51 protein-coding genes and 1 riboswitch are annotated in these 56,947 nt (G+C 36.9%); of the genes, 19 read left to right on the top strand and 32 right to left on the bottom strand.

Annotated features, from left to right (window positions below):
- Positions 1–49 precede the first annotated feature (49 nt).
- From LMF89_RS19025 to LMF89_RS19000, 6 genes are all read right to left on the bottom strand, one after another.
- A complete protein-coding gene (locus LMF89_RS19025; protein ID WP_229536458.1) occupies positions 50–1,222 on the bottom strand; it encodes an ABC transporter substrate-binding protein in 1,173 nt (390 codons plus the stop codon).
- A gap of 443 nt (positions 1,223–1,665) precedes the next feature.
- A complete protein-coding gene (locus LMF89_RS19020; protein WP_229536457.1) occupies positions 1,666–2,505 on the bottom strand; it encodes a carbon-nitrogen hydrolase family protein in 840 nt (279 codons plus the stop codon).
- A 61-nt stretch (positions 2,506–2,566) separates the two neighbouring features.
- Positions 2,567–3,646 carry a GGDEF domain-containing protein gene (locus LMF89_RS19015; protein ID WP_229536456.1) on the bottom strand — a complete coding sequence of 360 codons (1,080 nt, stop codon included), beginning with the start codon at positions 3,644–3,646 and terminating at the stop codon, positions 2,567–2,569.
- 239 nt (positions 3,647–3,885) lie between these two features.
- A complete protein-coding gene (locus LMF89_RS19010; RefSeq protein WP_007954721.1) occupies positions 3,886–6,192 on the bottom strand; it encodes an FAD-dependent oxidoreductase in 2,307 nt (768 codons plus the stop codon).
- Between the two features lie 12 nt (positions 6,193–6,204).
- The gene (locus tag LMF89_RS19005; RefSeq protein ID WP_229536455.1) at positions 6,205–7,839 is read right to left on the bottom strand and encodes a glutamate synthase-related protein; all 1,635 of its coding nucleotides are present in this window, start codon (positions 7,837–7,839) and stop codon (positions 6,205–6,207) included.
- Entirely contained in the window at positions 7,827–8,933 is a 1,107-nt protein-coding gene (locus LMF89_RS19000) for a class II glutamine amidotransferase domain-containing protein (RefSeq protein WP_229536454.1), read from the bottom strand. The genes LMF89_RS19005 and LMF89_RS19000 overlap by 13 nt, the downstream gene beginning before the upstream one ends.
- Positions 8,934–9,707: 774 nt before the next feature.
- On the opposite strand from LMF89_RS19000, the gene yyaC reads away from it, so the two are divergent.
- Positions 9,708–10,283 (top strand): spore protease YyaC, encoded by a 576-nt coding sequence (gene yyaC, locus LMF89_RS18995; RefSeq protein WP_007954715.1) that lies wholly within the window; start codon positions 9,708–9,710, stop codon positions 10,281–10,283.
- Between the two features lie 137 nt (positions 10,284–10,420).
- Here the strand turns inward: yyaC and LMF89_RS18990 are convergent, their stop codons facing one another.
- The 9 genes from LMF89_RS18990 to LMF89_RS18950 all read right to left on the bottom strand — a co-directional run bounded on the left by LMF89_RS18990 (position 10,421) and on the right by LMF89_RS18950 (position 17,726).
- Positions 10,421–10,651: a YkuS family protein gene (locus LMF89_RS18990; RefSeq protein ID WP_007954714.1), complete on the bottom strand. Its 231-nt coding sequence runs from the start codon at positions 10,649–10,651 to the stop codon at positions 10,421–10,423.
- 88 nt (positions 10,652–10,739) lie between these two features.
- Positions 10,740–11,387, bottom strand: coding sequence for an L-fuculose-phosphate aldolase (locus LMF89_RS18985; RefSeq protein ID WP_229536453.1), 648 nt, complete (start codon positions 11,385–11,387; stop codon positions 10,740–10,742).
- A 194-nt stretch (positions 11,388–11,581) separates the two neighbouring features.
- Positions 11,582–11,980: a bactofilin family protein gene (locus tag LMF89_RS18980; protein WP_229536452.1), complete on the bottom strand. Its 399-nt coding sequence runs from the start codon at positions 11,978–11,980 to the stop codon at positions 11,582–11,584.
- Positions 11,981–12,041: 61 nt separating this feature from the next.
- Positions 12,042–12,965 carry a M23 family metallopeptidase gene (locus tag LMF89_RS18975; protein ID WP_229536451.1) on the bottom strand — a complete coding sequence of 308 codons (924 nt, stop codon included), beginning with the start codon at positions 12,963–12,965 and terminating at the stop codon, positions 12,042–12,044.
- A gap of 87 nt (positions 12,966–13,052) precedes the next feature.
- The gene (locus LMF89_RS18970) at positions 13,053–13,565 is read right to left on the bottom strand and encodes a DUF4446 family protein (RefSeq protein ID WP_229536450.1); all 513 of its coding nucleotides are present in this window, start codon (positions 13,563–13,565) and stop codon (positions 13,053–13,055) included.
- Between the two features lie 41 nt (positions 13,566–13,606).
- Positions 13,607–14,278: a DUF554 domain-containing protein gene (locus LMF89_RS18965; RefSeq protein WP_229536449.1), complete on the bottom strand. Its 672-nt coding sequence runs from the start codon at positions 14,276–14,278 to the stop codon at positions 13,607–13,609.
- 434 nt (positions 14,279–14,712) lie between these two features.
- Positions 14,713–15,942, bottom strand: a complete 1,230-nt coding sequence (gene hydF / locus LMF89_RS18960; protein ID WP_229536448.1) for a [FeFe] hydrogenase H-cluster maturation GTPase HydF — start codon at positions 15,940–15,942, stop codon at positions 14,713–14,715.
- 112 nt (positions 15,943–16,054) lie between these two features.
- On the bottom strand, positions 16,055–16,966 hold the full coding sequence (locus LMF89_RS18955) for a ParB/RepB/Spo0J family partition protein (RefSeq protein ID WP_229536447.1): 912 nt from the start codon (positions 16,964–16,966) through the stop codon (positions 16,055–16,057).
- Positions 16,956–17,726, bottom strand: a complete 771-nt coding sequence (locus LMF89_RS18950) for a ParA family protein (protein ID WP_369412646.1) — start codon at positions 17,724–17,726, stop codon at positions 16,956–16,958. The genes LMF89_RS18955 and LMF89_RS18950 overlap by 11 nt, the downstream gene beginning before the upstream one ends.
- A gap of 267 nt (positions 17,727–17,993) precedes the next feature.
- Positions 17,994–18,097: riboswitch (SAM riboswitch) on the top strand.
- A gap of 81 nt (positions 18,098–18,178) precedes the next feature.
- On the opposite strand from LMF89_RS18950, the gene metF reads away from it, so the two are divergent.
- The 4 genes from metF to LMF89_RS18930 all read left to right on the top strand — a co-directional run bounded on the left by metF (position 18,179) and on the right by LMF89_RS18930 (position 23,708).
- Positions 18,179–19,045, top strand: a complete 867-nt coding sequence (gene metF, locus LMF89_RS18945) for a methylenetetrahydrofolate reductase [NAD(P)H] (protein WP_007954696.1) — start codon at positions 18,179–18,181, stop codon at positions 19,043–19,045.
- Between the two features lie 135 nt (positions 19,046–19,180).
- Complete coding sequence (locus LMF89_RS18940) at positions 19,181–19,861, top strand: methionine synthase (RefSeq protein WP_229536445.1); 681 nt, start codon at positions 19,181–19,183, stop codon at positions 19,859–19,861.
- Between the two features lie 4 nt (positions 19,862–19,865).
- Complete coding sequence (locus LMF89_RS18935) at positions 19,866–22,253, top strand: homocysteine S-methyltransferase family protein (protein WP_229536444.1); 2,388 nt, start codon at positions 19,866–19,868, stop codon at positions 22,251–22,253.
- 177 nt (positions 22,254–22,430) lie between these two features.
- Positions 22,431–23,708, top strand: a complete 1,278-nt coding sequence (locus tag LMF89_RS18930) for an ankyrin repeat domain-containing protein (protein ID WP_229536443.1) — start codon at positions 22,431–22,433, stop codon at positions 23,706–23,708.
- Positions 23,709–23,770: 62 nt separating this feature from the next.
- Here the strand turns inward: LMF89_RS18930 and noc are convergent, their stop codons facing one another.
- The 9 genes from noc to rpmH form a co-directional block, all read right to left on the bottom strand.
- Positions 23,771–24,706: a nucleoid occlusion protein gene (noc, locus tag LMF89_RS18925; RefSeq protein ID WP_229536442.1), complete on the bottom strand. Its 936-nt coding sequence runs from the start codon at positions 24,704–24,706 to the stop codon at positions 23,771–23,773.
- Positions 24,707–24,789: 83 nt separating this feature from the next.
- A complete protein-coding gene (rsmG, locus tag LMF89_RS18920; RefSeq protein ID WP_007954687.1) occupies positions 24,790–25,506 on the bottom strand; it encodes a 16S rRNA (guanine(527)-N(7))-methyltransferase RsmG in 717 nt (238 codons plus the stop codon).
- Complete coding sequence (mnmG, locus tag LMF89_RS18915; protein ID WP_369412645.1) at positions 25,493–27,382, bottom strand: tRNA uridine-5-carboxymethylaminomethyl(34) synthesis enzyme MnmG; 1,890 nt, start codon at positions 27,380–27,382, stop codon at positions 25,493–25,495. The genes rsmG and mnmG overlap by 14 nt, the downstream gene beginning before the upstream one ends.
- 14 nt (positions 27,383–27,396) lie before the next feature.
- Positions 27,397–28,782 carry a tRNA uridine-5-carboxymethylaminomethyl(34) synthesis GTPase MnmE gene (gene mnmE / locus LMF89_RS18910; protein ID WP_229536441.1) on the bottom strand — a complete coding sequence of 462 codons (1,386 nt, stop codon included), beginning with the start codon at positions 28,780–28,782 and terminating at the stop codon, positions 27,397–27,399.
- Between the two features lie 223 nt (positions 28,783–29,005).
- Positions 29,006–29,632, bottom strand: coding sequence for an RNA-binding cell elongation regulator Jag/EloR (gene jag, locus LMF89_RS18905; protein WP_229536440.1), 627 nt, complete (start codon positions 29,630–29,632; stop codon positions 29,006–29,008).
- A gap of 17 nt (positions 29,633–29,649) precedes the next feature.
- Positions 29,650–30,288: a YidC/Oxa1 family membrane protein insertase gene (locus LMF89_RS18900; RefSeq protein WP_007954683.1), complete on the bottom strand. Its 639-nt coding sequence runs from the start codon at positions 30,286–30,288 to the stop codon at positions 29,650–29,652.
- 66 nt (positions 30,289–30,354) lie between these two features.
- Complete coding sequence (gene yidD / locus LMF89_RS18895; RefSeq protein WP_007954682.1) at positions 30,355–30,561, bottom strand: membrane protein insertion efficiency factor YidD; 207 nt, start codon at positions 30,559–30,561, stop codon at positions 30,355–30,357.
- A gap of 10 nt (positions 30,562–30,571) precedes the next feature.
- A complete protein-coding gene (gene rnpA, locus LMF89_RS18890; RefSeq protein WP_229536439.1) occupies positions 30,572–30,922 on the bottom strand; it encodes a ribonuclease P protein component in 351 nt (116 codons plus the stop codon).
- Between the two features lie 47 nt (positions 30,923–30,969).
- Positions 30,970–31,104, bottom strand: coding sequence for a 50S ribosomal protein L34 (gene rpmH, locus LMF89_RS18885; protein WP_007936133.1), 135 nt, complete (start codon positions 31,102–31,104; stop codon positions 30,970–30,972).
- Positions 31,105–31,722: 618 nt separating this feature from the next.
- On the opposite strand from rpmH, the gene dnaA reads away from it, so the two are divergent.
- From dnaA to LMF89_RS18840, 9 genes are all read left to right on the top strand, one after another.
- The gene (dnaA, locus tag LMF89_RS18880) at positions 31,723–33,210 is read left to right on the top strand and encodes a chromosomal replication initiator protein DnaA (protein ID WP_229536438.1); all 1,488 of its coding nucleotides are present in this window, start codon (positions 31,723–31,725) and stop codon (positions 33,208–33,210) included.
- A gap of 319 nt (positions 33,211–33,529) precedes the next feature.
- Complete coding sequence (dnaN, locus tag LMF89_RS18875) at positions 33,530–34,639, top strand: DNA polymerase III subunit beta (protein ID WP_229536437.1); 1,110 nt, start codon at positions 33,530–33,532, stop codon at positions 34,637–34,639.
- Positions 34,640–34,855: an RNA-binding S4 domain-containing protein gene (locus LMF89_RS18870; protein WP_229536436.1), complete on the top strand. Its 216-nt coding sequence runs from the start codon at positions 34,640–34,642 to the stop codon at positions 34,853–34,855. It begins immediately after the preceding gene.
- A gap of 11 nt (positions 34,856–34,866) precedes the next feature.
- Entirely contained in the window at positions 34,867–35,964 is a 1,098-nt protein-coding gene (recF, locus tag LMF89_RS18865) for a DNA replication/repair protein RecF (RefSeq protein WP_007954671.1), read from the top strand.
- Positions 35,965–35,969: 5 nt separating this feature from the next.
- A complete protein-coding gene (locus tag LMF89_RS18860; RefSeq protein ID WP_229536435.1) occupies positions 35,970–36,806 on the top strand; it encodes a DciA family protein in 837 nt (278 codons plus the stop codon).
- On the top strand, positions 36,806–37,060 hold the full coding sequence (remB, locus tag LMF89_RS18855; protein ID WP_229536434.1) for an extracellular matrix regulator RemB: 255 nt from the start codon (positions 36,806–36,808) through the stop codon (positions 37,058–37,060). Before LMF89_RS18860 ends, remB begins: the two co-directional genes overlap by 1 nt.
- Positions 37,061–37,123: 63 nt before the next feature.
- Positions 37,124–39,040 carry a DNA topoisomerase (ATP-hydrolyzing) subunit B gene (gene gyrB / locus LMF89_RS18850; protein ID WP_229536433.1) on the top strand — a complete coding sequence of 639 codons (1,917 nt, stop codon included), beginning with the start codon at positions 37,124–37,126 and terminating at the stop codon, positions 39,038–39,040.
- A 102-nt stretch (positions 39,041–39,142) separates the two neighbouring features.
- Entirely contained in the window at positions 39,143–39,586 is a 444-nt protein-coding gene (locus LMF89_RS18845; RefSeq protein ID WP_229536432.1) for a DUF3842 family protein, read from the top strand.
- Complete coding sequence (locus LMF89_RS18840; RefSeq protein ID WP_007954657.1) at positions 39,562–39,759, top strand: CooT family nickel-binding protein; 198 nt, start codon at positions 39,562–39,564, stop codon at positions 39,757–39,759. The genes LMF89_RS18845 and LMF89_RS18840 overlap by 25 nt, the downstream gene beginning before the upstream one ends.
- 158 nt (positions 39,760–39,917) lie before the next feature.
- Here the strand turns inward: LMF89_RS18840 and LMF89_RS18835 are convergent, their stop codons facing one another.
- The gene (locus LMF89_RS18835) at positions 39,918–40,367 is read right to left on the bottom strand and encodes a QueT transporter family protein (RefSeq protein ID WP_229536431.1); all 450 of its coding nucleotides are present in this window, start codon (positions 40,365–40,367) and stop codon (positions 39,918–39,920) included.
- A gap of 189 nt (positions 40,368–40,556) precedes the next feature.
- Between LMF89_RS18835 and LMF89_RS18830 the strand changes: the two genes are divergently transcribed.
- Together LMF89_RS18830 and corA are read left to right on the top strand one after the other, a co-directional pair.
- Positions 40,557–42,899 (top strand): FtsK/SpoIIIE family DNA translocase, encoded by a 2,343-nt coding sequence (locus LMF89_RS18830; protein WP_229536430.1) that lies wholly within the window; start codon positions 40,557–40,559, stop codon positions 42,897–42,899.
- Between the two features lie 14 nt (positions 42,900–42,913).
- Positions 42,914–43,975, top strand: a complete 1,062-nt coding sequence (corA, locus tag LMF89_RS18825; protein WP_007954651.1) for a magnesium/cobalt transporter CorA — start codon at positions 42,914–42,916, stop codon at positions 43,973–43,975.
- A gap of 80 nt (positions 43,976–44,055) precedes the next feature.
- Here the strand turns inward: corA and cidR are convergent, their stop codons facing one another.
- Positions 44,056–44,955, bottom strand: a complete 900-nt coding sequence (gene cidR, locus LMF89_RS18820) for a cidABC operon transcriptional activator CidR (RefSeq protein ID WP_229536429.1) — start codon at positions 44,953–44,955, stop codon at positions 44,056–44,058.
- Between the two features lie 238 nt (positions 44,956–45,193).
- Between cidR and LMF89_RS18815 the strand changes: the two genes are divergently transcribed.
- A complete protein-coding gene (locus LMF89_RS18815) occupies positions 45,194–45,625 on the top strand; it encodes a peptidylprolyl isomerase (RefSeq protein ID WP_007954647.1) in 432 nt (143 codons plus the stop codon).
- 275 nt (positions 45,626–45,900) lie between these two features.
- Positions 45,901–46,665 (top strand): sulfite exporter TauE/SafE family protein, encoded by a 765-nt coding sequence (locus LMF89_RS18810; RefSeq protein ID WP_007954645.1) that lies wholly within the window; start codon positions 45,901–45,903, stop codon positions 46,663–46,665.
- Here LMF89_RS18810 and LMF89_RS18805 read toward each other — a convergent pair.
- Both LMF89_RS18805 and LMF89_RS18800 read right to left on the bottom strand, forming a co-directional pair.
- The gene (locus tag LMF89_RS18805) at positions 46,645–48,240 is read right to left on the bottom strand and encodes a PAS domain-containing sensor histidine kinase (RefSeq protein WP_229536428.1); all 1,596 of its coding nucleotides are present in this window, start codon (positions 48,238–48,240) and stop codon (positions 46,645–46,647) included. The genes LMF89_RS18810 and LMF89_RS18805 overlap by 21 nt on opposite strands.
- A gap of 108 nt (positions 48,241–48,348) precedes the next feature.
- The gene (locus LMF89_RS18800) at positions 48,349–48,987 is read right to left on the bottom strand and encodes a manganese efflux pump (RefSeq protein WP_229536427.1); all 639 of its coding nucleotides are present in this window, start codon (positions 48,985–48,987) and stop codon (positions 48,349–48,351) included.
- A gap of 278 nt (positions 48,988–49,265) precedes the next feature.
- Here LMF89_RS18800 and gyrA point away from each other — a divergent pair, with 278 nt between their 5' ends.
- Entirely contained in the window at positions 49,266–51,701 is a 2,436-nt protein-coding gene (gyrA, locus tag LMF89_RS18795; protein ID WP_369412644.1) for a DNA gyrase subunit A, read from the top strand.
- Between the two features lie 123 nt (positions 51,702–51,824).
- On the opposite strand, the gene LMF89_RS18790 is transcribed toward gyrA, so the two are convergent.
- The 4 genes from LMF89_RS18790 to LMF89_RS18775 all read right to left on the bottom strand — a co-directional run bounded on the left by LMF89_RS18790 (position 51,825) and on the right by LMF89_RS18775 (position 56,490).
- Positions 51,825–53,168, bottom strand: coding sequence for an MFS transporter (locus LMF89_RS18790; protein ID WP_229536426.1), 1,344 nt, complete (start codon positions 53,166–53,168; stop codon positions 51,825–51,827).
- 299 nt (positions 53,169–53,467) lie between these two features.
- Positions 53,468–54,133, bottom strand: a complete 666-nt coding sequence (locus LMF89_RS18785) for a response regulator transcription factor (protein WP_229536425.1) — start codon at positions 54,131–54,133, stop codon at positions 53,468–53,470.
- Between the two features lie 6 nt (positions 54,134–54,139).
- Positions 54,140–55,567 carry a sensor histidine kinase gene (locus tag LMF89_RS18780; protein WP_229536424.1) on the bottom strand — a complete coding sequence of 476 codons (1,428 nt, stop codon included), beginning with the start codon at positions 55,565–55,567 and terminating at the stop codon, positions 54,140–54,142.
- Positions 55,564–56,490, bottom strand: coding sequence for a substrate-binding domain-containing protein (locus tag LMF89_RS18775; RefSeq protein ID WP_229536423.1), 927 nt, complete (start codon positions 56,488–56,490; stop codon positions 55,564–55,566). Before LMF89_RS18775 ends, LMF89_RS18780 begins: the two co-directional genes overlap by 4 nt.
- Positions 56,491–56,947: the final 457 nt, after the last annotated feature.

Raw genomic sequence — 56,947 nt, 5'->3', positions numbered from 1 at the left:
TAAACAAACAAAAATGGACTCGGCTTAAGCCGAGTCCATTTTTGTTTGTTTATGGATTGATTTTTTCTTTAAAGGTTTGCTTGCCATCTTTCATTTCGATAACTACACCACTCTTAATTGGATCATGATTTGCATCCAACGTGATTTTACCTGTTACCACTTGCAAATCCTTGACCTTTTCCAAGGCTTCTCTTATTTTTTCAGGTTCCGCGCTATTGGCTCTTTTAATAGAATCAACAACCATTAAAGCCGCGTCATATCCTAATGCCGCAAAGGCGTTAGGTTCCTGCCCATATTCTTTCTTATAGGCCTCTACAAATTTCACAATATTAGGATCTGTATCTTGAGATGAATAATGATTACTAAAGAAAGTATTATTTAATGCAGCAGCACCAGCAACCTCTGCTATTTTAGGATCATCCCATCCGTCAGTACCGATGAAAGGTACTGAAATACCCATCTCACGAGCTTGTTTTGCAATTTTACCTACTTCTTCATAATACGCAGGAATGAAAATGGTCTCAGGATTTAATGCTTTTATTTTGGTCAAAGTGGATTTGAAATCTTGATCTTTCTGCAAGAATGCTTCTTTTCCAATAACAGTGCCACCATTTTTTACAAATTGGGCTTCAAAGGATTCTGCCAGATTCTTAGAATAATCTGAGCTGTTATCAATGTAAATAACAGCCGTTTTTGCGTTTAATGTTTTCGTTGCAAAATTAGCCATCACAACACCTTGGAATGGATCGATAAAACAGCTGCGGAAAACATAGGGTCTTACTTTGCCATTATCCACAGTAATTTTAGCATTTGTTCCTGTTGGAGTGATGACAGGAATTTTATTATCTTGTGCTACCTGCAATGCTGCTATTGCATTGGAGCTAGTAATAGGTCCCATAATAAGGGAAACTTTATCTTGTGTGATTAGTTTAGTCATTGCATTGGTAGCTTCAGATGCTTCTGACTTATTATCAGCTTGAATAATTTTAATCTGCTTACCCAGAACTCCCCCAGCAGCGTTGACTTCCTTAAATGCTAATTGGATGCCATTAAAAGCGGATTTACCATAATTGGCAACACTACCGGTCATTTCAATATTCGCACCTATTCTTATTTCCTTAGAGTCTGAAGCTGATGGAGTGGAACTACATCCTGCTACCATCAATCCCAACATAGCCACTGCCACTATTAAAGCAGTGAAAGATATTCCTTTTCTTGACATGATAATTCCTCCCATTCTTAATAATTTGATAAGAGTCTTATACTTTTTGCTTTAACCGTACGAAACAAAAAGCACTCTGCTCTCAGCGCCTCCTAGATAAAAAAATGCCTTTTTTAATAATATAGCAGCTATCTTTTCTGATTTTCCATCCATTTAATTACACGTTTACATCTTTTCAAAGGACGTTTATCAGAAAAGTACACAACTGCAACATATTTGTATCTGTAGGCTATTATATTTACTTCGTTACTTACTGTCAAGGCTTTTGTTAGTTTTTTTATCACTTCATAAACGTATGTCTCTTGTTATTGCACATTCACTTTTTCTGCAAAAAAACAAAAAAGAAAAAATCGGTGTGAAATAAAGCGCAGACTAGGCTTTTACCTTTTACCGATTTATTTCTTTTTGTAACATCACCTATTTTATTATATGAACGGAATTTCTTATATTTTCTGACGAAGCTCATATACATCGGTTCTGCGGTGCTGCAATAATGGCAACTCCCTTCGAACCTTATTTAGGATTTCAAGATCAATTTCTACGATAAGCAGTTTTTCTTTGTCATCCGCTACAGATACGATTCGTCCCCATGGATCAACTACCATGGAGTGTCCATATACTTGATACGAAGCTTCCGGAAAATTAGCAGGTGCTACTCCTGCCACAAAAACTTGATTATCAACAGCCCTAGACCGCATTAATAATTCCCAATGAGCAGGACCTGTTGACATACCAAAGACACCTGGAAAGATGAGAAGTTTGGCGCCAGCAAGGACCATTAAACGTGATAACTCTGGAAATCGTATATCATAACAAATTCCAATTCCCAGAGTCAAGCCCGCTGCCTTTATTACCGTTACATCCTGCCCCGCTGATAAGATGCTTGATTCTTTAAATACAGTACCACCTGCAATTTCAACATCAAATAAATGTATTTTTCGATGTCGCCCCAATAGGCCGCCTTGTTCATCAAAGATAAAACTGGTATTGTAAAGATTTCCCCACTCATCTCTTTCAGGCATAGATCCGCCTACTACTACCATCCGCTCTTGTGCTGCTGTTTGAGACAACATGGTAAAGGTATCTCCATCGGGATAGGATTCAGCATACCTTGAGAACAATTCTACTTCATAAGAACAATTGAACATTTCAGGTAATATAGCAACCTGGCATTTTTCTTTAGCTGCCGCTTTTAACATCCTTTCTGCATTACGAATGTTTAATGCTTTATCTGGTGTAACAGCTAATTGGCAAATTCCTAAGGTAATGGAACTGGATTTCACTAATAATCCCCTCCTTGGTTATAAACAAAAAAATACGATTCCTACATCCCAGCAGTGGACATTACATGACTTTTAACAATGAGCTCAAATCAGAAGTACAGATTTCGCCATTAGGACATCCAATTAAATTTCTACCGCTATCCTTAGCATTATATAAAGCATCGTCTGCAATCTTAAAGAGTTCTTCTGCTGTTTTAATTTTCTCATCGCCAATCCCATAGCCAATGCTAACAGTAACATGTAGTTCCGTTTCATCTCCAAAATGAAAGGCATGTTGTTCTATGTTATTGGAAATCCTCAAAGCGGCAGCTTGTATTTCCTGTTCATTGTTGCATTGCAGTATAACTGCGAACTCCTCCCCCCCATAACGAAAAATCATATCCCTCTCCCGCAAACTATTTTTTAGCACGATAGCGATATCCCGCAGTACAGCATCACCACATAAATGCCCATACGAATCATTAAAAACTTTAAAATAATCTACATCAAGAAGTAATATTGCTATGTTACTGGGTTGCATTTCATTTAGTCTTTGCCGAAAGGATCGATAATTATATAAATTTGTCAATTCATCTTTTTCTGCCAAACTACTAACCATCTTATAAGAAGATTCCATCTGATTTAATAATTGATTAACCTTTTCGCTTTGGGAAAGAGCGCGCCCCTCTAGTTGAGATAAGTGCTGAACTAATACATTCATATTAATAATAAGCAGCGAATGCATATATATGGATAACCTATTTTCTACAATCCCTTCTGCCTGACTCAGGCTAACTGCAACGTATATACAGGAAATAAGCATGGATCCAATTAACGAATATCTAGGATTATATTGTAGGGCGATCTGTACGGCATAGAAATAAAATAATATTGTTGCCATAGAATCCGGTGTATGCCAATATAAGTATCCCAGTACAGCATTTGTAGCAATAAAAGAAAGAATCTCATAATAGATACTCCGTCTATCGATAGAAAAAGCAATCAATATACCATATATTACCATCGCCATGCCATAGAGAGAAAGCTGATCATTGGATTCATCCGGTGCTTTTGTAAGGACTAAAGCCAAACAAAAAGCTAATGTAATAACATTTGCAACAAATACAATCCGTACCTTCCTATACGTTTTTTCTTCAAACATGCCTAACCCTCTTTTGTTTTATAACTCAATTTTATCTCTATTGCTGGGTTCTCCACTTTTTTCCAAATTCCTGCCTGAAAGTTCATCTTTCTAATATTTAAAAGCGCATTCCGAATCACCAATATGAATTGGGATCAGAAATGCGCTTTTTATTTTATAAAATCATTCTATCCGATGTCTTAAGGATAGCTGCGGCTAAGATTCAAACGGAGCTAATACTCTATTTGAATCTTAGTCTTCTAGGCATGAATCGGTTGCTTATTCGCATGCATTGACCAAATACCGCAAGGGCAAATACCGGCACATATTCCACAGCCGATACATTTATTGGCATTAGAAATATATTCAAAATTTCCATCTGATCCTAATGTGCGAGTAATAGCATTTTCTGGGCAGGACCGTTCGCACATGTGACAATCACGACATGTACCACAACTAATACAACGTAAATGATCGTCATCTGCCTTGGGAACATCACATGAATGGCATTTCTTAAAATATGCCGTACTCAACCTATTTTTATCAATTTTAGTTTTTGTCTGCAATTGATAGGTGGTTCCTGTCAGATAAGCATCTACCGCTGCTGCTGCCTGCTGAGCCGCGCCAATGGCATCTACCATACGTCCCGGTTTTACAGCATCACCTGCTGTGTAGACGCCTTCTGCAATACGATAATCTCCGGCAACTTTCAAATGCCCTTTCTCAATGACAATTTCTTCTGGTAAGAACTCAAGTTCAGGCAATTCGCCAATTGCAATAATAATAGTATCACCTTTAATAAATTGATTATCTTGCGTAATAATGCCTTCAGCAGTAACCTCTTTTGTGACAACTGGCCACATTAAAGTCGCTCCCAAATCTTCTACATGGGCAATTTCTTTATCATCAGCTGCTGGTCTTTGCACATCAATACAGGTTACATGTTCAGCTCCCATTTCATAAGCACCGACAGCTGCGTCCATCCCAGAATTCCCACAGCCAATGACAATTACATGTTTACCGACCTTAGGAGACTTTCCTTTATTAATTCCTTTGAGAAAATCAATTCCCTTGATAATGCGTTCATGCCCTGGCCAAGGAATCACTCTGCCGTTATGGCCGCCAGTAGCCACCACTACAGCATCATAATTTGCTCTTATTTCAGAGAATTTTTCTCTATCTACAGGTGTATTATTTTTAAACACTACACCCATATCTTTAATGCGCTTTAATTCTGCAGCCAATGTTTGCTGAGGCAGTCGTGAACGAGGTATAACCTGCTCTAGCTTACCACCCATTTTTGCATCGCTTTCAAACACCGTTACATCATAACCTTGACGGATTAACTGCCATGCCACGGTCAGACCTGCTGCACCACCGCCAATAACAGCTACGCTCTTTCCTTTAGGGACTGCTGCTTTATCTAGGGTAACATCTTTAGAGTAGGTACCAAGTTCACCAATTTGTACGGAAATATCCAGATTTTTACGAGTACAGTCTTCCATACAAACATTCGGGCACACCGCGCCACAAACAGAGCCAGGAAACGGCGTATACTCCAAGACCAGTTTATACGCTTCTTCCACTTTTCCTTCTCGCAATAAATTATAGCGACGCTGGGATGGAATCGAAGCCGTACAATTAAATTCACATGGAGATGCATAATACGCATTTTCCCAAACTGGAACACGTTGTCGATATACGCCTGTCGCAACTAAACCAATTACAGAAAAGTCATCCTTTAAAACATCACTAAAAATACCATTTGGCACCCACTCTTCCGTACGGAAAGGAAGAATTTTAGTTTGCGATGTTTTGCTGCGTTCCTCATATTTTAGTGGTACTACTTTATACCAATCAGACCAATTACTTAATTCAGCCCTTATTTCCGGTCGTGCAATGGATGTCAAGAAATCATCCATTTTACCATCCAAATAGGCAATATCCTCTTGTTCAAGAGGTCTGATTTTGACATCTTTCTTGGAAATCCCCAAAGCATTTCCCCGGAAATATAATGTTCCTCCAACCATGCCTACACAAGAACGGTCACCTAACACGGATTCAAATTTCTCGCTGTCATAGCCGCAAACTACAGCAATTCCACCGGACATAAATTCAAATGAAAAGCTGCCACAGTTTTTTAAAACCCAAAATTCAGGTGGCGCATATAATGGATCATGTTTCATCAAGGAGCCTGACCGGGTACCAGCCCGACCACCAATATAAATATTGCCTGACGCTGCGCAATGAGCAGCGGTATCACCTGCATCACCGCGAACTACAATTTTACCGCCAGCATTCAGCCAGCCTACATCAGCAGACGCAGAGCCCTCTACAATAATCTGGGTACCTTCCAAACACATAGATCCTACGCGCTGACCAGGGTTTGTTACTAAAAATTTAAGGTCTTTTCCTTCTGGATGCCATAATGGTCCTCCAATATCATGTTGGCCGGAAGCTTCAATATGAAATTCCGTCTCCCCTGCTGCCACTGCTTCATTAATGACTTGCAGCAAATCCTGAGTGGACATCCGCTGACTTCCGTCAAGGCTTTTTAACTTAAACATATTGGTTTCCTCCTAACACACATACTGAATTGCCAATTTCTCAGCAATGGCTTGATCCGTTGTTACTAAAGCATCCGAGCGCCCCACCGGCAAGGAACTATTGCCAATTGGCGCCATTAATTTTCTTAATTCACTATCAAGGGCCAACATATATTCCACGATGTTTTGCGCCCCTTTATCAATATCTAAACGCTCAACAAGCCGAGGATCCTGGGTACAAATACCTGCAGGGCATTTGCCTGTATTACAGGCGTTGCATCTACCATGTTCATTCCCTACGCAGCCTAACAGCTGAATTAATATTTTACCTAGAAATACCCCATTAGCACCTAAGCAAATGACTTTAAATGCATCGGCTGCTGCATTTCCAGTAAGTCCAATGCCACCGCCAGCCCATAAAGGAATCTGCCCTTGTCGTCCTTGCTTTACTGCCGACAAATAGCATTCCCTTGTCTTGGAAACCACAGGGTGTCCTGTGTGATCAAGAGAAATTTCATTGGCAGCACCTGTACCGCCTTGAATGCCGTCGAGGAAGAATCCACCGCAGATTCGATAAGGATCACGCAGCAAATTATTATATACAGACACCGACGTTGCAGAAGCAGCGCACTTAATCGCTACTGGAACCCTAAACTTAAATGCTGCATTCATTGACAAAAACATTTTCTGTACAGACTCTTCAATTGAATACAAACCTTGGTGATTCGGCGGGGACATCAGATCTGCTTTCGGTACACCACGAATTGCTTGCACATGATCAGCAACTTTAGCTGCAGGCAAAAGTCCTCCATCACCAGGTTTTGCGCCTTGACCTATTTTTATTAGTACTCCAGCTGGGTCTACTTTCATTTTAGGTATTGCTTTCACAATTCGATTCCAGCCAAAATGTCCTGATGCAATTTGTAATATCATGTATTTGAGCTGTTCTGATTCTAAAAGCTTTACAGGCATCCCGCCTTCACCTGATGACATACGCACAGGCATGTTATGCTTTTCATTCAAATAGGCTGTAGCCAATGCAACGGCTTCCCATGCCCTGGTGGATAAAGCCCCAATAGACATATCACTGAAAATAATAGGATAAATCCAATTTACTGGCGGTAGCTTAGCGGTCAAATTTAATGTGCCATTTACCGCACTCAAAGGTAGTTCGTGAGGCATGAGTACCCGTCCGAAAGGTGCTAAGATGTCAAAAGTATGACGCTCTGAATCTAGAGCAGGATCAGTCATCTGGGAGATACGCCCAACAATAATATTATCCAATGTGCGTCCACTATTTAAACTGGTACGTCCTCCACGTTTAATAGGAGAACCGCCCTTTCTAGCCAATAGACTAAAACGCGAATCAGGATTTCGAACTGGTTTAATGGCCTGGTTTGGACATATCTTCTCACACATCCCACAACCTGTACAGGCGTTTTCTATATTATTTCGTTGTTTTATCGTAAGCACTGCGCTATGTTTTTGACTTGGTTCTGGACGATGACCAGTAGAGACCGTAATGGAACGACGTTCTACAGCAGGCATGATAGCCTGAAATGTACAGGCCGCAACGCAACTACCGCACATGGTGCAGCGATCAGGCTTACATTCAATTTTCCAAGGTAAATCGTTCACAGTGATATCCTGAGTCTTTATTGTTTCCATCTCTCTACCTCCAATGCGTCATTAATAATAACTACTTCACGTTCATTTGGATATACATCCTGTTCCTGATTACGATGCGGCAAAATAGCATTTAACCCACACACCTCAGAAGCAATGGCTACCATCGTGCCATCTCCACCTACAACTACAGGCCGTAATTTTTTAGAATCGCAGCAGGTTATAATATTTCCATTAGGCAACATACCAATTACGGTATTCGGTCCATTAATCTCTAACGAACCTAATGATTGTCTGATTGCCCGTAGCTCAGCACAGTCGGAACGAAGACTAAGCTCATTAAATGGAAGAGGGGTAATCACATGCTTATAATACTTAATAGGCCATTTTAACTCTTGCAGCACATAGTGTAAGGTATAAAGAAAGTTCTGTGAATCTGACTCAAAACCAATATACCCGCGATGCAATGATTTTTGGTATTCTTTATTTTTTGTATAAAAAGTGTTTTCTCCATTAGCACACAGGGTATATCCTTGCAAGAAAAAAGGATGGGCCGCATAGCGCACAATATCGTAATTTGTGTTTTGTCGACACTGGACTACTACATTTTTCGCCATCAAGTCACCATTGTTGTCCCATAATTTAAAATAGGTGGCAATGTCCCAAGGGTCGCCAATTTCTTTTAACGTCAAAACATCTGGCCAAAAAGAATATACATAACCTTGCTCTTGCTTTTCCAACAACTCACGTAATGCCAATCTAGTATCTAAAAGTAACTCGCCTTTTGCCTCTTCTGAAGCATCGCTATAATACTCAGGATAATCATAATTGCGAAAAATATAATACGGCATAGCCTTAATATCAAGCTTTACATTCTTCACCCCACGAGGAATCCATTCCGCTAATTGGCGAAAATCATTGGCTTCCATATAGTCTTCAATCAGTTTCGCTCCCTTTTGCGTGCAGGCTAATGACAACAATGGCTTATCCTTATGTTTTGAAAAAACTCCTGCCAGGTCCTGCATAACCATCGCAAAGCCTGAATTATCATGTCCTTCTTGCTGCGGTAACATTAAATGCAACGCTGCTGATGGATGGAAAAATTCCTTACTTTTAATGGCGCCAATTCTACACATATCTTCCCCCACTCCTTTATACCAAGCTAAATTCAAATTATATAAATATCCATTGTAGACCAGGGCAGCACCCTCAATGACAGATCGTGAAAAAAGCAACTTATATCATTGCAACAGAAAAGACCCGGGAAAACCACTGGATAGTGAAGTTGGTTTTTAGTAGAAAATACCTATCTACCAGCAAACCTTACTTATCCAGGACTTTCCGCAGGGCCTTTTTTACCCACGGTGTTGTGCAATCTGCACCTGTACCGCTTGGACCAGACCGCTAAAAAGCGCGGAACCCTAGGTACACTCCTAAAAATCTTTTGTCTCATTGCAGGATACGTTTTTGTTTCACTTACTACATTATAAAAACGAAATGTTTCACTGTCAATATGTATAAAAAATAATACATTATACACTTTATATACATGAAAAATATTATTTTTTTCTGAAAACTCCTACGGTTTTTAACTGATAATAACTCCTCTCTTGATCATAAAGTTTGCATATTTATTCACATTTATTCGCTCTAATCCATTATGTTTCTCAAGATGCATATTCGTTGTCCCTTTACATTACTGGTCTGTAACCCATTGACAAAAAGGTAACGATTCATTATGTATTGCATTGTTTTTCAGTATACAAAATAATTTAGCAGCTAATATAATCCTAAATCATGAGATGCAAACTTTAGCTTGTGTATAATTTAGCAAATATTAACATATACTATTTCTACCTTTAGTTCATGAGAAACCTCATAATATTATTTTGCTAGATAGGAGCTATCAAATGTTAAAAAACCTTTTTAGTTTCCCTAAACTAAACTCCGAGTTAAAATTGAACATTAATCAACCTACTGCAATGTATGATATTGCCAGCCATTTACGCAGTATCATGCAAGAAGCAACTACAACAGATGTTTCTCTCGTCATCTTGTGTATTGGGACAGATCGTTCTACAGGTGATTCTCTTGGTCCCCTTACAGGCACCAAGCTGCGTTCTTTTAATCCTTATCCACACATTTATGGCACTCTTGATGAACCAATTCATGCTTCTAACTTAAAAGATAGCATATGTACTATCCAGGAAAATATCACCAATCCTTATATTATTGCTGTGGATGCTTGTCTTGGCCGATTAGAAAACGTAGGCTGCGTCTCTCTTGGTAAAGGTTCTCTAAAACCAGGTGCCGCCGTGCATAAAGATCTTCCTTCCGTAGGCGATGCATATATTACGGGCATTGTAAATGTAAGCGGTTTTATGGAGCATCTTGTATTGCAAAGTACAAGATTAAACTTAGTTATGAAAATGTCTGATACCATCGCTCATGCCATCTCTTACGGTTTGCGAACCTATGGAAAATAAACAACATTTTTGATATTGAAATCGTAAGAACGCTAGAGGCTATACCTCTAGCGTTCTTTTCTCTTAGACGATCTGCAATTTAAATGATCATAACGAGAATTGAATCAAGACTGACATCCAGACTACAATTTTTTCAATTACACGCGCCCTAGTTCTTCAATAATTTCATTAAATGTTTTATCAGCAGCATTAATAACAGGTACATCCGTAAGTGAGTCTTGCATTGCATTTACATCCGTTCCACCTACGATAATAGCATCTACTCCGCTAATATTACTTTCACTTAAATCTACTACCTCATATCCTTTTGTTTCTAACATATCCGCTAAAATAGATAACGTTTTCTCTACTGCAATAATACCTTGCATCGCATCCACCTCCGGCTATAGGGTTAGCAAAAGATATAAGGATTATTCAATTTTTTTAGCCTTTTTTCCATTTATTTTTCTTTTATGTTTATACTTGTTTCTTACCATAAGGCTTAAATTTCCTTAAAAATTCATCCATTTCATCAGAAGATAATAAGATAGGGTCTCCTACACACTTTGCTTTATAATAAATTTGCGCAACAAATTCAATTTCTTCTGCTGTGTCAAATGCATATTGAATCGTTTCGCCAATTGCCAGTAGTCCATGATTAGCAAGTAATACAGCATATCGGTCCTGCATGTATTCAAAAGCTACCTGTGACAATTCCTCGCTGCCAAATAATTTATAAGGTGCACACCGTACATCTTTTCCAGCATATCCAATTAAATAATGAACCGGCTCAATCTTCCAATGAAGGGCCGCCAAAATACTACAGTAAATCGAATGAGCATGCAAAACCGCACCGACTTCATCCCTTTTCTGATAGAAAATGCGATGCATAGAATATTCACTGGAAGGATTGCGGTCCCCATCTATCTTGTTGCCGTCGAGATCTAAAACCACAACATCTTTCGGTGTAGTTTTAAAATAATCCAAGCCACTGGGACTAATCGCCATAAGTCCTTCTGCTTTATTAAAAATACTAATATTACCTCCAGTTCCTTTTGTTAAACCATGAGTAATAAGCTTTTGTCCATATTCCACAATAAGCTCTCGTTCTTTTTCTAAAATCATAATTTTTCCTCCCATAATACTTTAATATACTCTCGAAAAACACCCATATAGCATAATCAGGCAAAAGATGATCATAACTATAAGCGTACGCTAAGTAAAAGGTTGAAATGGACTCTCTAGAGACTACACGTTTACCCAGTCAAATCCTTATAAAAATGGAGCGCCACAAATTATTTTGTATGGCACTCCATTTTCTACTGCTTTTTCACTATATTTTTCTTATTGGCTGGATCTTCGCCACCAGCACGCATTTCACACCCACCTTTAAAAATTGCGCCTTCGCCAACACTCAATATCCCCGCTTTAATATCTCCATAAATTTGCGAACTTGGTAGTAACTCTAGTTTTTCGCTAATATCAATATTGCCATATACAATACCAGCAATGGTAGCATTCATGCCTTTGCACTGAGCCGTTACTTTCGCATTTTCCCCTATAACGATGCTGCCTGTGGTATTAATATCGCCCTCGAATTGCCCATCAATGCGTAATGCACCTTTACCAGTGATCGTTCCCTTCATCAACGTATCCTTACCAATAATGGTTTCAATCTCACCTGCATAGCTAGTTGCTTTTTTATTACTACCAAACATATTGCACGCTCCTGTAATAGTATCTACTTCGCCTTTAAATCTTAAAATACGATCATTTATATTAATTTAAGAAAGTAGTAGGATTAACAGCAGTACCATTGACCCTGACTTCATAATGACAATGCGGTCCTGTACTCGCTCCTGTATTACCAAGATAAGCAATCACTTCACCTTTCTTTACTGCTTGACCAACACGTACTAACAATCTGGAGTTATGTCCATAGACAGTTGAAATTCCATTTCCATGACTAATCTGTACCATGTTTCCGTACCCACCATACCATTCACTCTGCACCACTTCACCGTCAGCAGTTGCAACAATAGGTGTGCCTACACTATTGGCAATATCAATCCCAGGATGAAAATCGCTTCCACCCCCGAAAGGAGAATTACGCCAACCAAAACGAGATGTAACTTCACCGCCTGTCGGCCAGATAGAAGGAGTAATCGCTATTCTGGATTGCTTGTCCAGCAAAGCCTGCTTTAATTCATTTAGGCTTTGCTCTCGTACTGAAATGGCAGCCTGTAAATCTTGCACAGTATTCTTTATGGTATCAATATCAGGCTGTACCGGTCCTCCTTGTCCAGTATAAGTAGCTGAAGGACGCACTAAACCAGCACGGGATGTAGCTGTTGTATCTTCATTGTTAACAATACGTCTTATTTCTGCATCCAGAGAGTTTAATCTTTCCATATCTGATTTTAAACTGGCAGTTGTTTTGGCCAGTTCTTCAATTTCTTTACTTTGTACTCCATTATCTTGACGCAATGTCTCTAGCTCCGCTTTCTCGACATTAGCTGTATTAATTGTATAACGATAATTAATGAAACTTCCTATCGCAAAGACAATAAGCAAACATAAAAAAGAAACAGCATATTTTACTGCTACAATAGGTATTCTGATCATACGTACTGCTTGTCCCTGATGGGGTACAATCATTAAAGTATACTCTCTTCGATCTGGCTTACTTTCTTTTTTAATCAAAAATCTTGGCTCCTTTTCTGGAAAATATTTCTATATGATTTAAACATATTTTATATTCGCCTTTATTCTAAGAAGTCCTGCTTATTTTCATTTTTTTATTTTGATAGCTTGTGCTAATGCCTGTTTTTCCTCTTCTGTCAACAAATAGGATGAAACTCCTGAAATAATTGGCTTGGAATATGTACGAAATTCATTACGTCCATAAATGCTGGAAATTACAATACCATTATTATAAGAATCTAAAAGTGCAATAGCAAAACTTAGATCACTGCCTACGTCTTCAAAAGCATTAAACCGAACAAGAGCGACCTTTTGTACACAATCTTTTGATATTTTTTCTAATCGCTTGCAATCTTCAGATAGGGTATCCACTTTCTTCACAACATACTTTACTTCTTCAATATGTGAAATTAGTAGTTTCTCTAAGTTTTCCCCATCTACCCCCTGCATCATTCTACGATATTTTTTATTCATTTTACCAAGTCTTATATTAATACTTATAAAGACAAACAATGCTAATAAAATCATTCCTGTCATACCTAATAATACATACTGTAAATTATTCATAACCAGATTTGATACTTGTGTTGCATAATCCATTTCATCATACCTTTCAACTTACACTTAATTTTTTACACCGGTTATAAAGACGCAAGAATTGCAGCAATCGGAATTGCAGGCAGTAAGTTAGCTACTTTGATTGCTTTTATTTCCAGCATTAGTAAACTAATGCCCATGATAAGCAAACCACCCACTGCTGACATTTCAATAATCATCTTATCGGCTATCATACCGCTAACGCTACTTGCCAGTAAGGTAATCGAACCTTGGTACAGTAAAATAGAAATACTCGATAAGGCCACACCTATGCCCAGCCCTGATGCAAAGACGGCCGAAGCGACAGCATCCAGCATCGACTTTGCATATAACGTACTAGCATCTCCCGTTAGCCCTTCTTGTATTGACCCAACAATTGCCATTGCTCCTACACAAAATACTAAACTCCCTGTAATAAAACCTTCACCAACACTGCCATGTTTATTACCTGCTTTTAATGTTAACCATTCACCAAAATTCGACAACCATTTATCAATGTTCAAAAACTCACCAAGCAAACCGCCGAGTACTACACTTAATATGACGATCAATATATTTTGTGTTTTTAGAGCCATTTGTAAACCAATTAGACCAACGGCTAAAGCTAACCCCTGCATCAGTGTATGTTGATAGCGCTGTGAAAGTCGTTGTTTTAATGCTAAACCAATAAGTGTCCCACCAAGTACAGCTGCTGCATTAACTAAGGTACCCTTCATTTTCTTCTTCCCCCTCCCTTCCCACATCTTTACTGAAATCTTGACTTGCATGGACTATAAGAAAAACACTACGCGCCCTTTAAAACATATAAAGTAAACCGAATTCCAGAGGCACAGAGAACACTGAGAAAAGATAGATAGGGTTAAAAACCTCTGTGCTCTCTGTGTCCTGTGTTTAACGTTCCCCTTTGTGTGCTGCATCGCAGCATTGTGCCTTTGTGGTTCAATGTTTTACTCCAAAAAAGCGATCTTTACATTTCTTCGCGACCTTCGTGGTTAACTACTTTTTCTGCTTATACTTTCCAGGCTATTAAAAAGAGCGAAGGACGCAAAAGATACGCAAGGTAAAAAATCCCTAAGCGTTCCCTTTGCGCCATTTTATTGTTCATTTTGCTGTTGCCTAATACGAATTGCATTTCATTTTATCATATTATCTAATTTAATTCACTCAATATTCTTTGTATCTGAGGGAATGGTTCTAACGCTTGTTCTAAAATTCCATTTATATATGCGATCAAAATCCCATAATTCACTACAGGTACTGCTTTATTTGTGACCTCAGAAAGACGATGAAGCATTTCCTTGCGGTTTAACATGCAAGCGCCACAATGTATAATTAAGCTATATTTACTTAAGTCTTCTGGGAAATGACTGCCTGCAGCCCATTCAAAGTTTAACTCTCCGCCTACTTTTTTTTGCAGCCATCGAGGAATTTTAACGGTTCCAATGTCATCAGCCTGTTGATGATGGGTACAAGCTTCTGCAATCAAAACTGTATCCCCTGGTTTTAACTTCTCAATGTTTTTTACACCAGATACTAACGTTTCCAAATCGCCTTTATGTCTCGCAAATAATATAGAAAAAGATGTTAACATAACACCTGATGGTGTCTCTGCCGATACCCTCTCAAAAGCTTGTGAATCTGTAACTATTAATCGAGGAAGTTTACGTAAATTTTGAATTGCCTGTTTTAGTTCTGTTTCTTTAACCACGATAGTCACACCATCATGGTCAAGAATATCACGAATGGTTTGAACTTGGGGTAAAATGAGTCGCCCTTTCGGCGCTGCTGAATCAATGGGAGTAACTAAAATTATTGTATCCTTGGCTTGGATGAGATCCCCAATCACAGGTGGTCCCTGCCAATCTGGCGGAGCATAGGTAATAATTAATTTTTTCAATTCTTCAATACCCTGACTATTCTTTACACTAGTAGGCAGCAAGGGAATGTTAAACTCCTTACTCCACTTCATTACCAATTCTGCTGCTATCGTAATTTTATCAGTTTTGTTTATGACCCCAATAATAGGTATTTTCTTTACCTTAATACCTTCTATTAAAGCTTTTTCATATTGCGTTATGCCGCTTTCAGCTTCCAATACAATTATCACTAAATCCGCCTTATTTAATACGCTCATGGTGCGTTCTACTCGTAATGTACCAAGGCACCCGCTATCATCAATACCTGCAGTATCAATAATCATAACCGGACCAATTGGTAAAATCTCCATCGCTTTATATACGGGATCCGTTGTTGTCCCTGGAACGTCTGATACTAACGCAACTTTTTGGTTTGTCAGTGCATTGATTAAACTAGATTTCCCTGCATTACGTCGTCCTAAAATTGCAATGTGCAAACGTGATGCTTTTGGTGTTTCCTGCATGTTAATTCTCCTTTATTCGCAATATATTACTAATTTATATCGCATATCTTTATGTTTTACAAAAAGTGTCAAATTATGTTTCACGTGAAACATAATTTGACACTTTTTATTCTTATACTGCGAAGGTTCCGCGAGACTTACTAGGAGCCGGTGCTTCATCACCACTTAAAACTTCAAGAATACGTTCTAAATCTTCAGATGAAGAAAATTCAATTTCTATTTTGCTCTTGAATTTTCCTTCCTTAATTTTTACTTGTGTACCTAATATCATCTTGAGTCGATCTTCAGCTTCTGTCACAAAAAAATTTTTCTCTTCTACATTCTTCGGTTGTTGTTTTGCTGGTTTCTTTTTTTCCGATAATCGTTTGACTAATTCTTCTGCATCCCTTGCTGATAAATCATTTTCAATAATGATTTCTGCTGCTTCTAATTGAAGTTCAAGGGTTTCTAAGGCTAATAGGGGTCTAGACTGCCCCATGGATAATGTTCCACGTGAAACATAATCTTGTACCTTTGGATGTAAATTCAGTAAACGTACCATATTCGCGATCACAGAGCGACTGCGACCAATTTTCTTTGCAACTTCTTCTTGAGTTAAACTAAATTCATCCATTAAACGACGATAGGCAAGAGCTTCTTCAATGGCATTTAAATCTTCTCTTTGTATATTTTCAATTAAAGAGATTTCCGTCATTTCTCTATCTGTATAATCTTTAATAATAACAGGGATCTCTTTTAGACCTGCTTGCTGAGAAGCACGTAACCGTCGCTCACCAGCTACTAATTCATAAATATTATTACTTTTTCGCACTACAAGGGGTTGCAATACGCCATATTGACTAATGGAAGATACTAATTCGAGCAATGCAGTTTCATCAAAGATCCGACGTGGTTGAAATTTATTAGGAATAATTTCTGAGATAGAAACACTCTTTATAAGAGGCTCTGCATCTACCCCTTTTGAACTAGAAAACAATGCATCCAATCCTCGCCCTAGTCCTCTCTGAGAATTATTATTCATCATCAATCACCTCTTTAGCTAGATCTGTATAAACTTCTGCCCCTTTAGATTTAGGATCATATCGAGTGATAGGCTGTCCATGGCTAGGTGCTTCACTAAGACGAACGTTCCGGGGAATAATTGTTTGGTATACCTTATGACGAAAATGATTTTTCACTTCATCTACTACTTGAATGGACAAGTTTGTCCTGGCGTCAAACATTGTCAGAACTACCCCTTCCAAAGACAACGCCGGATTTAGATTCTTCTGAACAAGAGTAATTGTATTCATCAGCTGGGATAACCCTTCCAATGCATAAAACTCACATTGAATTGGTACTAATACAGAATTAGCGGCGGTTAATGAATTAATAGTCAATAACCCTAAGGAAGGGGGGCAGTCAATAATAACATAATCATAACTGTACTTCACTTTATCTAGAACTCTTTTTAGCTTCGTTTCTCGAGACATAATGGATACCAACTCGATTTCCGCTCCTGCCAGCTGAATCGTAGCGGGTAACAGCATTAGATTTTCAATTTTGGTTTGTAAAATAACGCCTTCAATCGGTACATCATTAACTAGCACATCATAAACAGATTGTTTAATCTTGGTTTTATCAAAACCAAAACCACTAGTAGAATTACCTTGTGGATCAAGATCCACTAATAATATCTTTTTCCCTAAATCAGCCAAACAAGCACTTAAATTAACAGAAGTTGTTGTCTTTCCAACGCCCCCTTTTTGGTTGGCAATTGCAATTACCTTCACCAAGTAGTTCACCCCATATTCTCATTCATATTTTAAGAAAGACTAAGGCATATGCCAGGTCTTTAGAATCCAGGTCAAGCCTTAGTCTTCTACTTACAAACTTTCCTCTCGATTCTAATTTCTATAAGCTAATTCATTCCACACTATAGAGACTATCTCCTGCCAAAAATAGTAGATAGCCTCCGTAAATATACCATTATTTAACCAATTTTATAATTATTAAAAAAACATTGACAATCAGGCAGTTTTATATTATCATGAATTCCAATTTAATAAATACTCTTATCTAGAGTGGTCGAGGGACTGGCCCTATGACACCCAGCAACCAGCAGCAATGCAAATGGTGCTAAATCCAGCAGAATTCACGTTCTGAAAGATAAGAGGAAAGAACGGATGATAAAACAGCCTCTTTCCTCAAAGGAAAGAGGCTGTTTTATTAAATTATAATAATGTGAGGTTATTGTATGAAACTTTCTGATCGATTTAATAAAGGAAAAGCCCTTGTCTCTTTTGAAATTTTTCCGCCAAAACAAACTGTCACCTTAGAATCTATTTTTAAAACAACAGAGGGCTTACAAACCCTCAATCCTGATTTTACTAGTATTACCTATGGAGCTGGAGGCAGTGCTTCAGATCGCACCATTGAAACCGCGGACAAAATAAAAAATACTTATGGTGTCGAGGCCTTAGCTCATTTAACTTGCATCAACTCGCACAAAGATGATATTGATCTAATGTTAAATCAACTACAAGCTCATAATATTGAAAATATATTAGCTATGCGAGGCGATTATCCTATAAACAAAAACAATAATAAAGGAAAAGAAAATACCTATCAATATGCAAAAGATTTAATTGCCCATATTAAATCCAATCATGATTTTTGTATTGCTGCTGCCGCTTATCCAGAGGGACATCCAGAGTGCCCTGATTTGAATACAGATCTTCTTCACCTAAAAGAAAAGGTAAACAGCGGCACAGATTTCCTAATTACACAAATGTTTTTTGATAATACCATTCTTTATGATTTTCTTGACCGCATTAAACAAGTTAATATCACAATCCCTGTTAGTGCCGGAATCATGCCATTACTAAATAGCAAACAAGTAGGCAGGATTAAAGGATTATGCGGTGCCTCTATTCCTAAACCCCTACAAAACATCATTCAAAAATATGAAAATTCACCCTTAGATTTTGAAAAAGCAGGAATTGAATATGCTTGCAGCCAAATTACAGATCTGATAGCAAATCAGGTAGATGGTATACATCTATATACTATGAATAAACTAGAACAATCAAAAAGCATTATTCAACAAACAAATTTGCGTTAAATAATGCCTCTACATCCCTGACAGACTAGTAATTTATAAATAAACATTTTAATATATTATACATATCTAGAGGATTATCATCAGCTGAATTCTTATACATTAAAATGTTCTTGATACAACCAAAGGAGGGATACTGTGCCAATTTACAACCCAACAATTCAAACGCTAGAAATGAGCGAATTAAAACGTTATTCAGGCCTTACCAAATGTACTGAATTCCCCCAGCACTTACTTGACCATGCTTGTACAGAAGCACAAATCATCTCCAAACCAAAAGCAAGCTGGCAGATGTATGACTATGATGCAAGTTCTGCTACGATTATGAGCCCTGAGCCTTTATCACTACCTCCAACCGTTATTAGTAAACACCTGGCGAACTCTTTAAAAGTTGCCGTTATTGCAGTTACCATAGGACCTGATTTAGAAGAGCTCGTAAGTGATTACTTCAGCAAAAATGAATACACCTTAGGCTTGTTATTAGATGCAGCAGGCACAACGGCCGTAGAGTTGGCTGCCGATCAAGCTTGTGAGCTTATTAAGCAGGAAGCAAATAAGCAAGGGTATACCACTCTATTCCGCTTTAGCCCAGGCTATGGCCAGTGGGATATTAGGGTTCAACCTCAAATCTTATCTTTAGCACATGGTGATGAAATTAATATAACAGTCACTTCTACATGTATGCTTCTCCCCCGTAAATCCATTACAGCTGTGATCGGCTTAACAGCAACTGTACCGAACCTCCCCCTTAAGGAAATGATCGAAGGTTCTAAATGTGATCAATGCCAACAAATAAATTGTCTATCTAGAAAGGATTGAAATTATGATTTATATTTTTGACGGCGCCATGGGAACGATGTTGCAAAATGCAGGATTACCGCCGGGATATTGTCCTGAATTATGGAATCAAGAGCAGCCAGCCGTGATTACGGCTATACATAAAAGCTATATTGAAAGCGGATCCGATATTATTGAAACAAATACCTTTGGAGCAAATCGGATTAAATTAACCCATTATGGCTTAGAGGAAAAAGTCGCCCTGCTTAATACTTCCGCTGTTCAGGCAGCCCGGGCTGCCTGTGGTCCTGCCACCAAGATAGCAGGTTCTGTGGGTCCTACAGGTAAATTAATAGTTCCCTTAGGAGACTTATCCTTTGATGACGCTTACAACGTTTTTTTTGAACAAATTTCTGCCTTAGATCAAGCAGGCGTAGACATGATTCTAATTGAAACGATTATTGATATTCAAGAAATGCGTGCAGCTTTACTTGCAGCAAAAGCTGCTTCCAAAAAGCCCGTTATTTGTCAAATGTCTTTTGGTGCTGATGAAAGAACTGTAACTGGCACTGATCCAGTAACGGCAACTATCATTTTAGAAGCAATGGGTGCTGATATCATTGGTGTGAATTGTTCCTTAGGTCCTGCGCAATTACTGCCAATTGTAGAAAAAATAGCACAGACTACAAATTGTCCAATTAGTGTTCAAGCTAATGCAGGAATGCCTAGCCTAATCAATAAACAAACTGTTTTTCCCATGCAGCCAGAGGAAATGGGACATTGGGCTAAAAAATTAGTTGCTGCAGGTGCTCGTTATGTTGGCGGTTGCTGCGGCACTACCCCCCATCATATTAAATCTATATACCAAGCCGTAAAGCATCTCTCCCTATCGGATTTACCCACGGTTCAATTAACAAAGAAGTTTACCTCCTTAACCAGCCGTAGTAAAACCATTTACCTCGGTGCTGATCATCCCACTGTCATTATTGGCGAACGGATTAATCCTACAGGCCGCAAACAGTTAGCAGCCGATATTGCCTCAGGACAATTTATTTCCGTAAAAAAAGAAGCCTTGTCTCAAATCCGTGCAGGGGCACAGCTTCTAGACGTAAATATGGGTGTTCCAGGAATTGACCAGGCTAAGGCCATGCAGTATGCGATTCAAGAATTATCAATGCTGGTAGATGTTCCTTTGGTTATTGATACAACAGATGTAAACGCATTAGAAGCAGGCTTAAAGGCTTATCCTGGCAGGGCGCTGATTAACTCAGTAAGTGCCGAACCAGAACGCTTAGAGTCTTTTTTGCCTCTGGCAAAAAAATATGGAGCTGCTATCCTTTGTTTACCTATTAGTCCAGCTGGAGTGCCTAAAACCGCTCAAGATCGGTTAGTAGTAATACAAGAAATTATTCATAAAGCATTTGAAATTGGTCTCAAACCCGGGGATTTTGTATTAGATGCTCTCATCCTAACAGCAGCGGCAGATGCTAGGGCTGGTCTTGAAGCGCTTGCCACATTAAAATTGTATCGCCAGCACCTTGGTTACCCAACTACAATGGGTCTTAGTAATATTTCTTTTGGACTGCCCAGGCGAGATATTATTAATGCAACCTTTTGTGCGATGGCATTAGATGCCGGACTTGATGCGCCCATTCTAAATCCGTATGATCCTCTCATGCAGCAAACCTTAGCAGCTTCAGCTTTGCTTTTAGGGAATGATCCCAGCGGCAGATCCTACAGTGTAAATTATGCTCCCACTAGTCAATCCGAAGAAAGAGCTGTCCCTCTTACACCTAAAAACATTATCGAACAAATCCATCTTGCCATTGTATCTGGAGAAAAAGAAGCGGTTGTCCCTTTAGTAGAGCAGGCATTAAGAGAAGGACATGGTTCCATTGAGATTAGTGAGCAAGCATTAACAACGGCTATGAATAAAGTTGGTATCGCTTTTGGCAATGGACAATGTTTTCTCCCCCAAGTATTATTAGCTGCCGAAAGCATGCGCGCCGCCTTCCTTACAATAAAAAAAGAACTGCCGGCTCATGCAACAACAAGCCTAGGTACTATCATCCTAGCTACTGTCAAAGGTGATATTCACGATTTAGGGAAAAATATTGTGGCTGCCTTACTAGAAAATAACGGTTTTACCGTAATTGACTTAGGAAAAGATATTTCACCCGAAAAGATTGTGGAAAAAGCCCTAGAGCATAAAGCTGATATTGTGGGCCTATGCGCCCTTATGACGACAACGATGCCGCAAATTGACCACACCATTGCAGCGTTAAAAGCTGCAGGATGTTCTGCTCAAACTATCGTCGGCGGAGCTGTGCTAACCCAGGAATATGCAAATCAAGCAAATGCCGATTCTTATGCAGCTAATGGTGTGGATGCTGTAACAATTGCCAAAAATTTTATGGCTGATAAAGAACATTAACGTATACTATTTATCCCATGATCGGTAAATTAGCTTGTATGAAACAGCATCTTTTTGCTAATTTCATACAAGTTAATTTTTTTATCAAAAATGCAGGATTTATGACAAATTATATGGAATTTTATATAATTATGTCAATTTTTATATACATTATTAAATGATGGGTGGTAAAAAGCAATGGACAAAGAGGGAATAATGAGTGAAGCAGCGATTGATGAACTACTAGCTGTTGCTAATAAAGAATTATTCGCTCCAGAATCAGCTTCTGTTAACAACGGAATTGATCAGCTATCAGCAACTGAAGAAAATTCGTCTCAAGAAATACCTCCCACAAAAAAATTATCTTTTTTAACACAGCTATTACAAGATTCTCAAATTAAAAGAAAACTAGTTACTGTTCTTTTGCTATTATGTGCCTGCATCCTGGCGGGAGGATATGTTGGCTATCAAAAAGGACTAGAAACATTAGAAGCACCTCTTTCTCTTGATAAAATAATCCAGCAGGGAATTACTTTCGAAGGAAAAAATCTTATTACTTATGCAGGGCGTGGTGATGAAGCAATTGTGCTCGCTTTTCTTGATGCAGATATGGACATTAATACAACGCGAAACACAGATGGATGGACAGCTTTAACAGCGGCCTCTTTTTATAAAAAGCCCGAGATGGTTAAGCTGCTGCTAGAAAAGCAGGCTATTGTTAACATACAAGACAGATCTGGCAAGACCCCTTTAATGTATGCTGCTGCAATGGGAACGGAAGAAATTACGACTCTGTTACTAGAGGCAGGAGCAAATCCTAATACGCAAGACAAAAGCGGACGAACTGCACTTATGGAAGCCTACTCCAAACAAGAAGCAAAAATTGCCGAAATCCTCAAAAGTGCTGGTGCCGATCCTACACTTCCTACTATAGTACGAAAAGAAGATATACCAGATGCTCCAACATCTCCAACTAAAAAAACACCTCAAACCTTCTCTTCCACGATCCCCGCTGAGGTTCAAATGACAGTCAGCAAAGCAGGCCTGATACCAATTGGCATGCCTTTGAAAGATGTAAAGAAATTATATCCAACTCTTTCTCTTAATGAAACGTATATTGATGGCAGCAAAAAAACCATTGCAAATATCTATTTAGAAAGTAGCAGTGATCCCTCTTTAGTATTAGAGCTTTCAAGTGGAAAATCGCAATTAGTATCGATTATAAGCGTCTATGATTCCAGGTTCACAACTGATAAAAATGTTACCCTTCACTCTACGGTTGGCGATATACGAAATCAATACTCGGTAAACGAGATTCGAGTCATTGACCATTCCTTGTACCTTCTAGTTAAAAGTACGAAAATGCTATTTGAACTTGATATCAACGATCCTATGATACTAATTAACTGGGCGGACAGTGGCAGCCCTAATTCCATACCTTCTGATACAAAAATAAAACGAGTTATAATATATTAAAAAAGCTAACAATGAATTGTTAGCTTTTTTAATATATTATAATTATACATATCATACTGACTTTATTTTTTCTTCGGAATGCGTAAATTAATATGAATAAATTCCTCATCTTGCTCTTGTTTTACTTTAATTTTAAGACCTGTTTTTTTCATTTCGCCTACTACATTGTTAATGGTATTAATAAAAATTCGTACATCGCGAATCACTTTTACAACATTGCGTTTAGGAGTATTTTTAGCCTCTACTTGTTTGGCGATATCTTCTAAAAACTCTTCAATAAGCTCTTCTGTCTCTCGCACATTTAACTTCTTTTCACCGATCATTTCCAATACTTCTAATTGCAATCTAGAATCATCTAACTTTAGTAACGAGCGGGCATGTCGTTCAGTTAACTTTTCCCTTGCAATTACCCCACGAACCTCAGGTATCAGTTTTAATAATCGCAATTTATTCGCAATGGTAGATTGATTCTTCCCCATACGTTTAGCAAGTTCCTCTTGGGTGAAAGAAAAACTTGTAATTAATTGCTGAAAGCCCTCTGCCTCTTCTAAGAAATGTAAATCTTCTCTCTGTAAATTCTCAATCATAGCTAATTCAGCCATTTCTTTATCAGTAAACTCTTTTATAATTACAGGTACCTGGCTTAAGCCTGCCAACTTTGAAGCGCGCAGACGACGTTCTCCCGCCACTAATTCAAAACCATCAGGGATAAGACGCACAATTAAGGGTTGTATAATGCCATATTCCTCAATGGATGATGCCAATTCTTGTAAAGATTCTTGACTAAATATTTTCCTTGGCTGAAATGGATTGGGAACAATTTCAGTAATTTGTACATGCTGTACATTGCCTTCATTCATCCCATTTTCCATCGTGCTTAAGCTGCTATCATCCTGCCTATTATCTATATCCCTTGCAATATTGGTTTGCTCTTTAGCCTCTTTAGCAATTTCCGGACTTTCTGAAGTCAGGCCTAATAATCTGGCTAAATTTTTCATCTGTACACCGCCTTACCTAAAATAGCCTTGTCAATAAGGTAATATTCGGCATTTCCACACAAGTTCCTTTTAACATGACTGTATTATAATGGATTTTTTTCTGCAATGCCTGGACGCCTAGGATACACTGGTAACGTTTTTTTTATTTTTCGAATATATACAACTGCCCTTACATCATCAAGACCTGGCAGCTTAATATTCTCAATTTTCTCGATTTCGCCGCCAAGCACTCTGAGAGCGCTTGTAGACTCTTTTATTTCTTGACTGTACTGCGATCCCTTAAGGGCAATAAAAAACCCTCCTACGGCCACAAATGGCAGGCATAATTCAGAGAGGATACTCAATCTTGCTACTGCCCGAGACACGGCAATGTCATATGCCTCACGAAATTGTTTATTTTTCCCACCATCTTCAGCTCGACTGTGTATAAATTCAATATCCGGTATTTCTAATTTTTCGGCTACTTCTTTTAAAAATAAAATTCTTTTATTTAAAGAATCAAATAACGTCAATTTTAAATCAGGACGATAAATCTTAAGAGGCAATCCGGGAAAACCAGCTCCAGTACCTACATCAATTATTTTTGCCCCATTTTTAAAAATAATCTTATCATAACAAGATAAGGAATCAATCATGTGTTTGACAGCCACTTCATTCGGATCTGTAATCGCTGTCAAATTGATTTTTTGATTCCATTCTATCAATATTTCAAAATACTGGGAAAATCGCGTTAACTGTTCTTCTGTTAAGGATAAAGAATATTCCGTCGCAGCCTTTATTAACACCTCACGAAAGATCAATTGCTTCATCCCTCCTACGCTTTTGTTCCATATAAATCATTAATATCGAAATATCGGCAGGAGAAACACCGGAAATACGTCCTGCTTGTCCTATGGATAACGGGCGAATTTCATTCAATTTTTCTCTAGCTTCCACAGCTAAGCCGCTTAGCTGCATATAATCAATATCCTCAGGCAATAATTTTTCATCTAATCTGGCCGCCCGCTCTACTTGTTCAAGTTGTTTGCTAATATAACCTTCATATTTAGCAGAAATTTCTACTTGCTGCTGTACCGCCGAATCCAAGAGAGGTACATCAAAATGCTCAGAAATCATGTTATAGTTAATTTCCGTTCTCCGCAGTAAATCATACAACATAATACCTGTACGTAATTCTACTGTTCCCATTGCCTGCATCTTTGCCTGTATTTCAGGCGTGGGGGTAATCATTACACTACGCAGCAGTTTTAAACTTTCTTCAATGGAATCACGTTTACAAACAAATTTAGCATATCGTTCATCACTGACTAAACCAATTTTGCGTCCAATTTCCGTTAAACGCAAGTCCGCGTTGTCCTGACGCAAAATAAGGCGGAATTCAGCTCGAGAGGTCATAATGCGATAGGGCTCATTGGTTCCTTTTGTAACCAAATCATCAATCAGCACTCCGATATATCCATCAGAACGAGACAAAATCAGCGGTTCTTGACCTTTAACCAATAGGGCGGCATTAATGCCAGCTACTAAGCCTTGAGCTGCTGCTTCTTCATAACCTGATGTACCATTTATTTGACCTGCTGAGAACAATCCTTGAACCGTTTTAAATTCTAGAGTTGGCTTAAGCTGGGTAGAATCAATACAATCGTAATCAATCGCATAACCCGGACGCATAATTTTTACATTCTCCATGCCAGCAATGGTTCGCAAGAATTCATATTGTACATCAATTGGCAGGCTTGTAGACATGCCTTGCACATACATTTCATTGGTATGATGCCCTTCTGGCTCTATAAATAATTGATGTGCATTTTTATCGGCAAATCTTACAATTTTTGATTCGATAGATGGACAATATCGCGGTCCAACCCCCTCTACAATTCCCGTATACATAGGAGCACGATGTAGATTATTTCGTATAATTTCATGAGTCTTTTCATTGGTATATGTCAGCCAGCAGGGCAGTTGCGTTCTAGTTGTAATTTCACTTAAAAAAGAAAAATTATGAATCTCTTCATCACCTGGCTGCTCGATCATTTTGGAAAAATCTAAGGAACGTTTATCTACCCTTGCCGGGGTACCTGTCTTAAATCGCATGATACGAATATTTAATTCTTTTAAGGAAGATGTTAAATTTTCAGCTGCTCGCTGACCATTGGGACCGCCTTTATATGCGAGTTCCCCTATGATAATTTTTCCACCTAAATAGGTCCCTGTCGCTACTATTATACTTTTCGTATAATAAATTTCTCCAGTTTCCACTTCAATTCCATATACCTTCTGGTCCTTCGACAGTATCCTTTCGACCAACACCTGTTTCACATCTAAATTAGGCTGATTTTCAACTGTCTCTTTCATTGTGATATGATATAAATCTTTATCAGCCTGAGCTCTTAATGCATGTACAGCTGGTCCTTTTCCTGTATTTAACATTCTCATTTGAAGGCTGGTTTTATCTGCATTAATCCCCATTTGCCCACCTAATGCATCTAATTCTCTTACCAAATGCCCTTTAGCCGGACCACCAACGGAAGGATTACATGGCATAAAAGCTATATTATCTAAATTAATCGTCGTTAACAGCGTTTGACAGCCCATACGGGCAGCCGCTAATGCTGCTTCGCATCCAGAATGACCAGACCCAATCACAATTACATCATACTCGCCTGCAATAAACACAATTTGCCACTCCCCTATTTACCAATACAAAATTGAGTGAAAATCTGATCAATAATATCTTCCCCCACTGTATCTCCTGTAATCTCCCCTAGCTTGTCCCAACTCTCTTTTAAATCAATCACAATACAATCCGATGGCATTCCTTCATCAATTGTCGCAACCGTCGCTTCTAAATGATATTTTGCTTGCTCTAACAAATTAGCTTGACGCAAATTCGTGAGAAATGCTCCCTCTTTTTGAGCTATTTCACCACCGTACACCATATCCACAATCATCTGCTCTAGTTCTGGTAAACCAGTGCCTTCCATTACCGATATCTTTAATACTTTTGTATCTGCTATATAGGTGTATACTTCATCCAAATTTAAAAGCACCGGCAAATCTGTTTTATTAACTAAAACAATTGCCTGTTTACCGGAAAGCATAGTTAGTACTTCTCTATCTTCTGCTGATAATGGCAGGGAAGCATCTAATAATAACAAAATTAAATCCGCTGTCACAACAAATTCTTTCGCCTTTTCCACACCCATTTGTTCAATAATATCAGAGGTTTCTCTAATACCAGCAGTATCTACAATTTTTAAAGGAACACCCGATAGGTTCACGAATTCTTCAATCACATCACGAGTTGTTCCTGGAATATCTGTTACAATCGCTCTTTTTTCTTTCAATAAAGCATTTAACAAACTGGACTTACCCACATTGGGTTTACCAAGAATTACAGTTTCTAATCCTTCACGCAATATCCGTCCTGTCTCTTTTGTCAGCAATAAATGATTTACGTCTGCCAATAAGAGCACTACTGCTGCTCTAACATCCTGAGCGGCTAAGACCTCAATATCTTCTTCTGGAAAATCAATGGTCGCTTCTAAATTAGCAATCATTCTTAAAATTTCATATCTCATTTTGCGTATCTGGTCTGATAAGGCTCCCGATAAATGTCCCACAGCCATACGAAGAGAAGCATCTGTTTTCGCTCTAATGATATCCATAACGGCTTCTGCTTGAGATAAATCCAGTCTACCATTTAGAAATGCCCGCTTTGTAAATTCACCAGGTTCGGATAATCGTGCACCATACTGCAGTGTGAGTGCTAGAATTTTCTTCATTGGCACCGGACCGCCATGGCAATGAATTTCCACAACATCTTCTCGCGTATACGATTTAGGGCCATGCATAACAAGTAATAAAACCTCATCAATAACTTGACCATTATCCGGATCTATAATATGCCCATATGCCACTTGCTGGGATGCTATCTGCCTTGCACTCTTCCCATTTATTCCACGAAAAAATGTTTCCGCTATCTTTATTGTCAAGGAGCCACTCATACGTATAATGCCAATTGCTCCTTCACCTGGAGCAGTAGCGATTGTACTAATCGTATCCTCTACAAACACTTTTATTCCTCCTTATTTTGTATCCATATACTCTCGGAAAAACAACCATAATATAGCCGTAAACAGGCAAAGGATGAGATTTTCAAAAGGATACTATACACTTACTATTTTTACCCATTCCCCTGGGAATATTTATCTATGGTGAACAATTAATATACATGGCTATTCTTTAGTAGTAAAACCCAGTAATAATTAATTATTACTGGGTTTTTGAATATGTAAACTATCTATTTTTTAAAGCAATCACAATTTTGCGATAGGGTTCTTCCCCTTCACTGTAAGTAATAATTCGCTGATCATCTTGAAGAGCCATATGAATAATTTTGCGTTCGTTAGGACTCATCGGTTCCAACACCACTTTTTCTCCACGACGTTTTACAGAATCAGCCAAACGAGCAGCCAAACGATTTAACGTGTCTGTACGACGCTGACGATAATCTTCCACATCAAGAACAATACGCACCTTACCATCAATATCACGATTTGCTGTCAAATTAGTCAAATATTGCAACGCATCTAAAGTCTGACCATGTTTACCAATCAGTATGCCTAAATCATTACCCCGAATATTAAAATTAATAGAATCTTCTTTACCTACTCTTTCAATCTGTACCTCTAATTTCATTAAGTCAAAAACAGTTTTCAAAAATTCATGAGCCACTTGTACCGGATCAATTGGCTTAATAGTCACTCTCACTTTAGCAGGCTTACTGCCAATAAAGCCAAATAAACCTTTACTGGGCGCTTCTAACACTTCATACTCGATGCGGTCTTCTCCAACTTGAAGTTCATTTAAAGCCAGTCGTACCGCTTCTTCAACGGTTTTACCTGTCATATCCACAGAAGTCATCGTGTTAATTAGCCTCCTTATTTTTGAGCTTCACCACGGTACATCCACCACTGTTGAGCAATTTGGAATGCATTACTCATTACCCAGTATAATACAAGTCCAGCAGGAAAAGTAATACTAATATAGCCTATAAATAATGGCATAAAAGTCATCATCATTTTTGCCTGTTGATTCATATCACTGCTTGTCTGTTTTTGTTGAACATAGGTAGTAGCTGCTGATAGTACAGGTAAAATATACAAAGGATCAGGATGAGACAAATTAGCAATCCATAAAAAACTAGGTATTTGTGCATATTGATAATCACGAATGGCAAAGAAAATTCCCATAAGTATAGGCATCTGAACCAATAGAGGTAAACAGCCTGATAACGGATTGACCCCTGACTCCTTATATAAAAGTGCCATTTCCTTATTTAATTTTTCAGGATTTCCTTTGTATTTTTCTTGTAATTCTTTCATTTTAGGTTGTAGATCTTGCATAGCCTTCATACCTTTAACTTGTTTTACAGTTAAAGGATATAATAGCAACTTTATGATCAAAGTTACCAAAATAATAGCTATACCATAATTAGGTATACCAATGCTAGCTGTCATATCATAGAAAAAAGTTAATATATGCTGCAATAATGCAATAGCCGAATCAAACAGAGCCAATATCTCACGTCCTCAATATTAATTTGTAACAAAATTAATTGTCAATCTTGAATCGATTCTTATATATCAAACAGGATCATACCCGCCAGGATGAAAGGGATGACAGCGCAAAATGCGCCGTACAGCCATAATACCCCCACGGAAAATCCCATATTTCTCAATTGCCTGTAATGCATACTCTGAACAAGTCGGCACAAAACGGCAAGTAGGCGGTTTGAGCGGTGAAATAAATAAACGATAACCTTTAATCATCATTATAGCTATTTTTTTCATTATCAACTACCTACTTAGCCAAAATTTTTGCCTTTTCACACAAATGAATAAACGCTTTACCAACAGCTATAGAATTTGAGCTTACTGCAGCTTGTCTGCCAACTAATAGCAAATCAATTCCATTAATTAACTTATGCTGGTTTAAACGATAAGAGTCCCGCAAAAGACGTTTTACACGATTGCGTACTACCGCACCACCCAACCTTTTACCTGCAGCAAATCCTACTCGACGAACAACACTATTAGTAGATAGCACATAAAGTACTATCATTCGATTAGCATATGATTTGCCGGCTTTATATACAGCTTGGAAATTTTTATTTTTGTGTAGAATCCCTTGCTTAGATAACTTATATATCACAGTTTATCATCCCGCCATATGGAAAATAGGCCTGTTCTGGCGCCCTACTACGCAGATAACTTCTTTCTGCTTCTAGCACGTCTTCTTTTAAGGACTAATTGACCACCTCTGGTTTTCATACGTTCACGGAAACCATGGGTTCTTTTTTTCCATAAGTTATTTGGTTGATAAGTACGTTTCATTTATTTACACCTCCTTGCTAAAATACCAAAAATATCACGTTAAAATGCCTATATTTTAACACTAAAGATTATAGACTAGCCAAGGCCTCAGTGTCAAGAAATATACTTGTTGATAGTTTCTGAGTATTGTGGATAATTTTGTAGACAAAAGGTCCTATTTGATAAAAATCTGTTGATAACTTATATAGTTTTTGATAATATAAAACATGACAAGATATCCACATATTCTTTCTAATCTCATTTTTATCTACATAAAGTAAAAGTTATTCACAAAAACATAGCTTTATGCACACTTTTATCCACACCACTTAATAACTCTATTATACTTGATGAATACAAGACTGCGAAATACTTTTTATTTTGCTGTTGTATTTTTTTTTCGTTAAAACCCTTCTTTTTCAAAATAAGTTATTCACATCTGTTAATAAGTATGTGGATAACTTATTAGACTGTTAATTAAATTTGTTGATAGAGTGATTATAATTCAAATAATCCTTTAACTTTTAGTCTTTATTTTATGTTTGATAAAACATTTTCATTATTATTGTTTTATCTTTTTATATGACTAACCGCATCTTATTTTTATATTATTTGTATAGCACAGAAAGGATTGAATGTATGGACGATACCCTACAAGCAACAATCGTATGGGAACAGGTATTAAAAAAATTAGAACAAGAATTATCAAAGCTAATGATTGATACTTGGCTAAAGCCCACCATCCCCCTAAAACTAACCGATACCACATTAGAAATTGGAACTCCCAAACAAATCATTAAAGAATGGCTTGAATCCCGCTATCTTCCTATCATTTCATCTACAGTCCAATTTATTACGAATAAACCCTTAACGATAATTTTTATTAATTTAGATATAGATGATGAAACAACTGCGCCTCCTGCATCTCAAGAAATAACTCCGGCAATCGCCCCATCCCAGCTACTATTAGAACCAGAAATCGACAAAAAACCTGATTTTGTGCAAACGAGTATGTCCACAGCCAAACAACCTCATATCTATAAACCATCTTCTGAATCCGACCAAAATTTTTCCTTAAATCAAAATCCAGCAGAAGAATCAATGGCAATATTAAATCCTAAATATATTTTTGAAACTTTTGTTATTGGTAATTCTAACCGTTTAGCGCATGCTGCATCCTTAGCCGTTGCCGAGGCACCAGCCAATGCGTACAATCCTTTTTTTGTTTATGGCGGTGTTGGACTAGGAAAAACTCATCTTATGCACGCCATTGGTCACCGTATTTTAAAAAATCACCCACATTTAAAATTACTCTATATCTCTAGTGAAAAATTCACCAATGAGTTAATCAATTCCATTCGGGATGGTAATCCAGAAAGCTTTCGTCAAAAATACCGTAACATTGATGTTCTCTTAGTTGACGATATTCAATTTTTAGCCAAAAAAGAACATACCCAGGAAGAATTTTTCCATACTTTTAATACGTTACATGAAGCAAATAAGCAGATTATCATGTCAAGCGATCGACCGCCTCGCGAGATTCAAACTTTAGAAGATCGACTGCGATCTCGCTTTGAAATGGGTCTTATCACTGATATTCAGCCTCCGGATTTGGAAACGCGAATTGCCATTCTACGTAAAAAAGCAATTATGGAACATTTGAATGTATCCAACGACGTTATGGTGTATATCGCAAGCCGTATTGATAATAATATTCGAGAACTGGAAGGTGCATTAATCAGAGTGATGGCTTATGCTTCCCTAACGAACCAGAATATTGATATCGATCTGGCAACAGAGGCATTAAAAGACATTTTTCCTCATGGTAAGCCTAAGCAAATTACGGTAGAGCTGATTCAAGAAACCATCGCTTCTTACTTCAAACTAAAAATTGATGAATTACTGGCTAAAAAACGGACTCGCAATGTTGCATACCCTAGACAGATTGCCATGTATTTATCCAGAGAACTAACAGAGACTTCACTTCCGAGGCTTGGAGAAATGTTTGGCGGACGTGATCACACAACGGTCATTCATGCTTATGACAAAATCAGCCGTGAACGTAACGCAGATATTAAATTAAGCAATACAATTAAGGAATTAATTAAACGAATTGAAAATACTTAATATCTTTATTCGCTTATTTGTCACAAAAAGTGCTATTTTACTCACACAATTCACTCTTTCTTTGGCGATACGTGTATAACTCTGTTAGTAACAGTAGGACTAGCCTGTACATTATTTGTTGATAATTTATGAACAGTAAAAAGCTGTGGATTTGTGGATAACCCCTATAGTACTTACTGACACGTTATTAACAAGCGTTTTTTATTGTGCATAAGGCAATTTTAGAGTTATTAACATATCTACACCCCCTACTACTATTACGACTATTTTATTAATATATATATTATTTAGTATTAATATACCGAATGGAGGACTAAAAATGAAAATCTCCTGCACAAAGGAGCAATTAAACCACGCTGTACAGACAGTACAAAAGGCTCTTGCCACTAAAACTCCAATGCCTATTTTGACAGGTATCTATTTATCTGCCTTTGAAGATAGATTAGAATTACAAGCAACGAATTATGAAATTGGCATTAGTTGCATTATTGAAGCTACAATTGAAGAACCAGGTACAGTAGTAATCTCTGGACGGTATTTTCAAGAGTTAGTTCGTAAATTACCAGGAGAAATGATTGAAATTTCTTCAAGTGCAGAAGACAGAACCATTCAAATTACTTCGAATCAAGCTCAATTTAATTTATTAAGCTTGCCAGCAGAAGAATTTCCTGTATTAAAAAAGCCAACGAGTGATACCGTGATAAATGTTAAAGATAATATATTAAGAGAACTGATCAAGAAGACTGTTTTTGCTTGCTCTACTGATGAATCCCGTCCCATTTTTACTGGCGGTTTACTTGAAATCAACCAGCATGAGGTAAATATGGTAGCTACCAACACTCATCGCTTAGCAATAAAAAAAGACCATCTTGGTCATAATACAGATAGCATCAAAATGATTATTCCTGCTAAGATATTGAATGAATTAGCACGCATTATGATTTCAGATGTTCCTATGGATGTAACAATTTATTGTCAAAAGAATCAAGTATCCTTTGCGTTTGATAATATCTATATCATTTCTCGTCTAATTGAAGGACAATTTCCCGACTATAATAAAGTAATTCCCCCTAGTTTTGCTACTACCATCACTATTGATACTCATGCATTTATGGATGCAGTGGAACGTGTCTCCTTATTAGCAAGAGATGGCGATTATAATATTATTAAATTGGCTTTTAAAAATGATTGTGTTATTATTACATCTAACAACCCTGATATCGGTAAAGCATGTGAAACAGTAACAACAATCGTTCAAGGTAATGAAGTTGAAATTGCTTTTAATGCAAAGTATGTTACGGATATTTTAAAAAATATTAGCAGTGAACAACTCATATTCTCTTTGAATACACCTCTTAGTCCTGCAAGTATTAAACCGATTGATGATGAAACTTACAACTATATCATTACGCCTGTGAGGACAAATTAAATGGAAGAAATAGGAATATCTACAGCTACTATTCAGCTTGATCAATTTTTAAAATGGGCAGGGATTATTGAATCTGGTGGACAAGTCAAATTATTGATTGAAGACGGTCTTGTCTTTATTAATGATACCCAAATTCATGAACGACGCAAAAAAATACAACCTGGTGATATAGTTGAAATTACAGATATTGGAAAATGGAAAGTAACGACTGAATAAAAGGTGTTACCATGAAAGTTAATAAAATAATTCTGAGAAACATTCGAAATTATGTAAACCTTTCCTTAGATTTTACCCAAGGAATTAATATATTTATTGGGCAAAATGCGCAAGGGAAAACCAATATACTCGAATCCATTTACTATGGTGCAATGGGGCGCTCTCATCGTACGAATGTAGATGCTGAGCTGATTCGTTGGCAGCAGGAAGATGGCAGTATTACAATTGTATTTTCCCGCATGAATATTGAAAATAGCTTGGTCATGAAGCTGAGTAACAGTCAGAAAAAAGAAATCATATCAAATCATTATGCAATAAAACCTCGGGAACTCATTGGTTTACTGAATGTTGTATTATTTTCTCCTGAAGATTTAATGCTAATAAAAGGGATGCCTGCTATGCGTAGGCGTTTTTTAGATATAGAGATTTCACAAGCAAATCCAAGCTATTACCAACAACTATTAAAATATAATCGCATTGTATCCCAACGAAACAATTTGTTAAAAAAGATCAGAGAAAATAAAGATAAACCTGACATGTTAGATGCTTGGGATGAGCAGTTGGCTGTCGCAGCTAGTAAAATCGTCACAAAAAGACAAGAGGCAGTTAAGAAATTAGCCATGCTTGCGAATTTAATGCATCGCAAAATAACTGCAAGTAAAGAGAATTTGACCCTTGTGTATCATAAGCATGAAATTACCGAAACGGGAGCTGAAAATCTGATAAAAGAATATAAGGCTAAATTTGTTCAGCAGCGACAAAACGATATTTGGCGTGGCAGCACAAGTATCGGACCTCATAAAGATGATTTAATTCTCACTGTAAATGGTATAAATTTAAGAACATTTGGCTCCCAAGGTCAACAACGTACAGGAGTTTTGTCATTAAAATTAGCAGAGTTGGAATTTATTAAATCAGAAACGGGAGAATACCCCATTTTGTTACTGGATGATGTGATGAGTGAATTAGATGCAACACGCCGGGAACATTTATTAGTTTTTATCAAAGATCGTGTCCAAACCATCATTACGGCCACGGAAGAAAAGTATTTTCCAGATTGGGAATTTGGAAAATATTTTCATGTAGAAAATGGTACTATAGTGGAGTGATTGCTATGCAAAAAATGAAAGATATAGTATCGAATACGATCAGAAACTTAGGCTTACAGAAGCCATATAACGACCAATCTGTTATTGTACATTGGTCAGAAATCGTCGGTGATGATATCGCTGCCAATGCATACGCTCGTTCTGTTCAGCAAGGAACGCTAATGGTTAGTGTGAATAGTTCTGTATGGTCTCATCATTTATCCATGATGAAAGAAAGCATTATTGATAAAATAAATCAATTTATTGGCTATAAACTTATTTTTGATATTCGTTTTCAAGCAGGATATTTTAGTAATTCCCAGAATGAAGAAGATACTGCTATAAATACAATACCTAATATAAAATACCAATTAAGTAAGGTTAAATTAGATGAATATGATGTACAAACTATGCAGGAAACCAGTAATCATATAAGTGATAAATATTTAAAGCAAAAAATATTGCGTATTATGCGTAAGGATTTTGCTTTAAAAAAAATAAAAAAACAGCATAACTGGCACCAGTGTGCCAGTTGTACTGTTTTATGTCCGCCGGAAGAAATCTATTGTACTGCTTGTACACTTAATAAAAAGCAAAAATTACTGTATACTATTATAAATACTCTAAAAGAAATACCATGGATACGCTATGCTGAATTACATGAACATATTACTTGTACAGAAGAGGAATTTCAGCAAGCTAAATATACATTAACTGCATTCATTAGCCGAGATATCCAAGAAGGAGATAATGATAAATTTAAAATAATGAGTTTTATAATGCTAACTACAGGAGCGAAGATTGAAGCTGTAAATGATGCAATTATCAATAAAACCTTAGAAAAATTCAGGAGGAAAAAGTAATGTTTTTACACCTGGGAGCCGATATGGTCGTTCCTTTGCGTGATGTTATTTCTATTACTGATCTAAAATCAAAACGATCAGGTATTAATAAAGAATTTATTAATAAAATGCGCGATGAGAAAAAGGTTTTTGATGTTTCAGAAAATGATCCCAAGAGTTTTATTATTACTACGAATAAAGTATATTTATCTGCTATTTCATCTTTAACATTAAAGAAAAGGGCAATTGATTTTCATATCTATGAAAATATTTAAGATAGATCATATAAAAGTTGTTTTATAACACTCTATGAGTTAATTTTAAGTTGGAGGTTAGCAATGAGTAATGAGGAAGAAGTTTTAGGCAATGGTAATTATGGGGCGGAACAAATACAAGTATTAGAAGGTTTAGAAGCTGTACGTAAACGCCCAGGAATGTATATTGGCAGTACTTCAGCCAGAGGATTGCATCATCTGGTTTATGAAGTGGTTGATAATAGTATTGATGAAGCATTAGCTGGATATTGTGATAAAGTAGATGTAACGATTTGCCAAGATAATAGTATTATTGTGTCGGATAATGGTCGTGGTATTCCTGTAGGTATGCATGAAACTGGCAAACCAGCGGTAGAAGTAGTTTTAACAGTGCTGCATGCCGGGGGTAAATTTGGCGGCGGTGGCTATAAAGTTTCCGGCGGACTCCATGGAGTAGGTATATCGGTAGTAAATGCTCTTAGTACATATTTAGATATCCAAGTAAAAGTGGATGGAAAAATTCATCAAATTGGTTTTGAACGCGGTTATACTGCTAAGCCTTTAACAGTAATTGGAGAAACGGAAGAAACAGGGACTACAGTTAAATTTAAACCTGATGCTGAAATTTTTGAAGAGTTAGTGTATAGTTACGATACCTTAAAGCAGCGTTTAAGGGAGTTAGCCTTTTTAAATAAGGGAATTACCATTAATTTGACAGATGAACGTACAGAAACTCATGAAGTGTTTTTCTATGAAGGTGGTATCTGTTCTTTTGTTGATCATTTAAATAAAAATAAGACAGTACTGCATACCGATCCTATTTTTGTAGTAGGAAAACGAGATACCAGTGTTGTTGAGATTGCTTTACAGTATAATGAAAGTTATGTAGAAAATATTTTTAGTTTTGTTAATAATATCAATACTCAAGAGGGTGGCACTCATCTTAGTGGTTTTAAAATTGCATTAACAAGAACGGTCAATGATTATGCCCGTAAATTGAATATATTAAAAGATAATGATGAAAATTTAAGTGGTGAAGATGTACGAGAAGGTCTGACGGCAGTTATCAGCTTAAAAATTGAGGAACCGCAATTTGAAGGACAAACGAAAACAAAGCTAGGTAATAGTGATGTAAGAGGGATTGTGGATAGCATTGTCTCTGATCGATTAAGTGAGTTTTTCGAAGAAAATCCAGCTGTTACTAAAAAAATTATTGAGAAATCCGTAATGTCAGCTCGGGCTAGAGATGCAGCCCGTAAAGCCAGGGAATTGACTCGTAGAAAAAATGCATTGGAAATAAGTTCTTTACCTGGGAAATTGGCAGATTGCTCAATGAAAGATCCTATGCAGACAGAAATTTATCTAGTTGAAGGAGATTCAGCAGGTGGTTCTGCCAAACAAGGACGGGATCGTCGATTCCAAGCTATATTGCCTTTGCGTGGTAAAATATTAAATGTTGAGAAAGCTCGTTTAGATAAGATACTAAATAGTGATGAAATTAGAGTTATGATTACTGCTTTTGGTAATGGCATTGCAGAAGATTTTGATTTAGAAAAAAGTCGCTATGGTAAAATTATTATAATGACAGATGCTGATGTTGATGGTGCTCATATCCGTACCTTGTTATTAACGTTTTTTTATCGTTACATGAAGCCTCTCATTGAAGCAGGTCGTATTTATATAGCTCAACCGCCTTTATATTTAGTGAAAAAGGGGCGTGAGAGCTGGTATTTATACAGTGATGATGAAATGAGTAAATTATTAGCTCGTATTGGCAAAGACAATATTAATGTACAGCGTTATAAAGGTCTTGGAGAAATGAATGCTGATCAACTATGGGAAACTACGATGAATCCTGAAGGTAGAACTCTTTTACAAGTAGAATTAGGTGATGCTTTGGCTGCTGATGAGATGTTTACAATTCTTATGGGTGATAAGGTAGAACCTAGGCGTAAATTTATTGAAGATAATGCCCATGATGTACGAAATTTGGATACGTGATAGGTAAGTAAAAATAAGGAAGGCCGATTATCTGTATTAGATAATTAGCCTTCCTACTTTTAAAGTAATTGTTATTGGGTTACGTTGTTAAGGAGGAGTCTTATGCGCATTGTAGTGATTGATGGACAAGGCGGCGGTATGGGAAAAGTCATTATTGAAAAAATAAGAAAAGAATTTAAAGAACAAATTGATATTTTGGCGTTAGGTACAAATGCGCTGGCAACTTCAGCTATGCTGAAAGCAGGAGCAAATGAAGGAGCTACCGGAGAAAATGCAATTGTACATAATTGTAAGGATATTGATTGTATCATAGGATCATTGAGTATTATTATGGCAAATTCAATGCTTGGAGAACTTACGCCGAAAATGGCAGAAGTGATAACGACTAGTAAGGCGCGAAAGATATTAATACCTTTATATCGCGGGAATATTGATATTATTGGATTAAAAACAGAGCCGCTGCCTCATTTAGTAGATGGTGTACTGCTTGAAATTAAAAAGCATTTAGGAGGGGATAAAACATGTGTGAAGCTAACGTTTATGTAATGAATAAAAATGTGGAAGAATTACTCTTAGAAAGAGTCGATACCATTATTCCTAAGGATAGAGAAATCTATCTTGAAAATATTTTTGGTGAACGCAAAACCATAGAAGCCCGTATTAAAGAATTACACTTAGTGGACCATAAAATTATCCTAGAGCGTTTTGCGAAAGAATAAATGATGTTCTATAGACAAAAGAAACCTGGGATATTAGGATATTTAAATTCTTTTTATCCTCACATTTTTGCGGTTCAAAATGATTTTTATTATAATCAATCAACCTTTTCTTTTTATAATATGGATAAGCGGCTAGATATTCTAGCCGCTTATCCATATTATAATTTATATTTTTTTAATACAGCAATAAGAGGATAACCGATGGCAAATACAATAATTGCTTCACTAAATCCTATGGATAATATTGTAAACCAGAAGGGCATAGCATATAATATAGAAAGATAGCCGCCAACAATGAAAGCGTTGACAATAATGGGAGATAAATACGCCCAGATGGTATTACTAAATCGATAGGTAAGATAAGCTGCAATGAGTGTAGCCAGACTACCGCCAAATATATCCCAAACACCCAGCCCACCAAATATATTAGCAATTAAAGTGCCGATAAATAAACCGTAGATAGCTTCAGGATAAAGAATGGGCAGTACAGTTAGAGCTTCACTAAGCCGAAATTGTAAAGGACCATAGGAAATGGGTGCTAGTGCATATGTAAAGCTTATATATAAAGCGGCAATCATAGTAGCACGTAGAATAAAATGGGTATTCATAAAGACCTCCATTGATAATAGATTGAATTTTAATTATAGTATATAGAGTTAAAATAAACCAGAAAAGTTTCGATAAAGACAAATATAGAATAAAAACAAACATATGTTCCTAAAAAAATTGTGGATTTCCATATAGGAATGGTATAATAACAACGAGAATAAAATAAAAAAAGAATTAGGTGGTAAACATTGTCTAAACGTCATACAAGCGATATAGAAGATAATAATCAAAGTATTGTTAATCCAAGGCTCCGTTCTGAGGTATTGGGTATCTTTCTTTTGGCAGCAGGGATTATTTCAATTATTAGTTTACTAGATTTTAATACTGGCTCCATCGGGTTATATCTATCTAAGTTTTTAAAATACTCTTTTGGATTAGGAGCCTTTGTTATTCCTTTATTAATGATCATCATTGGTGGCTTTTATATCAAGAAAGATCAAGGTATTGTGTATAGTATTCGTTTTTGGGGGCTAGCGCTGCTATATATATCTTTGTTAGCATTAACCCATCATTTTTTAATTTTTGAAAACAGAGAAATACTTCCAGAAAGTTTAGCCAGTGGAGGCGGCTTGATTGGTGGTATGATATTATTTATACTGCGTAAATTTTTTGGATTTTATGGTGCTTTTATTATATTAATTGCTTCGAGTTTATGTGGTATTTTAATTGCTACAACATGGTCATTATATCAAACTTATTTAGCGGCTAAAGAAAGAACGCAGCAGGGATTGTCTACTGCATATGAACAAATTGAAAAAGTCGGCAGTTTTTATAATCAGGAGAAGGATAGACAGTTCTTAAGAAAAAATAATAAAGATGAACAAGAAGAGCTGGATGAAGAGATAGCAGCGATTACTGGCAGACCTTTAATTGACAGTTTATTAGAACAGGCTGCTCATCAAGAAGCAGAGGAAGCCAGCTACAAGGCAAGAAGAGAAGAGCCTGTTCAGAAGGCACGAGAGAATGTTGTTGAATTAAAACATAAACAAAATAATAAAGGGAAAATAGAGGACAATCATTCGATTCTAGAACCAGAGAGTACCTTTGTTGCAGGGTATGTATTGCCGCCACTATCGATATTACAAAAATCTACGAATCAAACGGATAGTAAACGAGCAAAAGAAGTAGCAAATAATGCTAAAATCCTTGAGAGTACTCTGGAAAGTTTTAATGTCAAAGCGAAAATGATCCATATTAGCCAAGGACCTACTGTAACCCGCTATGAATTAGAACCTGCCCCTGGTGTAAAAGTTAGTAAGATTGTTAATTTAGCAGATGATATTGCTTTGAGTCTTGCTGCATCGGGAGTGCGTATTGAAGCGCCAATTCCAGGTAAAGCAGCCATTGGTATTGAAGTCCCCAATAAAGTTCTAGCAAGTGTTCCTTTACGGGATGTGCTAGAAAGTAATGAATTTTTGAAAGCAACCTCAAAATTAGTTGTGGCTTTAGGCAAGGATATCGCAGGGCAGACTGTGACAGCTGATTTGGGTAAAATGCCTCATTTATTAGTGGCTGGTTCAACAGGCTCTGGTAAGAGTGTATGTATTAACACATTGTTAACCAGTATATTGTTTAAAGCAACTCCTCAGGAAGTACGCCTTATTTTAATTGATCCTAAAGTGGTTGAATTGACGAATTATAATGGTCTGCCTCATTTATTAACACCTGTAGTGACGGATGCACAAAAAGCTGCATCTGCCTTGCGCTGGGCAGTGCAAGAAATGGAGCGACGTTATGAAATGTTTGCTGCTGCCGGAGTGCGTGATATCGGAAGATATAATGATTTAATTGATAGTTTCCCGGTCGGCGAGGGTTCTAGTGGTGAAAAAATCCCTTATATTTTAATTATTATTGATGAGTTGGCAGATTTGATGATGGTCTCGCCAGTTGATGTAGAGGATGCTATTATCCGCTTAGCTCAAAAAGCTCGAGCAGCTGGTATTCATATGGTATTAGCGACGCAGAGACCCTCTGTAGATGTAATTACGGGCTTAATTAAAGCGAATGTACCATCTAGAATTGCTTTTGCTGTATCATCCCAAATTGATTCCCGAACCATATTGGATATGGCAGGAGCAGAAAAGTTGCTAGGCAAAGGGGACATGTTGTTTTATCCTATCGGCATGTCTAAGCCTCTTAGAGTACAAGGTGCGTTTATTGCTGATAGTGAAGTAGAAGAACTTACAGAATATATCAAAAAGCAGGTAGAGCCTCCTGAATATATGGAGGGAATTACTGCTTGTGAAAATTTGAAGAAAGAAGAGAATGGTTCTAATCTTTTTGAAGATGAGTTATTTGAAGAAGCTGTGCGCATTATTATGGAGCTAAATCAGGCATCAGCATCCATGCTGCAAAGAAAGTTCCGGATTGGCTATACAAGAGCGTCTCGCTTAATTGATACAATGGAAGAAATGAAAATTATTGGTCCGAATATGGGAAGCAAACCCCGGGATATCATCATGACTTATGATCAGGTATGTGAACGTTATTTTAATGATGCGGCCCAATCTAGTAATACGGATTCAGAATAGATGAGGTGGTAGGTTTGCCAGGTCGATATAAGCAGATAACTAAAAAAGTAGGTCTTCCTCCCGGTACTCTTTTGCATATCGGTTCAACTCGAAGCGAAAAAGTAAAAATAAGAATGTTGTGTTATAGTAGTGAGCATTGGAATGAGAAAGAATTTGATAAAGTTGATGAATTATTAGAGAATAAGAGTATCACAGATAAGTGTTGGATACATATCAGCGGTGTTCATGTTGTGAGCATGATTGAAAAAATCGGAGCTGCATTTCATATACATTCTTTAGTATTAGAAGATATCGTCAACACCAACCAACGTCCTAAAATGGAAGATAACAAAGAATACTTATATATTATTGTCAAAATGATTCATTGCTATGATAATAAGAATATCGATTTTGAGCAAGTTAGCTTGATTGTAGGCAGTAATTATATATTGTCTTTTCAAGAAAATGATAATGATACATTTGAAAAGATTCGAGAACGAATGAAAAGCACTACAGGTAAAATAAGAAGTAAAGGTGTAGATTACCTTGCCTATGCTTTACTCGATTGTATTGTAGATAATTACTATGTTGCTCTTGAATATTTAGGAGATAAAATTGAAGTATTAGAAAATAAAATTATTGTACATCCTCAGCCTAAGGTTTTAAAAGAAATACATACGTTAAAAAATGAAATGTTATTTGTGAGAAAAGCCGTCTGGCCTCTGCGAGAAATTATAAATGTTTTGTCTCGGGGAGATTCTGTCTTATTCACAAAAGACACTCTTATTTATATTAGAGATGTGTATGACCACATGATACAAGTAATTGATAGTATTGAAATGTATCGGGATATGGTTACGGGGATGCTTGATCTTTATCTTTCTAATGTAAGTTTTAAAACGAATGAAGTCATGAAAGTCTTAACAATTATCGCTACCATTTTTATTCCCCTCACTTTTATTGTAGGTTTATATGGTATGAATTTTAAATATATGCCAGAGCTGGAATGGAAGTGGGGCTATCCGGCGATTCTAATAATTATGGCCTTTATTAGCGGATGTATGATCGTATATTTTCGCAGAAAGAAATGGATGTAAGCCCTTATAATTCATAAAAGTCGCACCTTATCACAAGGTACGACTTTTTATTATAAATTTATATATAGGTTTGCCCTATATTAAGGCAAATCCAATTTAATACCGAAATATTGGCTGGTTAATTTTAGCCAGGATCGGCTGGCAAAGGATAGATAGCGATCTTTTTTCCAGATCATTCCCAGATGCCAAGGTACCATGGGTTCTGCTAAGGATACGGTTTTGATTTTGGCAGGGTCAAGTTCCTTGCAAATCGTTCGTGGTAATATGGCAATCCCTAAATTAATAGCAACCATTTCAGAGATAAAGTCCCATTGGGAGCTTTCACAGATAATCTTAGGATCAAAGCCACTTTGAATGCAGCGATTTACGATACGACCATGAAGAGTAAAATCTTCTCTCAATAGGATAAAGGATTCATTTTTTAATTCAGTAAGCTCCACGTTGGATCGATTCGCTAATTCGTGATCAGGATGAACGATGAGCATTAGAGGCTCTTTGACGAAAGGAAACATTTCAAAGTTATTCTCATTAACGGGTAATGCAACCATACCAATATCCAGGCTGCCATCTTCTATTCCATCTTCTACTTTTTTGGAACCTACTTCAATTAGACTAAGAGAGATTTGAGGATATAGCCTCGTATAATCAGCAATGATCTTGGGGAAAAACCTGGCACCTACCATTGGAGGCAATCCGATTACAAGAGTACCCTTTTTTAAGTTAATTACATCAGCTAATTCTGATGTTAGATTTTGGAAAGAGGTTACAATTTGTTGGGATTGGTGGAGAACAGCTCTGCCTGCATCCGTTAATTCAATTTGTTTTGCGGAGCGATAAAATAAGGTTGTTCCTAATTCATCTTCCAAAATTTTAATCATCTTACTAATTGACGGTTGTGTTATGTGTAATGAACGAGCTGCTTTGGTAAAACTACGGTGCCTGGCTACTTCGATAAAATAAGTTAAATGGCGTACATCCATCTTTCGATCTCCTTTTTATTATAAGATGTGCAGAAATTTATATAGTAGGGTACTATAGTTTTTAAGAATAGGTTATATTATAATTATAATATAAAATAACAGTAAATGCTTGTAATAAAACGCAAAGAATTTAAAACATTTAAAGTATTTAGTATTTTACAGATTAAATATAATATAAAAGTGTATAATACTATGGTATAATAATAAAGAAAAAAATGATCAAAGTGAGGGAATTTTTTTGAAAAAGGCAATTATCGAATTGGATAAAGGTAAAATTACAATAGAATTATTTGAGAAAGATGCACCGAAAACAGTAGCTAATTTTGAAAAATTAATTACAGAAGGTTTTTATAATGGTATTTCGTTTCACCGTGTAATCAAAGGTTTTGTGGCTCAAGGTGGCTGCCCAAATGGTACAGGTACGGGTGGTCCTGGTTATACAATTCCTTGTGAAACCAAAGATAATCCTCGTATTCATGAACGTGGCTCTTTGTCCATGGCTCATCGTGGACCTAATACAGGAGGCAGTCAATTTTTCATTGTGTATGAACCGCAGCCTCATTTAGATGGTGTACATACTGTGTTTGGTAAAGTAATTGAAGGTATGGATGTTGTTGATTTAATCACTGAAGGTGATATTATGAATAAGGTTACAGTGATTGAAGAATAGAAGCTAAGAATGTACCCAAATTGCGGATATGGTTTTTAGGGTGGGGGAACATCAATTGATGTAATCTCACTTTTTATTTTAATACATGACTAGAATTTATAAAGTTTAGTAGGTAAAATATAATATATTATGAACCACGAAGGCGCAATGCCGCTGGCGCGGCACACAAAGGAGTACACAAAAACCCTTTGTGTCCTTTGCGTCTTTGTGGTTCAAATTGTTTATAATGTTTTTAAAAGATTTGTCAGCGAGGTTTTATAGGAGGTAAATTTATTTTGGAAAATATTAGTATGGATATGATTTTATTTTTAATGGGAGCTGGATTTATCGCTGCATTCATTGATTCTGTAGTCGGTGGAGGAGGATTAGTATCTTTACCAGCTTTACTGCTTACGGGATTGCCGCCAACCATTGCATTAGGCACTAATAAAATGGCAAGTGTAATGGGAAGTTTTACGAGTACGATTTCATTTATGCGGTCAGGCAAGATCAACCTTGAAATTATTAAATATTTATTTCCTCTTTCCTTTATTGGATCGGCATTTGGTGTTATTGCCGTTCAGCAAATACCATCTCAATTTTTGAAACCATTGGTAGTTGTTATGCTAGTAGTGGTTACTATTTATACTTTTACCAAAAAAGAATGGGGAGATGTATCAACCTATGACGGTATGAGTAAAAGGACAGCATACTTAAGTGGCATAGTTGCTTTTTCCATTGGTTTTTATGATGGCTTCTTCGGACCAGGAGCAGGTTCTTTTTTTATTTTTGCCTTTTTAATGATTGGGTTTGATTTCGTAATGGCAGCTGGTAATTCGAAAGCTTTAAATTTTGCTAGTAATATTGCAGCTGTTTTTACTTTTGTCTATTTTGACTCTATTAACTATTATTATGCTATACCTATGGGATTCGCTATGATTCTTGGTGCATTGGCAGGTTCTAGATTAGCGATAAAAAAAGGCGCTGCTTATGTGCGCCCACTGTTTTTATTTATGTCAGTTGTCTTAATTAGTAAGCAGTTATGGGATGTCTTGCGTTAAAGATTGGCAGCTGGGGATTAGATATTTGACTACATCCTTATTCTTAATGGGAAATAAAATATAAAAGGTAGTGCCATGGGGACCGGTTATTGGCTGTATGGTGGCATTATGTCGGTTGGCAATGCTATAACAAACTGCCAATCCTAGTCCAGTACCCTTTTCTTTCGTGGTGAAAAACGGCGTACCGATTTTTTTCATAATGTTCTTTGGTATACCGTGACCTTCGTCTTGTATGGCTAAGGCCACGGTATTATCATAGGTAAAGGTTTGAATTGAGATTGTACCGCCTGATTCCATTGCATCCAATCCATTGTTAACCAGATTAAGTATCAATTGACGAATTTCTTTTTCATCCAGTTGCAAATTCGGAATTGTAGCTAAATCGTGGTGAATTGTTTTATTATCAACAATGGCATTGGCTTGCATTAAAGGCATAAGAGCTGTGATGATGCTATTTAAGTTTGTCTCTTTTAAGTGAACTGACTTATCCTTTGCTAAAGATAAAAATTCAGAAATAATAGAGTTTGCTCGATCAAGTTCATCAATCATAATATTGAAGAAAACAGTATCTTTTTTGTTTTCTTTTTTTAAGGACATCATTTGGAGAAATCCCCGTACTGTGGTCATGGGATTTCGTACTTCATGGCCGATACTAGCCGCCATTTCCCCTACTAAATTTAATCGATCGAGACGAGCCATTTCGGTTGTTAAATTTGTATAAGTTGTAATGTCTCGTGACGTACATAAAGCACGTTCTACAGAACCGTCAATTCCGAATTCTGGTACAATACGGGCATGAAAATATCGAATGCCATTTAGACCTGGATACTCATATTCAAACACATTGGATTTTTTAGTTATAAAAACTTGTTGGACATTTATTTTCCAAAGATTTAGAGTATTTGGATCGCAGTTGGTAAGTTCATGCAAGGTCTTATCGATATATTCTTTGGCAGGTATTCCTGTTAGCTGAGTGATAGAAGAATTAATAAAAGTAATACGCATGGATTTATCAATTCGGGAAATAATATCAGGTGTATTTTCAATTAGTGCTTGAAATTCTTGGTGTTGGCGATATAGTTTGGCTTCTAGTTTTTTATGATCTGTAATATTCATTAAGGTATACAGGGCGGACTTAATGGTGCCTTCCTGATTGTATTCTGGTATGATCCTACATTGGTAATAATAATGCTTTCCCTGTTGATTAATGAAGTCAGACTCAAATAAGGCTTCCCTGCCAGTAGTAAAAGCATAGGAGAAGGAAGCTTCCCATAGTATGCAAAAGTTATGAGGCATGCCAGCTTCACGAAAAGTTTTACCAATAAAGTCTTGGGGAGATAGTCCAGTATCTTTAAAGATAACAGGATTGATATAAATATGTTGGCTTTTCGTATTGACACGAGCGACAATAAGGGGCAAATTCTCGATCAGTGTCTTATACTCTTCCTGATTTTGTCGTATGATTTGCTGGTATTGAAGATGAAGAAGCTGAGGATTTTCCCGAGAATTAATTTCAGTATACAGGTCTGGCATTTCTGTTATAAAATTTTCCTTTGCAGTTACATTAGTGGCCATGCATTATTATCCTTTCTATAATTAAATGGAAATATTTAACTTATTTAGATATTCTTCTATAAAATTTGTAAATTACCTTTAGGGATCATAATGAAATATAAAATAATTTTAATATAATCTAACAAGACCTAGTAGAATTAAGATTAACCCTGGCAAATAGGGAACTTTTTTTTTGAATTGTTCCGAAAGAAAATGTTTCGAGGCATAGATCCCAAATGTGATGACTAGGATTTGGATTAATCCCATTGTAATAGGGGTATAAAATGGCAAGGGATTTACTAAGGCAGCAGCGAAAATCGCTATCATATTGTCAATACCGAGAGCTAATCCAAGAAGTATGGCTTCTGTTGAGCTAATGAATTGAGAATGATCAACATCTGCCTTTTCTGGTTTGGCCATGATATTAATTACGAGGCGACCAACGGAAAAGGTGAGATTTGGAGAAGTGACTCCTGAGTTTATAGGCTCTGATTGAACTTTTGCAGCAAAATATTCTTGAAATAAACTAAATAATCCCATGATGGTGAGTAATAATGCACCTATAAGTACTGCTATTTTGGTATTTAACATTGTTCCTAATATATGAGCACTTCCCATGGCTAAACTAACGCATAGTGTTGTTGTTAATCCTACAATAAATAAAGAAATCCTAGATATAAAAATATTTTTTAATCCGTAGGAAATACCAGCAATAAAGCCATCAATACTTACAGCAAATCCTAAGAGTAATACATAGCACAACGTCATTTATATAGCCTCCTATAGGTAGAGTGGTTAGATAAGGTATCTCCAAATAATATATGGCGAAGGTTAATCTTTGGTGACGATGAAGCTTTTGTATTGTTATTCAAGGATTAGAAGGATTTTTTTAAAATATAGGGAAATTTATGGTATAATAAGAAGTTGAAGTAAGTGATTGACATACTACTCATAAAATATTGTGAGTAGTATGGTTTTGCATTGGTATGAAAAAAGACAAGTCCAGGAACTATCGCAATTTAAAATTGTGTTTTTGAGGTGAGAATGTGGATTTTGGTTTAGGTAAAGTATTGCCTGTAAGTATTGAACAGGAAATGAAAGGTTCTTATATTGATTATGCCATGAGTGTTATCACCATGCGGGCATTGCCCGATGTTCGGGATGGACTAAAACCTGTACATCGTCGCATTTTATATGCTATGCATGAAGCAGGGATGGCAGCGAATAAGCCTTATAAGAAATCAGCGCGTATTGTCGGTGAAGTGCTTGGTAAGTATCACCCTCATGGTGATAGTTCTGTATATCAGGCTATTGTACGTTTAGCCCAAGATTTTTCTACCCGTTATTTGATGGTAGATGGTCATGGTAATTTTGGTTCGGTTGACGGAGACTCTGCAGCCGCTATGCGTTATACTGAGGTTAGAATGTCTCGTATTGCAGAGGCTATGGTAGCTGATATTGAAAAAGATACAGTAGATTTTACCCCTAACTATGATGAATCGATGCAAGAGCCAACAGTGCTGCCAGCTAAGGTTCCTAACCTTTTGGTAAATGGTTCATCAGGTATTGCAGTAGGTATGGCTACTAATATCCCTCCTCATAATTTAAGAGAAGTCATTGATGCTCTGATTATGATGATCGACAATGCAGAGGTTACCATCCCTGAATTGATGACAGCTATCAAAGGGCCTGATTTTCCTACGAGAGGTTTGATATTAGGTAAAGAAGGTATTTATTCTGCTTATACCACTGGTCGCGGTGTAGTTAAAATGCGTGCCCAGGCTCGTGTGGATAAAATGGCCAATGGCAAGCCTAGGATTATTGTTACGGAAATACCTTATCAGGTTAACAAAGCCACTCTGATTGAAAAAATTGCAGATTTGGTCAGAGATAAAGTAATCGATGGAATTACGGATCTTAGAGATGAGAGTGACCGTAGCGGCATGCGTATTGTAATTGAGCTAAGACGTGATATTAATGCGGATGTTATTTTAAATCAATTATATAAACATACGCAACTGCAAGATACTTTTGGTATTATTATGCTGGCCTTAGTGGAAGGACGACCAAGAGTACTGAACTTGCAAGAAATGTTGTACTATTATCTGGAACATCAAAAAATAGTGATTGTTCGTCGTACTAATTATGAGTTAGCGAAAGCAAAAGCTAGAGCTCATATTTTAGAAGGATTGAAAATTGCCCTTGACCACATTGATGCGGTTATAACAGCAATTAGACAATCCAAGACTGTTGATGTCGCTCGTGCAGCCTTAATCGAAGGTTTTGATTTGAGCGACAAACAAGCCCAGGCCATTTTAGATTTGCGTCTGCAACGTTTAACCGGCCTGGAGCGAGAAAAAATTGAAAATGAATATAAAGATGTATTAGAAACTATTGAATGGCTGGAGTCTGTTTTGGCTGATGATCAAAAAGTGCTGAATATTATTAAAGAAGAATTATTGGATATTCGAAAACGTTTTGGTGATGATCGCCGCACAATTATCACAGATGATTTATCGAAATTGGCAGTAGAAGATTTAATTGCTGAGGAAGACATTGTACTTACGTTGACTCGTTCTAGCTATGTAAAACGTCTTCCGGTTGATACCTATCGGAATCAAAAACGAGGCGGACGTGGTGTCGCTGGTATGGGAACGAAAGAAGAAGATTTTGTAGAGCATTTATTTGTGACGACAACACATCATAATATTTTGTTCTTCACTAATCGCGGTCGGGTATATCGACTGAAAGGTTATGAAATACCTGAAGCAAGCCGTACCTCCAAAGGTACATCCATTATTAATCTATTGCCGTTAGAAGGACAAGAAAGAATCACGGCTGTGATTCCAATTAAAGCCTTTACAAATACGCGCTATTTATTTATGGCGACTGCAAAAGGTATAGTTAAGAAAACCGAATTAATGGATTTTGATACTGCAAGAAAAACAGGTTTGATAGCGATAACTTTAGATGAAGATGATGATTTGATTGGTGTTAAGCTGACAAATGGTGAGCAGTATGTTCTTATGGGAACTCGGGATGGACTTGCTATTTACTTCCCTGAAACCGATGTTCGCGATATGGGACGTACCGCCCGGGGTGTAAGAGGGATTCGTCTGCATGAAGGTGATAGTGTAGTTGGTATGGATACATTAAAACAAGAAGGCGAAGTATTGACCGTAACTGCTGAAGGTTATGGAAAACGTACCCCAGTTGATAGTTATCGAAACCAAAAACGTGGTGGTAAGGGTGTCATTAACACAAAAGTAACAGAAAGGACAGGTCAGGTTGTAGGCATTAAGGTAGTGCGTCCTGGTCAGGAATTGATGTTGATTAGCAGTGAAGGCATTGTCATACGTATTGATATTGACACCATATCCGTAATTAGCAGAAATACTCAAGGGGTTAAATTAATGAAAACTGGTGAGAATGATAAAGTTGTGGCCCTGGCTGCTGTGGAAAAAAAGGCAGATATTGATTAATTTATTAGGTAAAAACAGACCAGTATATATACTGGTTTGTTAGATAGTAGACAAAAAGGCTGCCTTAATTTTAAGGCAGCCTTTTTTACGAAACATATACTTTTAAAATGAAATTATTATTTCTTAGTCTTTTACTTTAGCGTTCCAAACACAAGCAGCCAGTATCATTGAGATGACTGCAGAGCCTACCCAAAAATCAGCAGCTAGGGCAAAATCATAAAGTTTTTTCCCGTTAACGACAGTTATATGTGAATTAATCAAATAACCACTTATAACTTCTTGAGCAGCAGCTCCGCCATAACTGAGTAAGCCGATCATACCCATTGCCGCACCTGTAGCACGTTTAGGGCAAATATCAACAGCCATTAAACCTCCAAGGTAGCAAACCAGTGCTCCCATAGTAAAACCATAGACGACCATACTGCCCATATCAATCCAATAACTAGCAGGTGCCCAAACGAATGCAGCGGTGGCAGCAGCGTATAATAAGCCGTAAATCAATGCAGGCATATTACGTTTGTGGTTAAAAAACTTATCGGATACAAGACCGCAAGTAAGAGCACCAAAAATTCCGGCAAACTGCATAACAGACAAAACACCACTCGCACCCATGGTTGTATAACCTTTAGCTTCTGTTAAGTAGATAATGCCCCAACTTTCTACCGCGTAACGAGTAATATAACAGAAAAGGCTAGACATACCGAGTATCCATACTGCAGGACGTTTTACGACTTCCCACTGCAGACTGCCAACAGATTTGTCTTTTTCAACGATAGCAGCATGGTCATTTTTAAAGTCTGCAACATTTGGTAAACCACGAGTTTCAGGTCGATCTGACATAAAGAAATAAATTAGGATGGAACCGATGGTACAAACAACACCTGCCATAATGAAACCCATCTTCCAGCTGTAAGCTCCTACGATAGCAGCAGTTGCCATATAAGTGAAGGCTGCACCTAGATTATGACTGGTGAACCAAATACCATAAAAAGTACCCCGCTCTTTATTACTAAACCATTGGTTTAAAGCAACAATACAAGGACCTGCACCAAAAGATTGGAACCAACCATTTATGCCCCATAACACGACTAGGGGTAAAAATTCATTAGTAAAACCCATTAATACGGTAATAACAGATGATAGAAAAAGACCGAGAGCAAAGAAACGTTTAATATTTAATCTGTCAGCTAAAAAGCTGTTGGTAAATTTACCGAGGCCATAGGTGGTAAAAAATACAGATCCCATTATACCAAGTTGCTGAGCATCCAACACTCCTGTTGCCATCAAAGGTTTTTTGATAACGGAGAAACTAAGTCGTATAACATAAAATAACGCGTAACCTAGGGTAATTGAAGTAAAAACTTGCCAGCGAATTTTGTTGAAAGCCGCTGCGATTTGACCTTGATCGCCCTTCATTAAAGGCTGGTCCTTTCCTGTCATAAAAAACTTTGTGATTTCTTCGAACATTTCGCATTCCTTCTTTCTTTAATTTAGTCACATTCTAGTTTGGTTATTTCCATATCACACTCCTCTTATCTATTATGTAGGAAAAAATATCATCTAAATTATCACATTATAAAGACAATTCTGGTATCCGTAAAACATCTGATAATGAAGTAGGAAAAACATAGAAGTTGATGTAAGATAAATTCTTACGTTATAATCATTTCATTAATGTAGGAGAGAAAATACTACTACAGTTAGTCAAAGGGATTCCTAATGCCAAGGAGAATAGCAAAAAAAATAAAAGCGAGTAAGGTTTTTCCTTACTCGCTTTTTGCCGGCAATAAATCATATTTGAGTGCATAGTCCACTAATTGACTTTTCTTAGTTAACCCTAACTTCTCCATCATACGTGTTTTGTAAGTATCCACTGTTTTAACACTAAGACAGAGCATTTTGCCTATTTGACTCATTGAATATCCTCTAACTATATATTTTAAAACTTCTCGTTCACGAGGACTTAAAAGAGTATAAGGATTATCTACGTTTTCTTTAGGCGTAGTTGTTAAAAGACTATTTAATAATAGTTGAGAATTATGAGGATTTAAATAGCGCTGTCCCATATGGACCGCCTTTACCGCAATAAATAATTCTGTATCAACAGCATGTTTTTCTACATAACCTAGAGCGCCAGAACGCATGGCTTCCTTTATGTACTGTTCATCTTCATACATGGTGAGTACTAAAATTTTAATTGGATATCCTCGGCTTTTGATTTCCTTTATACATTCAAGTCCCCCCATATTAGGCATAGATAAATCAATAATCAGCACATCTGCATTTGTTTTTTCTAAAAGGGTTAGAACATCTTCACCATCAGATGCTTCACCGACTACAATAAAATCAGATTCATTATTGAGTAATAGCTTTAAGCCAGCTCTTAAGACAGCATGATCATCGGCTAATATGATTTTTATTTTAGATCTCATTTTTCATCACTCCAAACATGTTATAGGTATGATTACCGTAATTGTTGTACCTTGTCCACTAATGGAATGGAAAGTAAAATTACCTCCTAATAATTCAACTCGCTCTTTCATACCATATATCCCTAAACGGTTTTTTTGACGAGCTGCTTCTATGGCTCCTGAACGAATACCAAGGCCATTGTCATCAATACGCAGGATGATAGAGCCTGTATCTTGTTCAAGGGTGATATTCACGCTTGTAGCATAGGCATGCTTAGAAATATTTGTTAAGCTTTCTTGTAGAATACGGTATAAGGTCAAAGCAATTTGATTATTGATAATTAGTTTTTCATCCGGTGGGAAGAAAGAGACCATAAGATCCTGTTGATTGCTGAAATTGGTTATATACTTATCCATCGCTGCTACGATTCCTAGATCATCTAATACCGGTGGGCGAAGTTCAACTGCCATTTTTCGTAAGCCGCCTAATACATTAATTGCTACATTCCGAGCATCAAGTAGTAAGACTCGCTGCTTTTCGTCAGTCAACTTTGATAACAACACTTTCATATAGGCAAGCAAAGACGCCATGGATTGGCTGGTTTCATCATGGAGCTCACGAGAAATACGTTTCCGCTCGTCTTCTTGAATTGTAAAAAGTTTATTTAATAATACAGTACGTATTTCTTCCTTGGCACGTAATTCTTTTAGCAGACGGTTATTTTCAAAATCCTTTTCTTTTAGACTCTCGATCATTTCATTAAACACTCCAGCTAAGCGACCAACTTCATCTTCTGTTTTGATTTCAGTTTGGACATAAAAATTACCTTGTTGAATTTGCTGGGCGGCTTTGGTTAAATTACGCATGGGATGAATAATAAGATAGGCTAAGTACGTAGAGCCCATGGCAGCTAATAAGCAAACCAGAAGTGTAGTAATGAAAAATTCATATAATTTAAGAGATAATAATTGCTGTGTACTTTTTTCCGACATGCCTACTCGAACGTAACCAATGGCTCCATTTTCGATAGGAACGATCACTTCTCGTATCGGACCCTCATTGCTACTAAACTTCATTGTCTGATATCCATCTTCGTCCTTAGGATAAAGAGAAAGCTTGATTGGTAATCCCTTGGGGAAATTGCCGGCAAAGGTATGAGCTAAAATTCTGCCAGCAGAATCTGTAATTAGAATATAGCGAACATCTTCTGTATTACTCTTAGTTTGGTTAATACGGTCAAATAAAGCATAGTTATCATCTAGTAAAATGTCGTTACTACTAAGAGCTGCAACATAGGCAGCTATTTCAGCACCACGTTTTTCAATTTGCTGATCAAGCAGCTTTGTCGTTGTATCCATCATAATAAAGCCAATAATAATGCTTAATAAGAGCAACATACTAATAATTATGCCGTTGATTTTATAATAAATACTTAATTGTCGCAGCCATTTCATAGGAATGTATTTGTCCTATCATATAATTTACGCAAGGGTTCATAAAGTTCAGGTGTGGGAAAAACAAATTTATCAATGACTAAATGCTGCATGGCAGCCAGTGTATCAGGATCTTCATTCATAGTAAGAAAAATGTGGCGTAATTGCTCTTTTTGTTGTGTATTCATACGTTTACTAATCACAACAGGACCTGTTGGTACAGAAGGCATAGAAGCAATGATACGCACCTTTGCTGCAAGTTCAGGAGTTTTAATTTTCGCATATTCATAAATTTGACTATCAAAACTAGCTCCATCCGTGACCTTTGTAGCTACTGCCCAAATCGATTTATCATGACTATAGGTATAAAAATATCGTTTAAAAAATTTTTCAGGATCAGTGTTTCTTTGTCTCAAGTATTCTTCCATAACCATATGACCAGAATAGCTAAGAGGATCAGTAAAGGCAAAGACTTTATCTTGCAGGTCACTGATTGTATGAATATCGCTGTCTTTATGTACAATAATTTCTGGCGTATACAAAGAATTCCCTCCATGTTCTGCCATAACAAATAGTTCAATCTCATTCATACCCCGGTAAGAACTATAGGCTCCAGTAGATAAAAAGGCAATATCAACATCACCATTTGCCAAAAGCATATTCACTTCTGCATAGGTTTTGCGCTGTACGAGAATGGTTTGGCGTCCTGTTTTCTTAGAAACATAGTCAGCGATTTGTCGGTAGTATGTGATTGTTTCATGAGGAGAAAAAACAGAGGCTAGAGCAATAAGAAGAGGACGTTCATTGGCGTTACTATTATTCTGTAAGGAGACAAATTCTGATGGTTGGCTAAAATCAATAAAGGGAGTTGTATTATTTTTACAACTATTGGTGAATAAAATTAAAAACATAAGAATACTGAAAGTTAAGAATTTGAGCTTCACGATATGATCACCTTTTTATTATTTTGATTTATACAATGTATTAAAAACTTCAATATCGACTATTTGCCTGTCAGAGGTGGAATATAGCCATGTGTAATACCGATAGTAATTGTCAATATTATAGCATAGATCATTTTCGTAGAGGGAATAAAGAAAGATAATTTAAATAAAGAGCTTTAAACGTGGTGATTACTTTTAGGCAGAATGCAATCACCAGATAAAGAACCGAAATCATCTTATATATGAAAGATAATATTCATTATAATTATTAGTTGACGATAATATATGATTATGATATACTTCTAAAGTAGCTCGCGAGGGCAGCAAGATTAAAAAAGAAACAAGAAAAAATAAGTTGACATGCTAAAACAAAGATGTTATACTAAAGATCCGCTGTAAGGGCGAATGTGTTCCTTGAAAACTAAACAATGTAAGTAAGGTTAAAATAAGCCAGATG

The sequence above is a fragment of the Pelosinus baikalensis genome (assembly GCF_020819555.1).
GTDB classification, from domain to species: Bacteria; Bacillota; Negativicutes; order DSM-13327; family DSM-13327; genus Pelosinus; species Pelosinus baikalensis.
This window is presented reverse-complemented; position numbering and strand designations above follow the sequence as displayed.

Excerpts from the sequence above, each read along its gene's own strand:
- LMF89_RS19025 (WP_229536458.1), bottom strand. The coding sequence starts at position 1,222 with ATGTCAAGAAAAGGAATATCTTTCACTGCTTTAATAGTGGCAGTGGCT.
- LMF89_RS19015 (WP_229536456.1), bottom strand. The coding sequence starts at position 3,646 with ATGTTTGAAGAAAAAACGTATAGGAAGGTACGGATTGTATTTGTTGCA.
- LMF89_RS19010 (WP_007954721.1), bottom strand. The coding sequence starts at position 6,192 with ATGTTTAAGTTAAAAAGCCTTGACGGAAGTCAGCGGATGTCCACTCAG.
- LMF89_RS19005 (WP_229536455.1), bottom strand. The coding sequence starts at position 7,839 with ATGGAAACAATAAAGACTCAGGATATCACTGTGAACGATTTACCTTGG.
- LMF89_RS19000 (WP_229536454.1), bottom strand. The coding sequence starts at position 8,933 with ATGTGTAGAATTGGCGCCATTAAAAGTAAGGAATTTTTCCATCCATCA.
- yyaC (WP_007954715.1), top strand. The coding sequence starts at position 9,708 with ATGTTAAAAAACCTTTTTAGTTTCCCTAAACTAAACTCCGAGTTAAAA.
- LMF89_RS18990 (WP_007954714.1), bottom strand. The coding sequence starts at position 10,651 with ATGCAAGGTATTATTGCAGTAGAGAAAACGTTATCTATTTTAGCGGAT.
- LMF89_RS18985 (WP_229536453.1), bottom strand. The coding sequence starts at position 11,387 with ATGATTTTAGAAAAAGAACGAGAGCTTATTGTGGAATATGGACAAAAG.
- LMF89_RS18980 (WP_229536452.1), bottom strand. The coding sequence starts at position 11,980 with ATGTTTGGTAGTAATAAAAAAGCAACTAGCTATGCAGGTGAGATTGAA.
- LMF89_RS18970 (WP_229536450.1), bottom strand. The coding sequence starts at position 13,565 with ATGGATTATGCAACACAAGTATCAAATCTGGTTATGAATAATTTACAG.
- LMF89_RS18965 (WP_229536449.1), bottom strand. The coding sequence starts at position 14,278 with ATGAAGGGTACCTTAGTTAATGCAGCAGCTGTACTTGGTGGGACACTT.
- hydF (WP_229536448.1), bottom strand. The coding sequence starts at position 15,942 with ATGCAGGAAACACCAAAAGCATCACGTTTGCACATTGCAATTTTAGGA.
- LMF89_RS18955 (WP_229536447.1), bottom strand. The coding sequence starts at position 16,966 with ATGATGAATAATAATTCTCAGAGAGGACTAGGGCGAGGATTGGATGCA.
- metF (WP_007954696.1), top strand. The coding sequence starts at position 18,179 with ATGAAACTTTCTGATCGATTTAATAAAGGAAAAGCCCTTGTCTCTTTT.
- LMF89_RS18935 (WP_229536444.1), top strand. The coding sequence starts at position 19,866 with ATGATTTATATTTTTGACGGCGCCATGGGAACGATGTTGCAAAATGCA.
- LMF89_RS18930 (WP_229536443.1), top strand. The coding sequence starts at position 22,431 with ATGGACAAAGAGGGAATAATGAGTGAAGCAGCGATTGATGAACTACTA.
- noc (WP_229536442.1), bottom strand. The coding sequence starts at position 24,706 with ATGAAAAATTTAGCCAGATTATTAGGCCTGACTTCAGAAAGTCCGGAA.
- jag (WP_229536440.1), bottom strand. The coding sequence starts at position 29,632 with ATGACTTCTGTGGATATGACAGGTAAAACCGTTGAAGAAGCGGTACGA.
- yidD (WP_007954682.1), bottom strand. The coding sequence starts at position 30,561 with ATGAAAAAAATAGCTATAATGATGATTAAAGGTTATCGTTTATTTATT.
- rpmH (WP_007936133.1), bottom strand. The coding sequence starts at position 31,104 with ATGAAACGTACTTATCAACCAAATAACTTATGGAAAAAAAGAACCCAT.
- dnaA (WP_229536438.1), top strand. The coding sequence starts at position 31,723 with ATGGACGATACCCTACAAGCAACAATCGTATGGGAACAGGTATTAAAA.
- dnaN (WP_229536437.1), top strand. The coding sequence starts at position 33,530 with ATGAAAATCTCCTGCACAAAGGAGCAATTAAACCACGCTGTACAGACA.
- LMF89_RS18870 (WP_229536436.1), top strand. The coding sequence starts at position 34,640 with ATGGAAGAAATAGGAATATCTACAGCTACTATTCAGCTTGATCAATTT.
- recF (WP_007954671.1), top strand. The coding sequence starts at position 34,867 with ATGAAAGTTAATAAAATAATTCTGAGAAACATTCGAAATTATGTAAAC.
- LMF89_RS18860 (WP_229536435.1), top strand. The coding sequence starts at position 35,970 with ATGCAAAAAATGAAAGATATAGTATCGAATACGATCAGAAACTTAGGC.
- remB (WP_229536434.1), top strand. The coding sequence starts at position 36,806 with ATGTTTTTACACCTGGGAGCCGATATGGTCGTTCCTTTGCGTGATGTT.
- gyrB (WP_229536433.1), top strand. The coding sequence starts at position 37,124 with ATGAGTAATGAGGAAGAAGTTTTAGGCAATGGTAATTATGGGGCGGAA.
- LMF89_RS18845 (WP_229536432.1), top strand. The coding sequence starts at position 39,143 with ATGCGCATTGTAGTGATTGATGGACAAGGCGGCGGTATGGGAAAAGTC.
- LMF89_RS18840 (WP_007954657.1), top strand. The coding sequence starts at position 39,562 with ATGTGTGAAGCTAACGTTTATGTAATGAATAAAAATGTGGAAGAATTA.
- LMF89_RS18835 (WP_229536431.1), bottom strand. The coding sequence starts at position 40,367 with ATGAATACCCATTTTATTCTACGTGCTACTATGATTGCCGCTTTATAT.
- cidR (WP_229536429.1), bottom strand. The coding sequence starts at position 44,955 with ATGGATGTACGCCATTTAACTTATTTTATCGAAGTAGCCAGGCACCGT.
- LMF89_RS18805 (WP_229536428.1), bottom strand. The coding sequence starts at position 48,240 with ATGGCCACTAATGTAACTGCAAAGGAAAATTTTATAACAGAAATGCCA.
- LMF89_RS18800 (WP_229536427.1), bottom strand. The coding sequence starts at position 48,987 with ATGACGTTGTGCTATGTATTACTCTTAGGATTTGCTGTAAGTATTGAT.
- LMF89_RS18790 (WP_229536426.1), bottom strand. The coding sequence starts at position 53,168 with ATGTTCGAAGAAATCACAAAGTTTTTTATGACAGGAAAGGACCAGCCT.
- LMF89_RS18785 (WP_229536425.1), bottom strand. The coding sequence starts at position 54,133 with ATGAGATCTAAAATAAAAATCATATTAGCCGATGATCATGCTGTCTTA.
- LMF89_RS18780 (WP_229536424.1), bottom strand. The coding sequence starts at position 55,567 with ATGAAATGGCTGCGACAATTAAGTATTTATTATAAAATCAACGGCATA.